Here is a 57,671-nt window from a genome sequence, read left to right as displayed (position 1 = left end):
GCACGGGCTCCTTGGTCGCGCTCGCCACGCGGGGTGTGGACGCGCTCGACGACTACTTCTCGCGCTACCTGCCGCAGTTGGGGCTCGCCGTGGTGGTGCCGGTCGCGGTGCTCGCGCGCATCGTGACCGAGGACTGGGTGTCGGCGGCGATCATCGTCTTCACGCTGCCGCTGATCCCGGTCTTCATGGTGCTCATCGGCTGGGCCACGCAGTCCCGGATGGACCGCCAGTGGCGGCTGCTGTCCCGGCTGTCGGGGCACTTCCTCGATGTGGTCGCCGGGCTGCCCACGCTGAAGGTGTTCGGACGGGCCAAGGCGCAGGCCGAGTCGATCCGGCGCATCACGGACGAGTACCGGCGGGCGACGATGCGGACGCTGCGTATCGCCTTCCTGTCGTCCTTCGCCCTGGAGCTGCTCGCGACGATCTCCGTCGCGCTGGTGGCGGTGACCATCGGCATGCGGCTCGTCCACGGCGAGATGGATCTGTACATCGGCCTGGTGATCCTGGTGCTCGCCCCCGAGGCATATCTCCCGGTACGTCAGGTGGGCGCGCAGTACCACGCGGCCGCGGAAGGGCTGGCCGCCGCCGAGGAGATCTTCGACGTACTCGAGACGCCGGTTCCGGCCACCGGGACGGGCCCCGTTCCCGATGGGCCCATCAGCTTCGAGCAGGTGACGGTCCGCTACCCGGGACGATCGTCGGCGGCGGTCGCCGGCGCTTCGTTCACGGTTGCACCGGGCGAGACCGTGGCGCTCGTCGGGCCGAGCGGCGTGGGCAAGTCGACGCTGCTGAACGTGCTGTTGGGCTTTGTGGAACCGACTGAGGGGCGGGTACGCGTCGGCGGCACGGACCTCGCCACGGTGTCGCGTGAAGCCTGGCACGAGCGGATCGCGTGGGTGCCGCAGCGTCCGCACTTGTACGCCGCATCGATCGCCGAGAACGTACGGCTGGCGCGGCCCGGCGCCGACGACGAGGCGGTGCTGCGCGCCCTGCGCGATGCGGGGGCGTACGACTTCGTGGCCGCGCTGCCGGACGGCGTGGAGACCGTGCTCGGCGAGGACGGGGCCGGGCTGTCGGCGGGACAGCGGCAGCGGCTCGCGCTGGCCCGTGTCTTCCTGGCCGACCGGCCGGTCCTGCTCCTTGACGAGCCGACCGCTTCGCTGGACGGGGCGACGGAGGCCGAAGTGGTCGATGCGGTACGGCGGTTGGCGGTCGGGCGGACGGTGCTGCTTGTCGTCCACAGGCCCGCGCTGCTCGCGGTCGCCGATCGGGTCGTGCGGCTGGACGCGGCGGGAGGCGAGGACGGGATCCGTTCCGCGGAGGAGGCTTCCGGCGCACGCCTGGTCTCCCCCTCCCGGCGTCTGTCCTCCGAGAGCGACGGCTCCCGCGTGGCCGCAGTGGTGGATGTTCGCGCCGGAGGTGCCGAGTCTTCGGGAAGGGCCGCAGCAGAAGGGGGAACCGCCCGGGCGCTGGCCCGTGTACGTGCCCTCGCCGGTGCCCGGCGCGGGCGGCTCGTGCTCGCCCTGCTGCTGGGCAGTCTGGCGCTCGGCAGCGCCGTCGGGCTCATGGCCACCTCCGGGTGGCTGATCTCTCGGGCGTCGCAGCAGCCACCGGTGCTGTATCTGATGGTCGCGGTGACGGCCACGCGCGCGTTCGGGATCGGGCGGGCCGTCTTCCGGTACGCCGAGCGGCTCGTGTCGCACGACGCCGTGCTGCGGATGCTGGCCGACACCCGGGTCGCGGTCTACCGCCGTCTGGAGCGGCTCGCGCCCGGGGGCCTGCGGACGACGCGCCGCGGAGACCTGCTCTCCCGGCTGGTCGCCGACGTGGACGCGCTGCAGGACTACTGGCTGCGGTGGCTTCTGCCCGCCGGCGCGGCGCTCGTCGTCAGCGCCCTCTCCGTCGGCTTCACCGCGTGGCTGCTGCCCGAGGCCGGGGCCGCCCTCGCCATCGGCCTGCTGGCGGCCGGGATCGGCGTTCCCCTCGTGAGCGGGGCCGTCGCGCGGCGGGCGGAGCGCAGGCTCGCCCCCGCACGCGGGGACCTCGCGACCCGTGTGACCGACCTGCTCACCGGAACGGCCGAACTGACCGTCGCCGGTGCGCTGCCCGCCCGTACCGCCGACGTGAAGCGGGCCGACACCGTGCTGACCCGGATCGCCTCCCGCGCCGCCACCGCCACCGCCCTCGGCAACGGTCTGACGGCGCTGGCCTCCGGGCTGACGGTGGTGGCCTGCGCTCTTGCAGGCGCGCAGGCGGTCCACGACGGACGGCTCAGTGGAGTGGCGCTGGCGGTCGTCGTGCTCACGCCGCTGGCCGCGTTCGAGGCCGTGCTGGGGCTTCCGCTGGCCGTGCAGTACCGGCAGCGGGTGAAGAAGAGCGCCGAGCGGGTCCACGAGGTGCTGGACGCGCCCGTGCCCGTACAGGAGCCGGAGCAGCCGCGGCAGGCTCCGGCGACGCCCTTCCCGCTGCGGGTCACCGGACTGCGCGCCCGCTACCCCGGTCAGCATCGCGACGCGCTCGCGGACCTCGATCTGACCCTGGAGCGGGGCCGCAGGATCGCGGTGGTCGGGCCGTCCGGGTCCGGCAAGACGACGCTCGCGCAGGTGCTGCTGCGGTTCCTGGACGGGGGCGCGGGGACGTACACGCTCGGCGGCACGGACGCCCGCGCCCTGGACGGCGACGCCGTGCGCCGTTTCGTCGGGCTGTGCGCGCAGGACGCGCATCTCTTCGACAGCTCGGTACGGGAGAACCTGCTGCTGGCCCGGAAGGACGCGACCGAGGCGGAGCTGCGCGAGGCCCTCGAACGGGCCCGTCTGCTCGACTGGGCCGACGCACTGCCCGACGGGCTCGACACGCTCGTCGGCGAACACGGGGCTCGCCTGTCCGGAGGGCAGCGGCAGCGCCTCGCGCTGGCCCGCGCGCTGCTCGCCGACTTCCCCGTCCTCGTACTCGACGAGCCCGCCGAACACCTCGACCTGCCGACGGCCGACGCGCTCACCGCCGATCTCCTCGCGGCGACGGAGGGCAGGACGACGCTGCTGATCACGCACCGGCTGGCCGGTCTGGAGTCCGTGGACGAGGTGATCGTGCTGGAGGAGGGGCGGCCGGTGCAGCGCGGCGAGTACGCGGCACTGGCCGCGGTGGACGGACCGCTGCGGCGGATGCGCGAGCGGGAGGACGCGACGGAGGGCCTGACGATGGCGAGGCCGGAGCCCAGGGATGGGATGGCGACGGCGGGGGCGGCCGGGCGCATCGGTCACTGACCGTGCCAGGCACGGTCAGTGCGGGACGAGCCGACCGGCTCCCCCGTAAACGAGCCGACCGGCTTCGCCCGCAAAGCCGTCCGACTTTCGGCCGCAAAAGGGACTAATTACGCTCATGGCATGGCAGCAGCAGCCACCCCCGGCCCAGGCCCGGACGGCCCCGGCCCCGACCCCCACGGCGGGCCGCCCCCTAGCGATGCCGTCGCCCCGGCGGCCCGGACTCTGCAAGGGCTGTCGCCCGAGCTGACCGCACGGCTGCCGCAGCTCCTCGAGGCCATGCGGTCCGTCGGAACCGGACTCGAGCTGCACAGCACGCTGGACCGCATCTGCGAGACCGCCGCCGAGCTCACGGACGCCCGCTATGCCGCTCTCGGGGTCGTCGCGGAGGACGGCAACGGGCTGGCGGACTTCGTCTACTACGGCGTCGACGAAGCCACAGCCGCACTGATCGGCCGGCTTCCCGACGGGCAGAGGGGACTGCTCGGCGCGCTCATCCACCAGCCGGAGCCGGTGCTGCTGGCGGATCTCACGGCCGACCCGCGCTCCTACGGCTTCCCGCCCCACCATCCGCCGATGCGGTCCTTCCTCGGCGTTCCCGTCCGCGTCCAGGACGAGATCTTCGGCAACCTCTATCTGGCCGAGAAACGCGGAGGGCGCGAGTTCAGCGTCCACGACCTCGACATGGTCCGCGTGCTGGCCACCGAGGCCGGCATCGCCGTCGGCAACGCCCGGCTCTACGACGCCGCCAAGCAGCGCGAGCGCTGGATCGACGGCTCCGTCGCCGTGACCACCGCGCTGCTGTCGGGCGGCGATGCGGAGGACGCGTTGCAGGTGGTCGCGGAACAGGCCCGTCGGCTGTCCGGCTCGGCAGCCGGGATCGTGTCGCTGCCCGCGGACGAGGGCGGACTGGAGATCGTCGCTGTCTCCTCGGAGCACGCATCGAGCCTCCTGGGGGCGGTCGTCCCGCCGGAGAGCAGAGCCGTCGCCGAACTCCTGGACGGCAAGGCGGTGTTCGTGGACGACGCGGCCACCGACCCGCGTCTGATCACCGATCTGTCCCGCGACTACGGGCCCATGATGATGCTGCCGCTGCAGAGCGGAGGCCGAGTCCTGGGCGGTCTCGTCACGCCACGCGCGCGTGGAGCCCAGCCGTTCACCGAGACGGAGCGGACCCTGGCCACCCAGTTCGCCTCGCAGGCCGCCCTTGCGCTGATGATGGCCGAGGCGCAGCGCGACCGGGAACGGCTCGCGGTGTACGAGGACCGGGACAGGATCGCCCGCGATCTGCACGACCTCGTCATCCAGCGCCTGTTCGCCACCGGGATGATGCTGGAGAGCGCCCAGCGCAGGTCCGTCGTGCCCGAGGTGCAGGAGGGCGTGAGCAAGGCGGTCGACGAACTGGACGTCACGATTCAGGAGATCCGCACCGCGATCTTCGCCCTGCAGCAGGGCCCGGCCGAGGCGCCCTCGAGCCTGCGCACGCGCTTGGTGCGCGAGATCAACATGGCGGCCGTGCCGCTCGGCTTCAAACCCTCGTACCGCTTCGCCGGCCCCGTCGACGCGGTGGTCGGGGAGATGACCGGCAAGAACCTCGTCGCGGCGCTGCGCGAGACGCTCTCCAACGCGTTCCGGCACTCCGGGGCCTCGCGTATCGAGGTCGTCGTCGATGCCGGTGTGACGCTCCCCGACGGGCGGCAGGGCGTACGCCTGAGCGTCTCGGACGACGGGGTCGGCATCCCGGAAGGCGGCCGCCGCAGCGGTCTGAAGAACCTGAAGCGGCGGGCCGAGTCGCTGGGCGGGGACAGCTGGCACGGGCCGGGCATCGGCGACGACGGGGGCGGCACGACGGTGGTGTGGCAGGCCGCCTGCTGACCTGCTGGGGCTCCAGGCGACCCACCTGCTGAGCTGGGACCCGGGCGGACCCGCCTGCTGACCTGCTGGGGCTCCAGGCGGACGGGCGGAGTGGCCAGAGAAGGCCTGTTCGGCGGTACCGGTCTCGCCCGTACGGGTCATCGGTGCCCCCTCGTGCACGCGTTGCACCGGGCCCTGCCCGCATGTGCGGACAACGATCCGACTCATGCTCATGCGCCTCTTTCACTGCCGCCCACACCGTGTGCCGGTGCTGCTGTGTGCACTGCTCGCCCTCGCGGCCGGGCCGGCTGCGGCTGCGCCCGACCCCGGTGGCCCGGGCGACTCGGGCGGCCCGAGCGCCGGCGCCGAGGTGGCACAGCTGTACGAGGACGCATCGGCGGCCGCCCAGCAGTACGAGACGACCCGGCGCGCGGCGAAGGCGCACGAGGCCAGGGCCCGGAAGCTCGAGGGGCTGCTCGCCAGGGAACGGCGGGAGATCGCGGCGTTGCACGGCGACCTCGGCCGGATCGCCCGCGCCCAGTACCGCAGTGGCGGGGGGCTCCCGCGGACCGCTCAGCTGCTGCTCGCGGACAGTCCCGAGGACCTGATCCGAGGTCAGCAGGCCGTATGGCAGGCCGACCTCGCCGTCGACAACGCGGTCTCGAAGAGCCGCAGGGCCGAGGCCCGGCTGTCGGCCGACGAGAAGAAGGCCGCCGCGGCTTGGCGCGCCCTCGCCGAACGGAACGGAAAACTGGCGCAGTTGAAGCGGGACATCGCGCAGAAGCTCGACCGGGCGCGATGGAAGCTGCAGGGCGAGGCGGACCGGTCGGCTGCGACGGGCAAGTGCCGCAAAGCCGTACGGCTCAAGCAGCGGAAAACGCGCGCCACGCGCGCGTGGGTCGCGCCGGTGAAGTCGTACAGGCTCTCCGCCGGCTTCGACAGCGTCGGGCAGCACTGGGCGCACCGGCACACCGGGCAGGACTTCGCCGTGCCCATCGGCACGCCGGTGCGTGCGGCGGGCGCGGGCAGTGTGGTGAGCGTCTCGTGCGGCGGCGCCTTCGGCATCGAGGTCGTGGTGCAGCACTCCGGCGGCTACTACACGCAGTACGCCCACCTCGCCGCCGTCACCGTCACCAAGGGGCAGCAGGTGCGGGCCGGGCAGTGGGTCGGGCAGTCGGGGACGACCGGGAACTCCACGGGGCCGCACCTCCACTTCGAGGTGCGGCTCACGCCGAACTGGGGCTCCGAGGTGGATCCGAAACGGTGGCTCAAGGAGCGCGGGGTGCGGCTCAGGCCGTGACGGGTGTGACGCCGGGACGACCGCGGCCGTCCAGCCGCTCCTGACCCCGACAAGTCGCCCCTACATCTCGGCCAGGATCTCCTCGATGACGATCGCCACGCCGTCCTCGTTGTTGGCGACCGTGTGGCCGGACGCGACGGCGAGCACGTCCGGATGAGCGTTCCCCATGGCGTACGAGGTGCCCGCCCAGGTGAGCATCTCCACATCGTTCGGCATGTCCCCGAAGGCGACGACCTCCTGCGGTGAGATGCCGCGCTCCGCGCAACACAGGGCCAGCGTGCTGGCCTTGGAGACGCCGGGGCCGCTGATCTCCAGCAGCGCACTCGGGCTGGAGCGGGTGATCGCGGCCTTGTCGGCCGCGTGCGCACGGGCCAGCGTCAGGAACTCGTCCGGGACGAGGGTCGGGTGGTGCGCGAGCAGCTTCAGCACGGGCTGGTCCGCCACGTCGCTGTCGTCGGCCAGCAGCTTCTCGGCGGGGGCGACGCTCTCGCCGGGGTCCAGGTGCAGGGGCGGATACGTCGGTTCGTGGTGCAGCCCGCCGGTCCGCTCGACGGCGAACGAGGTGCCGGGTGCGACGGCGCGCAGCGTGTGCACCACGTCGAGGGCGCTCGCCGGCTCGAGCGCCCGGATCTTGACGAAGCGGTGGCTGCCGGGGCCACCGTGCAGATCGACCACCGCCGCGCCGTTGCCGCAGATGGCGAGGCCGTGCCCGTGGACGTGGTCGCTGACGACGTCCATCCAGCGTGCGGGGCGGCCGGTGACGAAGAAGACCTCGATCCCGGCGGCCTCGGCGGCGGCGAGAGCGGCGATGGTGCGCTCGGAGACTGACTTGTCGTCGCGCAGCAGGGTGCCGTCGAGGTCTGTGGCGATCAGCCGAGGCGGTACGGAGAAGGCCGGGGTCCGGGGCCGTGCGGTAGCTGAGGTCACGCCCCCCAGTGTCGCGCATATGCCAGCACGGCCGTGCGCTGGGGCGCACATCTGAGACTTCTCGCACGCCGGGCCGGCCGACGGGCAGACCGCCGGGCCCGTCAGCCGAGCTGCTGGACGGCCTCGGTGGCGATCCGCTCGAAGATCTTCTGGTCCGCTGCGAAGTCCGATTCGGGGATGGGCCAGTGGATCACGATCTCGGTGAAGCCCAGCGCCGCGTGGTTGCCCGCGAAGTCCACGAAGGCGTCGAAGGAGTCCAGCGGACGGTCCGGGGTGAACCCGGTGAGCAGGATCCTGTCGAGTTCCGCGACATCGCGGCCCTGCGCCTCGCAGGCCGTGCTCAGCTTCTCGACCTGTCCGCGAATGGCTTGAAGCGACTGCTCGGGGGTGCCCGTCTCGAACAGCTTCGGGTCTCCCGTCGTCACCCATGCCTGGCCGTGGCGGGCGGCGAGCTTCAGCCCGCGCGGGCCGGTGGCGGCCACCGCGAAGGGCAGCCGGGGCCGCTGGACGCAGCCCGGTATGTTGCGGGCCTCGGACGCGGAGTAGAACGCGCCCTCGTACGACACGCTGTCCGCTCCGTCCTCGGTGAGCAGCGTGTCGAGCAGCTGGACGAACTCGGCGAAACGGTCCGCCCGCTCGCGCGGCGACCACGGGTCCTGGCCCAGCGCGGTGGCGTCGAACCCCGTGCCGCCCGCGCCGATGCCCAGCGTGATGCGGCCGTTCGACACGTCGTCGAGCGAGATCAGATCCTTGGCGAGCGTCACCGGATGCCGGAAGTTCGGCGAGGTCACGAGCGTGCCCAGGCGCAGCTGCTCGGTGACGGCCGCGGCGGCGGTCAGCGTCGGCACCGCGCCGAACCACGGCCCGTCCCGGAAGGTGCGCCAGGAGAGGTGGTCGTAGGTGTACGCGGCGTGGAAGCCCAGCTCCTCCGCCTGCTGCCAGGTGGCGCGGGCGCCATCGTGCCAGCGGCGGTACGGAAGGATCACTGTGCTCAGACGCAGACTCATGCCTCAGAGCGTAAGCGGGCGCGGAGCGTGAGTGCTGCCGGACCTTGTGCGGGAGCGGCCGGGACCGCCTTCGAGCAGGACCGATGCCGTCAGTGCGGTGCTGGAAACCGCAGGTATTCCGGGGGGACCGCCGCGGTGAGCCATACGCCGTTGGCGCTGACGCGGAACACGTGTCCGTCGCGGTGCATGGCCCCCGCGTCGACGGACAGCACGACGGGCTGGCCGCGGCGGGCGCCGACCCGCATCGCGGTCTCCCGGTCGGCGGAGAGGTGCACGTCGTGGCGGTTCATCGGCCGCAGTCCCTCGGCGCGGATGGCGGGCAGATTACGGGCGACGGTGCCGTGGAACAGATAGGCGGGCGGCGTCGCCGGGGGCAGTCCCAGGTCGACGTCCACGGTGTGTCCCTGGCTGGCGCGGATCCGGCTGCCTTCGATCGCGAAGCGTCGTTTGTCGTTGACGGCGACCACGTGGTCGAGCTCCTCCCGCGTGAGGCGGAAGCCGTGCGTGGCAGCGGCGGCGATCAGGGTGTCGATCTCGACCCAGCCGCCCTCGTCGAGAGTGAGCCCGATCCTCTCCGGTTGATGCCGCAGGTGCTTCGCCAGGTACTTCGACACCTTCACGGTGCGTCTTTCGTCCATCCGGCCAGCGTGCCCGTCGGGCGGCTCGGCGCGCACTCGGTTTTGACTCAGCCTTTCCGGCTCGCATGTTTGATCCACAAGCAACTGCGTTATCCACAGGGGAAATTGGAGAACCTGTGGACAACTGGCCTTAGGGATCAACATGTTTGATCAACTTTGCCGTCGGAGAGCTGTGTTGACGCCTGATTGGACAACTGATCCACTGATCTAGTGGGTTATGATATCGAGTGCGAAGTATGTGTAGAATTAGTCGGTATGCCCAACTCATTCCTCAACTCGCCTCAGTGGGACCTGAGGGGGACCCCTACGGGCCCGTACTACCGAAGTCTGACCACCGACCAACCCCCTGGTCTGACGACCGCCTTGAGCTGCGCCACTAGCTTCGAAGCGTGACTGTGATCGCGACCGAAAGCCTGAGCAAGCGGTTCCCGAGGGTGACCGCGCTTGACCGGCTCTCCGTGGACATCGGGCCCGGTGTGACCGGACTCGTCGGAGCCAACGGGGCCGGCAAGTCCACACTTATCAAGATCCTGTTGGGTCTGTCCCCCGCCACCGAGGGCCGCGCCGAAGTGCTCGGACTCGACGTGGCGACCAAGGGCGCCGCCATCCGCGAGCGCGTCGGCTACATGCCCGAGCATGACTGCCTGCCACCCGACGTCTCGGCAACCGAGTTCGTCGTCCACATGGCGCGCATGTCCGGTCTGCCGCCCACCGCGGCCCGCGAGCGCACGGCGGACACGCTGCGCCACGTCGGCCTGTACGAGGAGCGCTACCGACCCATCGGTGGCTACTCGACCGGCATGAAGCAGCGAGTCAAGCTCGCCCAAGCACTCGTACACGACCCGCAGTTGGTCTTTCTGGACGAGCCGACCAACGGCCTCGACCCCGTCGGCCGCGACGACATGCTCGGCCTGATCCGGCGCATCCACACCGACTTCGGCATCTCGGTCCTCGTCACCTCACATCTGCTGGGCGAGTTGGAGCGCACCTGCGACCACGTCGTGGTCGTCGACGGCGGCAAGCTGCTGCGCTCCAGCTCCACCACGGACTTCACGCAGATGACGACCACCCTCGCGATCGAGGTCACCGACAACGACGAACACCCTGACGGGACGCGCGCGTTGCGTGACGCGCTGCACGCGCGCGGGGTGGCCACCGGCGCCGGAGACGGTCTGCCGGGCGCCGGGCACACGCTGCTGCTCACCGCCGAGGGCGAGGACACGTACGACCTCGTGCGCGACCTCGTCGCCGATCTCGGCCTGGGTCTTGTCCGCATGGAACAGCGCAGGCACCACATCGCAGAGGTGTTCCGGCCGGACCAGGCGCAGCACACGGAAACGGACACGGACAGGGAGCGGAAGGAGGCGGTCCACCATGGCGGTTGAGCAGCCCCTCACGGGCACAAGTGAGCAGACCCGGATCCACAACATCGGCTACCGCAACTACGACGGCCCCCGTCTGGGCCGTGCGTACGCCCGCCGGTCGCTCTTCTCGCAGTCCCTGCGCGGCGCGTACGGACTCGGCCGCTCGGCCAAGTCCAAGGTGCTGCCCATGCTGCTCTTCGGCGTGATGTGCGTGCCTGCGGCGATCATGATTGCGGTCACTGTCGCGACCCAGCTCAAGGACCTGCCGCTCGACTACACGCGCTACGCGATCGTGATGCAGGCCGTCATCGGCCTCTACATCGCATCCCAGGGTCCCCAGTCGGTCTCGCGGGACCTGCGCTTCAAGACGGTCCCGCTGTACTTTTCGCGCCCCATCGAGCGCGGTGATTACGTCCTCGCGAAGTACGGGGCGATGGCCTCCGCCCTGTTCGTCCTCACGGCAGCGCCGCTGCTCGTGCTCTACATCGGGGCGCTGCTGGCCAAACTTGACTTCTCGGATCAGACAGTGGGTTTTCTGCAGGGGTTGGTCTCGGTGGCGCTGCTGTCGCTGCTCTTCGCCGGAATCGGTCTCGTCATCTCGGCGGTCACACCCCGCCGCGGCTTCGGCATCGCGGCCGTGATCGCGGTCCTGACCATCTCGTACGGCGCGGTCTCCACCCTCCAGGCCATCGCGCACATGCAGGGCAGCGACGGTGCGGTGGGCTGGCTCGGGCTCTTCTCGCCGATCACGCTCATCGGCGGCGTGCAGACGGCCTTCCTGGGCGCCACATCCGCCTTCCCCGGAGGGGACGGCCCCTCGACCGGCGCGGGCGTCGTCTACCTGCTCGTCGTCCTGGGCCTCATCGCCGGCTGCTACGGCATCCTCATGCGCCGCTACCGAAAGGTCGGACTGTGACGACGATCGACATCGACCACGCCTCACGCTGGTTCGGCAACGTGGTGGCCGTCAACGACATCACGATGACCGTCGGCCCCGGCGTCACCGGCCTCCTCGGCCCCAACGGCGCCGGAAAATCCACACTCATCAACATGATGGGCGGCTTCCTGGCCCCCTCCACCGGCTCCGTCACCCTCGACGGCCGGCCGATCTGGCGCAACGAGCAGATCTACCGGCAGATCGGCATCGTCCCCGAGCGCGAAGCCATGTACGACTTCCTCACCGGCCGCGAATTCGTCGTCGCGAACGCCGAGTTGCACGGCCTGAACGAACGCGCCGCCCAAAAGGCCCTCGCCACGGTCGAGATGGAGTACGCACAGGACCGCAAGATCTCCACGTACAGCAAGGGCATGCGGCAGCGCGTCAAGATGGCGTCCGCGCTGGTCCACGAGCCGTCCGTGCTGCTGCTCGACGAGCCCTTCAACGGCATGGACCCGCGCCAGCGCATGCAGCTGATGGACCTGCTGCGGCGCATGGGCGACGAAGGCCGCACCGTCCTGTTCTCGTCCCACATCCTCGAGGAGGTCGAGCAACTCGCCTCCCACATCGAGGTGATCGTCGCCGGACGACACGCGGCGAGCGGTGACTTCCGCAGGATCCGCCGGCTGATGACCGACCGCCCGCACCGCTATCTGGTGCGTTCCAGCGACGACCGCGCGCTCGCGGCCGCGCTGATCGCCGATCCGTCGACCGCGGGCATCGAAGTGGACGTCGCGGAGGGCGCGTTGCGTATCCAGGCCGTCGACTTCGGCCGGTTCACCGCGCTGCTGCCGCGCGTGGCCAGGGACCACGGCATCCGGCTGCTCACGGTCTCGCCGTCCGACGAGTCCCTCGAGTCCGTCTTCTCGTATCTTGTCGCGGCGTAGGAGGCCGAAGATGTACGACCCCACAGTCGCCCGGCTCACCTACCGGGCCCTGCTCGGCCGCCGCCGGGCCCTCATCCTCTTCGCGCTGCCGGCCCTGCTGATCGTGATCGCCGGGGCGGTACGCGCCCTCACCGGCGCCGACGACCAGATCGCCTCCGACGTGCTCGGCGGGTTCGCGCTCGCCACGATGGTGCCGATCATCGGTGTCATCGCGGGCACCGGAGCGATCGGACCCGAGATCGACGACGGCTCGGTGGTCTATCTGCTCGCCAAGCCGGTCAAGCGGCCCACGATCATCTTCACCAAGCTGATCGTCGCCATCGCCGTGACCATGGTCTTCTCCGCGATCCCCACATTCGTCGCCGGACTGATCCTCAACGGCAACGGCCAGCAGATCGCCGTCGCCTACACGGTCGCGGCGCTGGTCGCCTCCATCGCGTACGCCGCGGTCTTCCTGCTGCTCGGCACGGTCACCCGGCACGCGGTGGTCTTCGGACTCGTCTACGCCCTCGTCTGGGAGGCCCTCTTCGGGTCGCTGGTAGCCGGGGCGCGCACCCTCAGCATTCAGCAGTGGTCGCTCGCGGTGGCCCAGAAGGTCGCCGGCGGAGAGCTGGTGACCTCGGATGTCGGGCTGCCGCTCGCGACGGTTCTGCTGGCGGGCGTCACGGTGGCCGCCACCTGGTACGCGGGGCAGAAGCTGCGGACGCTGACGCTGGCCGGGGAGGAGTGACGCGGGGCGCGCACGTGCCGGTTCTGCGATCTCTGCGGTCTTGACGGCGATCTTGACGGCGCTTTCACCCTCCCGCCCGGACACTGGGTGGGAGGCGAGCGCTTCCGCCATGCAGGAAGGAGCCACGATGGCATCGGAACCGAAGCCCGAGCGGCGGGCCGGGGAGGGTACGCCGGGCGAGCCGCCGGGCGAGGACTGGGACGCCGTCGTCCTCGACGAGGCGTTCATACGGTCCGCCGGAGCGTCCGAGCCGTCGGCCCGCGCACGTATGCTCGCCGCCCGCTGGCGCAACCAGCCGCCGGAGCCGGAGCCGTGGCGTACCGATGAGCCTCCGGCGGGGTGGTTCTGGAGCCGGGCGCGGCGGCGTAGGTGGCGCAGGGGCTAGGCGGTCGGCTCGGTCGGTTCGGTCGGTTCGGTCGGTTCGGAAAAAAATAGGTGGCGGCCAACTTCTCGTATCGGCAGAGTAGTTGTGTCCACGACGCCGCCACTGGCGCCATCATCTGGGAGAGGAGCGCGACGATGTTCATGAGTAGTCCGTCGAGCTCCCGGCAGGGCAGCCCGCGGCAGGCTTCGGAGTAGTCACTGCACTCCGTGGAGCCGCCGCGCGGGAGTTGCCCGGGGCGGCCGCTTCGAGCGCGCGATTCGTTCGCGCGGGCCGCCCACCCGGAGGATTGGCCGAGTGGGAAGGCACCGGCTTGCGCTGTGTTTGATCAACAGCAAGTCGTGGTCGGGGTGACCCCCGCGCGCGTTCGATCCGCGCATCCTCCGCGAGACGCTTCGCTGTGATTTGGCGGGGTTCTCTGTTGTCCTGTGGACGTTGTACGTCGGGTTGGCGTACATCGTGGGCTGTGCCCACCCTTCCCCAAGCTCTCGGCTTCTCCCCCAGTGCCTTAAGGGCCTGGGAGGTACCCCCAGAGCAGGGGGACCCCCATCGCCCTGCGGAACGCCTGCCCACAGTGGAACGGCTTACGTCAGTAGGCGTTCCAGGACCACGGCGATGCCGTCCGTCTCGTTCGACGTTGTTTCCTCGTCCGCCACTGCCTTCAGTTCCTGGTGGGCGTTGGCCATGGCTACGCCGTAGGAGGCCCAGGCGAACATCGGGATGTCGTTGGGCATGTCGCCGAAGGCGATGGTGTCCGCGGGCCGGGCGCCCAGGCGGCGGGCGGCCAAGGACAGGCCGGTCGCCTTCGACAGGCCCAGGGGGAGCAGTTCGACGATGCCTTCGCCGGCCATCGTCACGCCCACCAGATCGCCCGCGGTTTGCAGAGCCACCGAGGCGAGCTCGTCGTCAGTGAGCCCCGGGTGCTGGATGTACAGCTTGTTCAGCGGTGCCGACCACACATCGGCGATATCGGTGAACGGGACGTAGGGCAGCGGACCGTCGTGCGTTTGGTAGCCGGGGCCCACCAGTACCTGGCCGTCGATGCCGTCGCGGCTCGCGGCCAGCGCCAGCGGGCCGACCTCCGCCTCGATCTTCGCCAGCGCCAGTCCGGCGACCCGGCGGTCCAGGGTCACTGAGGTGAGCAGACGGTGCTCGCCCGCGTGGTAGACCTGCGCGCCCTGGCCGCACACCGCGAGGCCCTCGTAGCCGAGGTCGTCGAGGATGTGCCGGGTCCAGGGCACGGCCCGGCCGGTGACGACGATGTGTGCGGCGCCCGCAGCGGTGACCGCGTAGAGCGCCTCACGCGTGCGTGCCGACACCGTCTCGTCGGAACGCAGCAACGTTCCGTCGAGATCGGTGGCGACCAGCTTGTAGGGAAAGGGGACGGCGGAGGGAGCAGCGGAAGCGCTCACTTGGCGACCGGCTCCAGAAGCTCTCGTCCGCCCAGATACGGACGCAGCACCTCCGGCACCCGCACGGAACCGTCGGCCTGCTGGTGGTTCTCCAGGATCGCGACGATCGTGCGCGGTACGGCGCACAGCGTGCCGTTGAGCGTCGCCAGCGGGCGGATCTGCTTGCCGTCACGGACGCGGATCGACAGGCGGCGGGACTGGAACTCGGTGCAGTCCGAGGTCGACGTCAGTTCGCGGTACTTGCCCTGCGTCGGGATCCAGGCCTCGCAGTCGAACTTCCGGGCGGCCGAGGAGCCCAGATCGCCCGTGGCCACGTCGATCACGCGGAACGGCAGCTCCAGCGAGGTCAGCCACTGCTTCTCCCACTCGAGGAGACGCTGGTGCTCGGCCTCCGAGTCCTCCGGTGCGACGTACGAGAACATCTCGACCTTGTCGAACTGGTGCACGCGGAAGATGCCGCGGGTGTCCTTGCCGTGCGAGCCGGCCTCGCGGCGGAAGCAGGGCGAGAAGCCCGCGTAGCGCAGGGGCAGCCGGTCGGCGTCGATGATCTCGTCCATGTGGTACGCGGCGAGCGGCACCTCGGACGTGCCGACCAGGTAGAGGTCGTCGTCGTCCAGGTGGTAGACGTCCTGCGCCGCCTGGCCGAGGAAGCCGGTGCCGGCCATCGACTGCGGGCGGACCAGCGCCGGGGTGAGCATCGGCGTGAAGCCGGCCGCGGTGGCCTGGGCGATCGCGGCGTTCACCAGGGCGAGCTCGAGCAGCGCGCCGACACCGGTGAGGAAGTAGAAGCGCGACCCGGAGACCTTGGCGCCGCGCTCCACGTCGATGGCGCCGAGCGTCGTGCCGAGCTCCAGGTGGTCCTTGGGCTCGAAGCCCTCGGCCGTGAAGTCACGGATGGTGCCGTGCTCCTCAAGGAGCCTGAAGTCGTCCTCGCCGCCGACCGGGACGTCGGGGTGCACGAGGTTGCCGAGCTTGAGCAGCAGCTCCTGGGTCTCGGTAGCCGCTTGGTCCCGTTCGGCGTCGGCCGCCTTGACGGCGGCGGCGAGCTCGCCCGCCTTCTTCAGCAGCTCCTGCTTCTCGTCGCCGGAGGCCTTGGGGATGAGCTTGCCGAGGGACTTCTGCTCGGAGCGCAGCTCGTCGAAGCGGACGCCGGACGACCTGCGCCGCTCGTCGGCGGAGAGCAGGGCGTCGACGAGCTCGACGTCCTCTCCACGGGCGCGCTGGGAGGCGCGAACACGGTCGGGGTCCTCACGAAGCAGGCGAAGGTCAATCACACAGCAAGGCTACCGGTGTGCGCTTCCCGCTCACGAACCGATATCTGGGTATGCGCGTTATGAGCGATATGCCGGAATGGGAATTCGGGCTGGGGTGGGCGGATGTGCGCCGGGGAGGCGACATCGCAGCGTACCGTCAATAAAAGGGGCGCGATTCCCTGAATCGGGGCAGAGGTGATGCGGCGCCTTGACTCGACTCCCTTGCGACGGGCGGCAATTGAGGGCCCGTTGTCCACAGGAATCCACGCCCCGAAAAGTTATCCACAGCCTGTGTGCAAGATCTGTGGATGCCGGAAGTGATCATTCCGAAAGCCGCAACTGGGGCGACGGATTCCCGGCTCAAACCGCCCGCGGGTCCACTTTCGGGTGGAAATAGCTCACCCCAAAGAGTTGATCAAGTGAAACGGGTGGACGACAGGTGATGTGGGTGCGGGTGGAGGGACTTGGGGGATGGAGAGCGATTTGTCGACTGTGTCGCACGTATCGCACTTCGTTGTCGACTTGTCCCCAGGTCGAGAAGCCAACCTGTGGATAACTGCTGTGGATGAGGAAAATCTGCAGGTAGGACCGTAGGCAGTACCGGTGGATAACTCTTCCGTCGGATCCGTCGGATCCGACGGATCGGTCAGAACCGCCCGTCCCGGCAGCGCGTCAGCCAGTCCGACGCCTCCGCGAAGTCGCCGTCGGACGTCCCGGGCCGCAGCCCCCGCACGTCCTGGGGTGAGACATCGGCCTGGGGATACGACCCGAGGAACCGCACCTTGAGGCAGATCCGCTTGAGCCCCATGAGGGCCTCGCCGACCCGCGGGTCCGAGACGTGCCCCTCGGCGTCGATCGCGAAGCAGTAACTCCCGATGCCCTCGCCGGTCGGCCGGGACTGGAGCAGCACCAGGTTGACCCCGCGTACCGCGAACTCCTGGAGCAGTTCCAGCAGTGCACCGGGGTGGTCGTCGCGCTGCCAGATCACCACCGACGTCTTGTCCGCCCCGGTCGGGGCCGCGGGCCGGGCGGGGCGGCCGACCAGCACAAAGCGGGTCTGCGCGTTCGCCGCGTCGTGGATCTCGGTGACCAGCGGCTCCAGGCCGTACGTCGCCGCCGCGAACTCACCCGCGAAGGCCGCGTCGTAGCGGCCCTCCTGCACCAGCCGCGCCCCGTCGGCGTTCGATGCGGACGACTCCCACACGGCGTCCGGAAGGTTCGCCGCCAGCCAGTTGCGGACCTGCGTCTGCGCGGCCGGGTGTGCCGTCACCGTCTTGATGTCGGCCAGCTGCGTGCCGGGCCGGACCAGCAGCGCGAAGGTGATCGTCAGCAGCACCTCGCGGTAGATCATCAGCGGCTCGCCCGCGATGAGCTCGTCGAGAGTCGTGGTGATGCCGCCCTCCACGGAGTTCTCGATCGGCACGAGCGCGGCTGCGGCCTCCCCGGCGCGTACGGCGTCCAGAGCTGCCGACACGCTCACCATGGGCACGAGCTCCCGCGTGGCGGCTTCCGGGAGCTTGCGGAGGGCGGCCTCGGTGAAGGTGCCTGCGGGGCCGAGATACGTGTAGCGGGTGGCGGACATACCGTCACCCTAATGCCCGCCGCCACAGAGGCTTCCGCGCGCCGCCTCCGACCCCGCCCCGATCACGCCTCCAGCAGCCGTTGCCCCACGTACTCGCCCTTGGGCGCGCCGCCCGGCACGGCGAAGAGGCCGCTCGACTCGTGCCGGATGAACTGCGACAGGGCGTCGCCGCGGTCGAGCTTGCGCTGTACCGGTACGAAGCCGCGCAGGGGGTCCGCCTGCCAGCAGATGAAGAGCAGTCCCGCGTCCGGTACCCCGTCCGCGTCGAAGCCGTCGTGGAACGAGAACGGCCGGCGCAGCATCGCGGCCCCGCCGTTCTGGTCGGGCCGGGTGATGCGGGCGTGCGCATTGATCGGGATGACGAGATTGCCGTCGGCATCGGTCTTCTCGAGCTTCGGCTCGGTCGTCTCGCCGCCGCCGGTGAGGGGCGCGCCGTCGGACTTGCGCCGCCCTATGACGTTCTCCTGGTCCTTGGCGGAGAGCTTCTCCCAGTCGTCGAGGAGCATCCTGATACGGCGTACGACGGCGTAGGAGCCGCCCGCCATCCAGGACGGATCGCCGGAAGCGGGCACGAAGATCCGCTTGTCGAAGTCGGCGTCTGCCGGCTTCGGGTTGTTCGTGCCGTCGATCTGGCCCATCAGATTGCGGGCCGTCATGGGGCGAGCGGTCGCGCCGGGCGAGCGGTTGAAGCCGTTCATCTGCCAGCGGACCCGTGCGACGCCTGCGGCCTCCGTCTGGACGGCGCGCAGTGCGTGGAAGGCGACGAGTGCGTCGTTCGCGCCGATCTGCACCCACAGGTCGCCGTTGCTGCGCGCCTTGTCGAGATGGTCCGAGGAGAAGTCCGGCAGCGGATCGAGGGCCGCCGGACGCTGCTTCTCCAGGCCCGTGCGGGAGAAGAAGGTGTAGCCGAAGCCGAAGGTGACGGTCAGGGACGAGGGCCCGGCATCGCGTGCGACGTCGGTGTCATTGCTTGCCGCGGCCTCGCCCGCCATGAGCCGTTCAGCCGTCGCCGACCAGCGACGCAGCAGCGCGGCCGCCTCCTGGCGGCCCGCACTCGCCACCAGGTCGAACGCGATGAGATGGCCGTGGGCCTGCATCGGCGTCGTGATGCCTGGCTGATGTTTCCCGTGAAACATCACCTTCTCCGAGCCGAGGGAGGTGAGAGCCGCGGCGGTCGTGCCGCTCGAGCCCCCATCGGACCCGGAGGACGCCACGGCGTACCCGGCGGCACCGCCTGCCGCGCCCAGCGCAATGCCGGTGGCCCCGGCCGTACCGAGGAGCCGTCGGCGGGAAATGGACTGGTCAGGCATGATGTTCAGCCGATCTTCACGGTCTTGTTGACGGTCACCTGGTCGATGTCCGAGGTACGCACGGTCACGGCGACCTTCCAGTCGCCCGCCATCGGGATCTGCACCCCGCTTGCGCTCCAGTGCCCGGTGAGGAGGTGGTCGGGGGTGACGGGCAGCGGTCCGATGTTCTTGGACGTGAGCGTGAAGGACACCTTGACCTCGGGAATGTCGAAGGCCTGGCCGTTCGGGCGCTTCACATAGACATGCATCTCGTTGCTGCCGGTCCGGCCCGGTGTCAGATCGAGCGACACGGTGCCCTTGCCGTCCTCGCCGCCCGTGTCGAACGGAATGTCCAGGGAGACGGGGCCACTCAGTTCGGATGCGGCGCTGGTGGCGCGTGCGGCCTCTTGCTCCGTACGGCCCGGCTCGGTCGACGTCAGCACCGTGGTGACCGCGAGCAGCACCACGGCGACGCCGGCTTCGGCCAGCACGGAGCGGCGCAGGCCGAAGCGGTGCGGATCGGCGTCCCGGATGCGCTTCTTGCGTGCGGTGGCCATGGCGGCCTGCTGGCGGGCGAGCTGGGCGGCGCGTGCGGTGTCGCTGTCCGCCTTCCTGCTCGAGGCGGCCGGGCTGCCCGGGCCGTCGGCCGCTGTCTCCTTGGCGGACCCCGGTCCCTCGGCCGGCACGGTGACGCGCTCGCTCGTACGGTGTGCGGACGCGGCCTTCGCGGGAGTTTCGACCTCCAGCCCGTCCTCGGTGTCCACACCCTGTGCGTCCGTGAGCCGCGCCGTCCAGCGGCGGGAGATCCAGGCGATGCCCACCAGTACCGCGACCAGCCCGATCTTCACGAGCAGCAGCTGCCCGTACGCCGTATCGGTGAAAGCCGACCACGAGCCGAGCTGGCGCCACGACTGGTAGATGCCGGTCGCCACCAGCACGGTGACGCTGCCGAGCGCGATGCGCGAGAAGCGGCGCACCGCGGAGGCCTCGATCGAGGGCGCGCGGTACAGCGACACCAGCAGCGTCGTCAGACCGCCCAGCCAGGCCGCGACCGCCAGCAGATGCAGCACGTCGACGGGCATCGCGAGCCCCGTCTGGATGCCGGTCGAGGCGTGCTCGGCCATGGCCCAGGTGGCGGCGAGGCCCGCCGCGACGACGGCGCCGCCGAGGGCGAGGCCGAAGGCGAGGTCGCTCTTCTGACTGTCGGTCTCGCCTCGGCTGTCGGTCTCGCCTCGGCTGTCGGTCTCGCCTCGGCTGTCGGTCTCGCCTTGGCTGTCGGTCTCGCCTAGCCGGTCGGCACCTCCGCCACCGGCCGCTTCACCCTCCGCGGCCGCCTCACCGTCGTGGTTCTCCTCATGCCTGACGTACGCCCCGAACAGCACCGCGATGAACAGAGCGGCCGCGGCGAGCAGCAGCAGGCGTGAGCTGAGTGCCGCGCCCGTCTTGGTCTGCAGAACCGTGCCGAGCTGCCCCATGTCGAAGACGTCCGCGAGCTTCCCGGAGCCGGTGTACGCGCCGCGCATAAGCAGCATCGCCAGGGTGGCCGCCGTCAGCGCGAGCCAGCCGGAGACCACGACCCGCTGCACCGCCCGTACTCCGGCGCCGCGCGGCCAGCAGGCCAGTACGAAAGCGGCCCCGCCCACCATGACGATGAACCCGGCATACGACACATAGCGCGCAAAGTTATAGAGCCCGCCGACGACACCGCCGCCCGCCGTCTCGTCCCCCAGCGCGACCGAGGTCTTGGACGGCGCGCCCACGGAGAACGTGAAGGCGCCGGAGACCGGGTGGCTGTCGGCAGACACCACCTGGTAGGCGACGGTGAAGGTGCCGTCGGGCAGCCCCGAGTGCAGCTTCACGCTGTAGACGTCACTCCCGAGGTTCTCGGGTTCGCCGGTGTCGACGCGCTTGCCGGCCGGGTCGAGCACCCGGATCGAGCCGTCCGACATCGCCACGTCCTCCGAGAACGTGAGCGACACCTGCTTCGGCGCCGTGGCGACCACCGCCCCCTGCTTGGGGTCGCTGCCGAGCAGCGCGGCGTGCGCGGAGGCGGGCGCGGCACCGGCGAGGAGCGCGCCCGTCACGGCGAGCAGCAGCATCAGAAGATGCCCGAAGCGGGGAGCGATGGACCTCATGGACTCTCCGTCCCTCTGACTGCGTCTCAGTGCTGGCTTGACGGGTTGTACGTGGCGTCCTTCACCGGCACCTCAACGGTGATGGTGCCGGACTTGACGAAGTGCAGTTCGACGGAGACCTTCTCGCCCAGCTTCGGCCTGTGCGTGAGCTCGTCGAACATCACGTGGTTGCCGCCACGCGCGAAGTCGAGCCTGCCCCCGGCGGGTATGTCGAAGGACTTCTGCTCCTTCATCGCCCCGCCGTCGGTGGTGTGGAGGGTGACGTCGGCGGCTATGTCGCTGGTGACGGAGGTGAGCTCGTCCGCGCCGCCCGAGTTGGTGACGGTGAAGTACCCCGCGGCCATGTCGGCCGTCGGCGGCACCGGCATATACGCACCGCTCACCTTCAGATCGGGCTTCTTCGAGGCCGCGGCCGTCTGCGCCGAGCCGTCGCCGGAGCCGCAGCCGACGAGCACGAGCCCGGCGGCGACGACCAGCGCACCGCCGGCCACGAACACCGTCGGGCCGCCGGCGCCGACCCTCGTGCGGAACCCGCGCCTCACGGCGTCTCGCCCTTGATCAGCTTCGGCAGGTCCTTCGTGTAGTCGTCGACCGTGGCGTCCTCGCCGTACAGGACATAGCCCCCGTCGGTCTTCGGGGAGAAGGCGACGACCTGGGTGCCGTGCACGGAGATGATCTTGCCGTTCTTGTCCTTGTGCGGGGCCTCGATGGAGATGCCGAGCTGCCGTGCGCCGGCCTGGATGGTGGGGAAGTCCCCGGTCAGGCCGATGAAGTCGGGGTCCTGTGCCTTGAGCCAGCTGGCGAGCGCGGACGGGGTGTCCCGCTCCGGATCGGTGGTGACGAAGACGACGCGCAGCTTGTCCTGCTCGGCCTTGGGCAGAGCCTTCTTGGCGACCGCGATGTTGCTCATGGTCAGCGGGCAGACGTCGGGGCAGTGGGTGTAGCCGAAGTAGATCAGCGTCGGCCGGCCCTTGGTCTGCTCGCGCAGGTCGTACTTCTTGCCGTGGGTGTCGGTGAGGACCAGGTCGGGCTTGGTGAACGGCTTGTCCAGCACGGTCGCGGCCTTGTCCGAGCTGCCCGACTCCACGGACACCTCGGCGACGGGCTTCTTGCCGTCGTCGCCGCTGCCGCATGCGGAGAGGGTCAGCGTTGCCGTGGCCAGCAGCGCGGCGGCGAGGAGGGTGTTCTTGCGCATAGGAAAATGTCCCAGATGTGAGGTGTCCGGTGGGCACCGGGGTCGTTCCGCTCTCGTCGGCACGACCCCGTGCCCACCGGGAGGTTGCTCAGCTGCCCAGCCGCTCGCCGTGCGCTCGGCACACGAGAGGCATGCGCAGCCGCCGGTCCGTGATCAGCTGCTGGTGCGCCGGCGACCGGCCAGCACGCCGAACGCGACGCCCGCCACGCCCACGGCGATGCCGACGATGCCGAGGACGCGTGCGGTGGTGTCGCTGGAGTCCGCGGAGGCGGCCGTGGTCTCGGTGGCGCCCGAGTCCGACTTGGCGTCGTCCGAGGCGGCCGTGGAGTCCGAGCTGCTGCCGTGGTGGTTGTCGGTCGCCGCCGACAGCTCCAGCACCGGCGCCGGGTTCTCCGGCTCCTCCTGGCCCTCCTGCTGCGGCTCGATCCAGCGCACGACCTCCTTGTTGGAGTACGTCTGGATCGCCTTGAAGACGAGCTCGTCGGTGTCCTCGGGCAGTTGGCCGACGGAGAGCGGGAACTTCTGGAAGTAGCCCGGCTCGATGCCCTTGCCGTCGGCGGTCCAGGTGACCTTGGTGACGGCCTCGGTGATCTTCTCGCCGTGCATCTCGAGCGGCTTGTCGAGCTTGGACTTGGTGACCTCGACCTTCCAGCCGTCCATGGGCTGGGGCATCACGGAGGCGAGCGGGTGGTCGGTCGGGAAGTTCACCTCGAGCTTGGTCGTCGAGGCGTTGTCGCGCTCGTTCGGCACCTTGAAGTCGATGACGGCGTAGCCGCCCTTGGCGGCCTCGCCCTCCGGCTGCACGCTGACGTGCGCGAAGGCCGGGGCGGAGAGCAGCAGGACGGCGGAGCCGGCCGCGGCGCCGACGACGGACAGCCGGGAAACCTTCAGAGGCTTCATGTAGGAGAACACTCCACTTCAGCGGTGTTGTCGATGGTGAGGAAGTGGCGCGCCCATGGGCACGCGCGCGTGCCGCACGGCACCTCCTCCGACGAGTGGAGTGGTGCGCGTGTCAGGCAGCGAGAAGGAACGCGGCCGCGGACGGCGGCCCGCGCCTGATCACCGTGTGCTGAAGTGCGGAGATACGCGGCTTCGGGTGCCGGAGCAGCGCGGTGCGCGGGGCACGCGGACCCGCCTCGGGCGCCGTCGGGAGCCCGGTGAGCAGGGCGCGTACGAGCGCGAGGGCGCGGCGCAGTGACCGTACGCGCGCCGCTTCGGCGACTCCGTGCGCGGACAGCCGCACAAGGCGCCCCAGTGCGAGGTCGCCACGTCGCAGCAGCCAGCTGGCGACGACGGCCGCGAGCACGTGCCCGAGAAGCATGGGCAGGGACGGCAGCAGCGAGGCTGTGGAGCCGGTGGCCGTGGACGCCGCTGCCGTGTGGTGGTGGAGGGACTGCACCGGTTCGAGGCCCGCGCCCGAGAGGATCCGCTGGGCCTGGGCCGGGCTGATCGCCGCGGCCCCCGCGCCGCACACCAGCCGTGCGGCCCGCTCCACCAGGGCGGCATCGGTCACCGCCGACGACGACCCCGAGCCCGCCGAAGACGCGCCGGCGACACCCGCGGCGGTCTGCACACCGCCCTGGGCGAAGCCGAACAGCGTGTGCAACGCGACCTGGCCCACTGCCAGCACCGCGGCGATACCGGGCAGGGCGCGCTCGCGCCCGGCGAACGGCGCCGCGACGGCGAAGACGGAGAGGAACGCCACCCCGAGCGCCCACAGCGGGAGCGTGTCGCAGGACGCGAGCACATGGCCTGCCGCGGACAGCGCGACGCAGACCGCGGTGAACACCGCGGCCCTGAGGATCCGGAGATCGACTCCGTCGTGCGCCGTGCGCTGGCGGGGGGCAGTCATGGCCGAGCCATCATCCCACTGGCCCTGACCGCTCCGTACGGCAGGTCCGCAAGGTCACGCCACGCCCGGAAGTTCACGATATGTAAGGAATGATCCTTTGTGGCTCCGCCTCCAGCCCGCCCGCCATACACCGGCCTGCCCAGCCGCCGCATCCGCCGTCTGAGCGGCATTCACGTCAACCCTGTGCTTACTTCGTGCGCTTGTGGCAATACGTATCGGTATGTCGAGCCGCAGCCAGGAGGCTGGAGCATGAGCATGTGGTGGTCCCTCCATTTGCGGCGTGAAGCTGCGAGCGTGCCGCTCGCCCGGCGCCTGCTGATCGGGACGATGGAGACCGCAGGCGTGGACCCCGATATCTCCTACGATCTATCCGTCGCTCTGAGCGAGGCCTGTGCCAACGCCGTGGAGCACGGAGGGGGAGCAGCCCCCGGCGGATCGTCGGGGGCGTACCGGGTGACGGCCTACCTCGACGGCGAGAAATGCCGCATCGAAGTCGCCGACTCGGGCCCCGGATTCCCTGCCGGACGTGCCCGCCCACCGGCACGCCCGGCCCCGGGCGACGCCGAGCACGGCCGAGGGCTGTGCCTCATCCGGGAGCTTGCCGATCATGTGCAGTTCGGCAACATGCCGGGCAGAGGCGGCGCGGTGGTCAGCTTCGACAAGACCCTGAAGTGGCGGGAAGACGCGCCGCTGATGTCGGTGTAGCCCGGGAACAGCTGAAGGTCCGGCCCCATCGGCACCTAGGACATCCACAGCTTGCGCCAATGTCCTTGCGAGGAATCGTCCCTAGCGTCCCGTCATATGACGGGAAAACACACTGACAGGTCCATCACCAGACGCCGTGCCCTCGCCGTCGGCGGCGGCGTGGCCGGAGCCGGCGGCCTCGCGCTCGCCGGGTACCAGGGAGCCTTCGCCGACGAGGTGAGCGACTCGGCCACGTCCACCGCATCGGCCACAGCGTCCAGCACGTCCAGCGGGCAGTGCGTCCTGATGTCCAGCGTCACCGAAGGGCCGTACTACCTGGACGGCGCCCTCGTGCGGAAGGACATCACCGAGGGCAAGGCGGGCGTCCCGCTGACCCTCCGCATCACCGTCCAGGACACCACCGAGTCCTGCGGGCCGGTCGCCGGAGCGGCAGTCGAGATCTGGCACTGCGACGCCTGGGGCTACTACTCGGGCTACACGACGGCCAACCCGGGCGGCAGCGCCCCGGCCGAGAGCGAGGACGGCTCGACCGCCAACGACCAGACGTACCTTCGCGGTTACCAGATCGCGAACGAGGACGGCGTCGTCAAGTTCGAGACGATCTTCCCCGGCTGGTACACGCCGCGCACCTGCCACATCCACGTCAAGGTGCACACCGGCGGCGAGAAGGAGGACGGCACGTACGAGGGCGGCAAGGTCAACTACACCGGCCAGCTGTTCTTCGACGACGACGCCGCCGAGGCGATCTTCGCGCTGGAGCCGTACTCGAAGCACTCCGGTTCCTACACGAAGCTCGACGACGACATGGTGTACGACGGCGGGGGTGCGTCCAGCGGGCTGCTGACCCTCAAGCCGGTGCACAAGAAGGACCCGTCGAAGGGCTACAAGGGGTTCATCACCCTCGGCATCGACCCCGATGCGGAGAACGACGGCGCGGGCAGCGGTGGTGGCGGCGGCACGCCCCCGAGCGGCGCCCCGGGTGACGCTCCCAGTGGTGCCCCGAGCGACGCCCCGAGTGACGCGCCCAGCGCCTCCGCGTCCACCTCCTCGTAGCCGTAGTGAAACGCGTAACCGTATGAAAACTGTCATGGAACGCAAGGACGAGGCGCTTGCGGCGGCCGCCGTGGACGCGCTGATCGAGCAGCTCCGGCTCACCCCCAAGCCGGGACTGCCCGACGCCCGCGACCTCGAGGCACTCGCCACCCGCCAGGACCTGAGCGCTCTGCGCTGGTCGGCCAAGGCGCTGGCGCCCGGCCTCGCGGCCATGGCGGCGGCCGCGCGCCGCATCGGTGAGCCCGGCCGCGCCCTCCGCGAGGAGCTCGGCGCGATCGGCCGGGCCACCGAGCGCTCGGCACGGCTGGCGGGCGCCGGCCACCGCGGGGCGCTGTGGACGCTCGGCCTGCTGGTGGCCGCGGCCGCCCTGGAGCCCCGGGCCGTACCGCGCGACATCATGGCGACCGCCAAGCGCATCGCGGCCCACCCGGACCGCCGCGCCCCGCGCCGTCCGTCCGTGGGCTCGACCGTCTCCGCCAAATACGGTGCGGCGGGCGCACGCGGCGAGGCCCGCGCCGGTTTCCCGCACGTGCGCCGCGCGTCGGAGGCGCTGGCCAGGGCAGGCGCCGACGGGCCCTACTCCCGGCTGGACGCCCTGCTGACCGTGATGTCCACACTCCAGGACACCGGTCTGCTGTACACCGCGGGCCCGCACGGGCTGCGCCGTGTCCAGGCGGGAGCCCGGGAGGTGCTCGAGGCGGGCGGAACCGCCACCGACGAGGGCCGGGCGGCGCTCGTGGAGTTCGACGCCGGCCTGCGCGACGACGATCTGCACCCCCGCGGCAGCGGTGGCCTGCTGGCCGGCGCGCTCTTCCTGAACTCCCTGCCGGTCATGCCTTCCCCCGCGTGACCGGCAGGGCCGTACCCCGAACCCCGGGTACGACTGTGGCCGGGCACCCCCATAGTGCCCGGCCACCTCATACGAACGTGCTGCTCAGCCCTTGAGCTTCGCCATCCACAGCTCGACCTCGTCGGAGCGGCGCGGCAGCCCCGCCGACAGGTTCCGCTTGCCGTCCTCGGTCACCAGGATGTCGTCCTCGATGCGGACGCCGATGCCGCGGTACTCCTCCGGCACCGTCAGATCGTCCGCCTGGAAGTACAGGCCGGGCTCGACGGTCAGGCACATGCCGGGCTCCAGCGTGCCGTCCACGTACGTCTCGGTCCGCGCGACCGCGCAGTCGTGGACATCCAGGCCGAGCATGTGGCCGGTGCCGTGCAGGGTCCAGCGGCGCTGCAGGCCGAGCTCCAGGACGCGCTCGACCGGGCCCTCGACGAGGCCCCACTCGACCAGCTTCTCGGTGAGCACGCGCTGGGCGGCGTCGTGGAAGTCGCGGTACTTGGCGCCCGGCTTCACGGCCGCGATCCCGGCCTCCTGGGCCTCGTACACGGCGTCGTAGATCTTCTTCTGGATCTCGGTGTACGTGCCGTTGATCGGCAGCGTGCGCGTGACGTCGGCCGTGTAGAGGGTGTGGGTCTCCACGCCGGCGTCCAGCAGGAGCAGCTCGCCGGAGCGCACGGGACCGTCGTTGCGCACCCAGTGCAGGGTGCAGGCGTGCGGGCCGGCGGCGCAGATCGAGCCGTAGCCGATGTCGTTGCCCTCGACGCGGGCGCGCAGGAAGAACGTGCCCTCGATGTAGCGCTCGCTGGTCGCCTCGGCCTTGTCGAGGACCTTCACGACGTCCTCGAAGCCGCGCACCGTCGAGTCGACGGCCTTCTGCAGCTCGCCGATCTCGAACTCGTCCTTCACCAGGCGGGCCTCGGAGAGGAAAACCCTCAGCTCCTCGTCGTGCTCGCCCGTCACCTTGTCGGTGAGGGCGGCCTCGATCCCGGCGTCGTAACCGCGCACGACCCGGACCGGCCCGGTGGCCTCGCGCAGCTTGCCTGCCAGCTCGCGCACATCGGCGGCGCGCAGGCCGTACAGCTGCCCGGCCTCCGTGAGGGAGTGGCGCCGTCCGACCCACAGCTCGCCCTGGCCGTCCAGCCAGAACTCGCCGTTCTCACGGTTGGAGCGCGGCAGCAGATAGATCGTCGCCTCGTGGCCGGTGGCCGTCGGCTCCAGGACCAGGACGCCGTCCTCGGTCTGGTTCCCGGTGAGGTACGCGTACTCGACGGAGGCGCGGAACGGGTACTCGGTGTCGTTCGAGCGGGTCTTCAGATTGCCCGCGGGAATGACGAGGCGCTCGCCCGGGAAGCGCGCGGAGAGCGCGGCGCGGCGGCGGGCGGTGTGCTCGGCCTGGGCGATCGGCTGCAGGCCGCGCAGCTCGGTGTCGGCCCAGCCGGACTTCATGTTCTCGGCGAGCTCATCGGAAACGCCCGGGTACAGGCCGTTCTTGCGCTGCTTGATCGGCTCTTCGGCGTCGGTCTCCGGCTCCGCTGCGATAGCAGCGGAATCCAAAGCCTCCGGAAGCTCGTCGGCCACGGTCATCCTCCTTGATACGGCACTGGACCTTCCCCCAGGCTCTCGGTTGTTCCCCCCAGTGCCTTAAGGGCCTGGGAGGTACCCCCAGAGCAGAGGGGACCTCACCATCGTACGGCCGCAGGTAAGGGCGCCCAGGGCCGAAGGACCTGTCACGAGGCACTCTGACGTGAGGGGGCTCGAGCCCACTCAAGCGGCTCAATCGAAGCGGGCCGCCAGCAGCACCACGTCCTCCTCGCTGTCGGCCTCGGCGAGCCCGCCCGGCAGCATCTGGCGCAGCACATGGTCGGCGATGCCGCCGGGGTCCTGGCGCAGCAGCCGCGGCACGCTCGCCGCCGCCGCGTGCAGCCGCGCGAAGGCCCGGTCCATCGGATCACCGGTGCGGTGCAGCAGTCCGTCGGTGCACAGAAGCACCGTTTCTCCAGGCTCCGGCCGGATTTCCACGCTCGGCGCCTCCCAGCAGGCCAGCATTCCCAGCGGCGCGGACAGCGAGGTCTCCACGAACTCCGTGCGCCGCTCGCCGACGATCAGCGGCGGGCTGTGCCCGGCCCCCGCCAGCGTGATCTTGCGCAGCGCGGGTTCGCAGTACGCGAACAGGGCGGTGGCGCTCCGGGCCGGCTCGGTCAGCCGCAGCAGCAGCTCGAGATCGGACAGTACGGCGACGGGATCCTCGCCCTCCATCACGGCGTACGCCCGCAGGGACGCCCTCAGCCGCCCCATCGCCGCCACCGCGCTCGGCCCGGAACCGGTGACGGAGCCCACGGCGAGCCCGAGCGCGCCTTCGGGCAGCGGCAGCGCGTCGTACCAGTCGCCCCCGCCGCGCGGGCCCGTGCGATGGCGGGCGGCGAGATGCACTCCCGCGACCCGGGGCAGCCGGGTGGGCAGCAGCTCGCCGGTGATGGTCGCCACCGTCGAGCGGGCCCGCTCCAGTTCGAGCAGCCGGGCCAGATGCTCGGTGGCGTAGTGCGCATAGCGGCCGACGAGGTGCCGCTGCCGTTCGACGGGCTCGGCCGGTTCGTCGTACAGCCAGACCACCGCGCCGAGCAGGCCCGCCCCATCCGTGGCCAGCGGCAATGTGTAGCTCGCGGCGAAGCCGAGGCGCGCCGCGACCGCGCGGTGGCGCGGATCCAGCTCCTCCTCGGCGAACAGATCGGGGTGCGCGATCTCGGCATCCCCGCCCGGCAGCCCCTCCAGAATCCGGCCGTACGAGGTGGAGCTGCGCGGCACCGTCTCCATGTGGCCGAGATCGGCGCGGCCCAGGCCGAGGCCGATCGTGGTGTCCGGGCCGCGGCCGTCGGCCGGCTCCAGGACGACGAGACCGCGGCGGGCGCCGACGAGAGCGGCTCCGGCGTCCAGCAGTTCGTGCAGGGCGCCGTCCAAGGACGCCGTGCGGGCCAGCCGCTCGGTGAGTTCGTGCAGCGTGGTGAGGTCGGAGACCCAGCCGGCGAGCCGGTCCTGGAGCACGGCGCAGGGATCGCTGTGGGAAGCGGCGGAGGGGGAATCCGATGCGGAGGATGCGGGCGCGACAGTGTGTGCTGGTGGTGGAACCGTTGAATCGATTCCAGCCACTTTCGGAAGGTGCGGGGCGTTCATGGCGTCCGGCTTCCGGGACGGTGCGTATTGCCCAATAGCATCGCAAACCCCCATGTCAATCTGCGCCGCTAGCAGTGTCTCCACATCTACACGCACTCGTGAGGGGATGTCCAGCATTGTCCTGCTGGGATTCGTGGTGTCCATGAGATGCTGGCAACGGTATGAACTTGGCTAAAAATTGCCCCAGGTAACGGCATATTGCGGTCGACTGGTTCCGTTCGACGGAGCGTCATCGCGGTTGTGATGGGTACGTACTCGGTGAAGGCCAGGGGCAGTTGGGACCGTCCCGGAACCTGGCGCCGGAGCCGGGCGTCTTAACCACCGACGACCGTGACCCCATCCTCCCGTGGTGGAGGCGGCGAGAACCACGCGCGACGGCAAACGCCAGGCGCCGCCACCCCACGCCATGCTTTTAATGGACGCAGCCGACGCTTGGCTGCAGCGGCTAATCGGGGTTTCCCCCTGCCTCGGGCTGGGGTGTGATGCGCCTGCTTGTACGCACAGTAAGTGATGCACACATGGTGTGACGTGACCCTCGGCGTTCAACGGAAAGGAACGAGCGCTCATGCGCGAGATCCTCGGAAGGCGACGCAGGATCCTCTCCAGGCGAACCAACGGCAGGCCTGAGTTGATCAGCGCGGCCCTGACCTTCGCGACCGCATGGCAGTGGCCTGTACTCCCGGGCGTGGGGCTCCGGACGCGGGGCGGTGCCCTCTGCGCCTGCCCGGACCCGGAATGCACGGTGCCCGGCGCTCATCCCTTCGACCCCCCGCTCCTTGCCGCCACCACCGACGAGCGCATGGTGCGCTGGTGGTGGACCAACCGGCCGGAGGCGCCGATCGTGCTCGCCACCGGAGGCCGTGCCCCGTGCGCGGTCAGCCTGCCGGCGCCCGCGGCGGCCCGTGCCCTCGCGGAGCTCGACCGCAGGGAGGTGCGCCTCGGCCCTGTCGTCGCGACCCCGGAGCGCTGGTTCCTGCTGGTCGCGCCGTACTCCCTGGAGCAGCTCGGCGAGCTGCTGTACGCCAAGGACCACGTGCCGGGATCGCTCCGCTTCCACGGAGAGGGCGGCTATCTGCCACTGCCCCCGTCGGTGACCGGCCAGGGCGAGGTCCGCTGGGAGCGCGCCCCGCTTCCCGGCTCCGCGGCCCCCTGGGTGCCCGACGTCGAGGCCGTCGTGGACACCGTGGTGGAGGCCCTCACTCGTACGGGTGTGAGCGCGCCCGAGTTGTAGGGGCAACCGGCGCGCGGCGAACTGTGCATGTGCGAACCGCCGTTATCTTCGGGCCATGCTCTGTCTCCCCGGGGGGCGCTCCCCGGATCTCCGGAGGCGTTCCCCCGGCCACCGGAAGCGCCGCCCGCCCCCTCGTCTGATCGTGGTGTCCGTCCTTGTGGCGGTAACCGCTCTGCTGCCGCTGACCGGAGCGTCGGCGGGCCCTGTGCACGAGGACGCGACGGGCGGCTCGGGACCGGTGCCTGCCGCGGAAGCCGCCCGGACAGCTGCGGAAACCGAAGCGGCCGCCGCGGCCCGGTGCGGTCCCGAACTCTCTTCGCCCGAGGGCATCGAGGCCCAGACCCGCGTGCTGACGCAGGGACGTCACACCTGGGCGCGCACGTACTACCGCAACGTCAACGGGCGGGAGGCCAGTTCCGTACTGTCACTGATGGTGCCGGACGGGCAGACGGTGCAGATGCACTGCACGGTGACCGTCGGAGACGAACCCGGCGCGTGCGAAACACCGCGGGGGCGCACAACGGGGGATGCGGCGGCCTATGCGGCGGTGGCGGAGTTCGCGGCGACAAGCGCCGCCTCGGGGAGTCCCGAGGCCGGACCGCTGCTGCTGCGCTCCGGCAGCGATCAACCTGCCTGATCATGAGGCTGGTTGGGGCACGAGACAGCCGGGGCGGAGCCGCGGCGTGCACAGAGTGTCCGAGGTCCGGTGCCCGGACATGGAAGCGCCCGGTTGCTGGCGACGGGGGATGCACCAGCAACCGGGCTCAATTGAACGGTAACAAGAGATCGGCTATTCGCAAATTCGATCTCGTGGATTCGAGCGCCGAATTACCTGTCTTTGAACGGAGTTGTGACAGGAGTCACGGCCGATCCAAGGATTCCCGGTTGATTGTTCGGGCAGCTGTGCGTCAGCTGAGCGTTACCTGTCGATTGGTGAGGCCACCGCGGGCGCGGCGCTCGTCAGCCGTGAGCGGCGCATCGGACGCGAGCGCCCCGGCGAAACGCTCGGCGAATTCGGCCGCCGGCTTCTCGACGTCCTCCGCCGAGACGCCCGAGGGCAGATCCCAGACCGGAACCGTGAGCCCGTGCGCACGGAACGAGCCGACCAGGCGCGTGCCCTCGCCGAGCCCCGTGGCACCGGCCGCATGCAGCCGCGCGAGCGCGTCGATGAGCTGCTCCTCCGGATACGGCATGACCCAGCGCAGGTGGTTCTTCTCCGGGGTCTCGCACCAGTACGCGGCGTCGACGCCGGCGAGCTTCACGGTGGGGATCGCCGCGGCGTTCGCCCGCTCCAGCGAGGCGGCGACCTCCGGCGACGTGTTCTCCGAGTCGGGGACCCAGAACTCGAAACCGGAGTGCACGACCGGCTCGAAGGGCCCCTTCGGGTCGAGCAGATCCTGCAGACGCGGGCCGTCCGAGGGGGCGCGGCGGCCCTGGATGGGCGTGCCCGGCTCGGCGGTCAGAGCGCGCTGCAGGGTGTCGGCGAGATCGCGGCTGATGTCGCCGGACGGGGTGTCGTTCTGCAGGCCGAGCAGCACGGAGCCGTCGTCGCGGCGCAGCGCGGGCCATGCCATGGGCAGCACGGTCGCGAGGGTCACCGACGGGACTCCCTCCGGAAGCCCGTCCTTCAGGGTCAGTTCGACGGTCGCGGCCGGCACCAGCTCGCGCAGCGCGATCCAGTCCGCCTCGCCCGCCAGGCCCTCGAAGGGGCGGTGCACCAGCTCGGTCACCGCGTGTGCGGCGGCCCGGCCGTGGCATGCCTTGTAACGACGGCCCGAACCGCACGGGCAGGGTTCGCGGGCTCCGACCACCGGCACGTCACCCTCGGCGCCCGTGGCGCGGGCGCCATTGGTGATCTGCGCCTTCTTGGCCTGGGTCTGACTGCGCTTCTTGGCCATCTTGGGTGTCTCCCGCCAGCGGCTGATCCTGTTACGGGCGCGAGCCTAGCCGCTCGTACGGACAGCGGCGGGGATCAGCCCGCACGACGGCCGTGGCGGCGGCACAAGCGGGGCAAGTCGGTCCATTCACGCACTCCGGTGCGGGCGGTGCCGGTCAGTCCATGTCGTCGAAGGCATCCGCGAAGTCCAGGTCCGGCAGGGCGGATACCGGTGGGGCAGCGATACGCGCAGCGAAGTCGTCGCGCCGGTGCCCGTGCACATCACCATGGACCACCACCCACACCGTGACTTCCCCGCGGGCGTCGTCCCGGACGCCCCAGTCGTCGGACAGTGCCGTGATGATGTTGAGCCCGCGGCCGCCATGTGCGGTGACCGAGGGCGTGGCCGGAACCGGGCGGGTCGGACCACCGCCGTCCGTCACCTCGACCATCAGCCGGCCGCCTGCGTCCACGCTCCACGCGGCCCTGACGTCCCCGTCACCGGCCAGGGCGTCGCCCAGCGGTCTGCCGTGCCGGCATGCATTGCTGAGCAGCTCGGAAAGGATCAGTACTGCATCGTCTATGACCGAATCCGGTACGCCACCTATGCGCAACTGATCGCGCATCCGGTGTCTTGCTTCCCCCACGCCCGCAGGGCCATGGGGTACGGCCATGCTTGACGACGTGGGCACCTCCTGTGCCACCACCAACGCCACCCCCGAGACCTCCTTCGCCCCACGCCACGGTGTGGATGCCCCAATGGGTTCGATGGGAAACCGGCCAATACACGTCCTGTGACGCACTCGTCACGATCGAATACGGATCGAACGCGCCGGTGCACTCCCTGTAATGGGGCCTAGTGCCGTGTAACAGGGGCTAATTCCGGCCAAGCTGGGACAGAACCTGTCGGGGGCGATTGGTGATGATCGCGTCGACACCCAGCTCGGCGCAGAGCTCCACATCGGCGGGCTGGTCGACGGTCCAGACGTGCACCTGGTGGCCCGCCTGCTTCAACCTGGCGACGTATCCCGGGTGGCTGCGGACGATGCGGATGCCGGGCCCGGCGATGCCCACCCCCACGGGCAGCCGTCCGTCGCGCAGCCGCGGAGACAGGAACTGCATCAGGTATACGGCCGGCAAGGTGGGCGACGCCGCGCGGATGCGGTGCAGGGAGCGCGCCGAGAAGCTCATGATCCGTACCGGCGAGGGCCCGTACGCGGGTGGGGAGTCCAGACCGAAGCGCTTGAGGACGCCCAGCAGCCGCTCCTCCACCTGGCCCGCCCAGCGAGTGGGGTGCTTCGTCTCGATGGCCAGCCCGACCGGGCGGCCCGCGTCGGCCACGAGCTCGAGCAGCCGCTCCAGGGTCAGGACGGAGGTGTCGTCCGGGTCCGGGCGCTCCTCCCAGTCCGGGCTCTCCTCCCAGCCGCGGTCACCGGCGGGAGTCTGCTGCATCTTCCATGAACCGAAGTCGAGCGCGGCGAGGTCGGCGAGCTCCAGCGCCGAGACGGCGCCGCGGCCGTTGGACGTGCGGTTGACGCGTCGGTCGTGGACGCAGACGAGATGGCCGTCCGCGGTCAGCCGCACATCGCATTCGAGGGCGTCAGCCCCGTCCTCGATCGCCTTCTTATAGGCGGCCAGGGTGTGTTCGGGAGCGTCCTCGGAGGCTCCGCGGTGGGCGACGACCTCGATCAGGTGCTGTCGTGCGTAGGTCACCGCGTCATGGTGCCACTGACGCTGGGTAGACGTGCCAGAGACGGCCCCGGAGAGGGTCAGCGAGAGACGCGGTGTGGAGCCGCCCTGTCCGGCTGGAGGATGCTCCCCGGATGCGTCCGTTTCATCCGGGATAAAGGATGGCAACGGACGCACAGGAACGGCTTATGGTGCCCTGACGTCCCTTGGTAAAAGCTGGCCGCATACAAATTGCACAGCTGGCCCGTGCCGGATCGTGCCCTTGGGCGAACCGAGTACGACCGAGAAGAACAGCCGTGGATCGAGGAGAAGAGCTGTGAGCACCGAGAACGAGGGCACTGCGGTACCCCCGGCCCCGTCTGCACCTCCTGTGCCGGTGGAAACTCCCGCCACTTCGGTCGCATCCGCGACGCCCGGCGGCGGGGCGCCCGGAACGTCCGGGCAGGGCGCGGCGGGCGCCACGGCGCATCAGCACGGCGACACCGTGACTCAGGTCGCGCATGGGCAGGCCGCGCATGATCAGGGTGCCTTCCCTCAGGGTGCGGGTGCCCACGGTCCGGAGTACCAGTACGGCGATCCCGCCGCTCAGGGCACGCCAGGGCAGGGCGCCCCGGAGCCGCACGGGGGCGCGGCGTCGCACGGCAGTGCCGCCGCCGGTGACTGGCCGCCTCCCCCGCCGCCGGCCGTCCCCTCGTATGCCGGAGGCGGCGGCGGATCCGGCTGGGGCTCCACGTACCAGCCCAAGGAGCCGAAGCCCGGCGGGCGGCGCGGCGGACTCGTCGCCGCTGTGCTGGCGGCCGCGTTGCTGGCCGGAGGCGTCGGCGGCGGCGTCGGCTACTGGGCGGCGGAGCGCAACGACACCGCGAGCGACTCGACCACTGTCTCCGCCTCGAACACACCGTCGGATCTGAAGCGTGACCCGTCCTCGGTCGCCGGGATCGCAGCCAAGGCGCTGCCCAGCGTTGTGACCATCGAGGCCACGGCCGACGACGGAGAGGGCGGCACGGGCACCGGCTTCGTCTACGACAAGCAGGGCCACATCCTCACCAACAACCACGTGGTGGCCTCCGCGGCGAGCGGCGGCAAGCTCACCGCCACCTTCTCCGACGGCAAGAAGTACGACGCCGAGGTGGTCGGCCGCGCCCAGGGCTACGACGTCGCGGTCATCAAGCTGAAGAACGCCCCCTCGAACCTGAAGCCGCTGCCGCTCGCCGACTCCGACAAGGTGGCCGTCGGCGACGCGACGATCGCCATCGGCGCACCCTTCGGCCTGTCGAACACGGTGACCACGGGCATCGTCAGCGCCAAGAACCGCCCGGTGGCCTCCAGCGACGGCACGGGCTCCAGCAAGCCGTCGTACATGAGCGCCCTGCAGACCGACGCGTCGATCAACCCGGGCAACTCCGGCGGTCCGCTGCTCGACGCGAGCGGTGCGGTCATCGGCATCAACTCGGCCATCCAGTCCGCGAGCAACGGTCTGGACGGCGGCGGCCAGGCCGGCTCGATCGGCCTGGGCTTCGCGATCCCGATCAACCAGGCGAGGAACGTCGCGAACCAGCTGATCAAGACGGGCGAGCCGGTCTACCCGGTGATCGGTGCCTCCGTCTCCCTCGACGAGAACGGCGAGGGCGCGAAGATCACCGAGGAGGGCGCCAACGGCGCCGACGCGGTCACCCCGGGCGGCCCGGCCGACAAGGCGGGCCTCAAGCCCGGCGACGTCATCACCAAGCTCGACGACTCGGTGATCGACAGTGGTCCGACCCTGATCGGCGAGATCTGGACGCACCAGCCCGGCGACACCGTCAAGATCACCTTCACGCGGGGCGGCAAGGAGCACACGGTCGACGTGGTCCTGGGCGAGCGCAAGGGCGACAGCTGACGCGACGGTGGCGGGGCCGGCAGGGCCGGCCCCGCGCCGCACGGGTCGCCGGTTTGTGAGAGCCGTGGCGTCCCGGAAGCGGGACGCTCCCGTCCCCATGTCCGTGACAGGTAGGCTGTAGCCGCTCCGTCCCAGGTGGCCGGGGCGAGGTGGGTTGCCCGAGCGGCCTAAGGGAACGGTCTTGAAAACCGTCGTGGCAGCGATGTCACCGTGGGTTCAAATCCCACACCCACCGCTGGCAGGTCAGAGACTGTGCAGGTCAGAAGGGGTGTCCCCAAGCGAGGGGGCACCCCTTCTGCATGCGGCCTGTCTCACCCCGGCTCGCCCGTATCCCACACAGCGAAGGGCAACCGGAGAACAACTGAGGCGGCGTCACATTCATCGCTCCACCGCCTGGCGGCCATGAGCTACCCCCTCCGGCTGGCAATCTCCGTGATGGCGATGCCAGGGGACCGCCAAGCTGCTGGGGCTGGTAGGCGTCTCTCTCGTGATCATGCGTCGACTCCTGCAGACCGCCACCGCTATCGCCGCAGCTGCCGTCTTGTCCGCCTGCGCGACGGCGCAGCACCCCGCCACCACCGAAGCGAAGGCTGCCGCTGCTCCGGCAGCCGCCCCGCCGAAGCCGAAGCCGTCACCCAGCCTGTCCTGGTCCAAGCCCCATCCAGTGGACTGCCGCAAGGCCAGGTGCGTGGCGTTGACCTTTGATGCCGGTCCCGGCTCCTACACGGCTCGCCTACTGGACATCCTCAAGGCCAAGCGCGTGAACGCCACGTTCTTCCTGCTGGGCCAGAAGGGCGTGGCCCGCTATCCCCAGCTCGTACGCAGGCAAGCGGCTGAAGGGCATGAGCTGGCCAATCACAGCTGGAGTCATCCACGCCTGACCGAGGTCTCGAACGCGGAGATCCACCGCCAGCTCACCCTGGTGCAGCAGCGAATCAAGCAGCTCACCGGCCGCACTCCGTCCTTGATGCGCCCGCCCCAGGGGAGTACCGACCAGCGGGTGGCCGAGATCTGCCGCTCGCTCGGGCTCGCGCAGATTCTGTGGACCGTCACCGCCAAGGACTATCGCGACCACGACCCCGACCTCATCAAACGGCGCGTCCTGGCCAGCGCCGAGCGCAACGGGATCATCCTGCTGCACGACGTCTACCCGGGTACCGTTCCCGCCGTTCCCGGAATCATCGACGGATTGCGTGAACGCGGGCTGACACCAGTGACCGTCTCCCAACTCTTCGCTCCCACCAAGCCCCAGAAGGGCCGGGCCTACTGGAACGCGCCGTAGGCAAATCATCTCGTTACCGCTTGAACGCGGTCACTTCGTGCTTTCCCGGTCGCCAGCCATGCGATCCCCCCTCGGCGCCGACCCACAGTCGGACGGCGAACGCATGTGCTATCCAACCAGGTTGGACATTCACAAGTCCTACACGTGTCACACATCTTCACCAGACCACGAGGGGGATCTCTCTTGCGTAAGCGCCCTGTCATCGCCGCCGTCCTCACTGCCGGCACGCTGGCCGTTCTCGCCGCCGCTCCGGCTCAGGCCACCGAGTACAGCTCGGCCTTGAAGATCCGCGGCGTGCAGTACGACGCGCCCGGCCGGGACTCCAACAGCTGCTCCTCCGGCAACACCGACGAGGAGTACCTGACGATCAAGAACTATTCGTCCTCGGCGACCATCAATCTCAAGGGCTACGTCGTCAAGGACGCCGCCGGCAACAGGTTCACCTTCACCGCCAGCCACTACCTTCAGCCCGGCGACTACGTGAAGCTCCGCGGAGGCAACGGCACCGATTCCGACAAGAACAACGTGGTCTACCGCGACAACTGCAACTTCATGTGGAACAACGACCGCGACACGATCTACCTGTACAAGCCCTCCGGGAGCGGTTCGGACGCCCACTCGTACTCCAAGAGCGGAGACGATGCCGACGGCAACGGGTACATCCGCTACCACGGCTGAGCCGGGGGCGCGCGCGGCCACCTGACCAGGTGGGGGGGCATGCCTTCTGCATGCTGACCGGCTCAGCATGCAGACCGGCTCGGCGGCGGTCAGCGGCAGAGTTCGTCGATGTCCTCGATGAAGGTCGGGAACTCCGCCTGGGCCTCGGTGATGATCTCCCGGGCGGAGCGGCGCGGGGTGGTCGCGTGCCGCTCGGCGAGCTCGGTGAGGGGCGCGTCCGGGCGTGCCTCGCGGTCCGCGTACAGGGCGGCCTCCCTTGGGCCGAAGCCGTCGGCCAGCACCCACAGGAAGTCGGACAGGTTTCCGGCCGCCAGGCCGCACTCGCCCTCCGAGCCCATGAACACCACGGGCTGCTCGGTGAGGGGCCGGCCTGGCCGCGCGCACCATATGGCGGCGAGTCCGCCGGCGCCGTCCTGTCCGAAGATCCGGTACGCCCCGCCGTCCAGTTCGCTGTTGCCGGTCCAGAGGCGCAGCCAGTCGGTGGTCTCCTCGGCGGAGTCGAAGGCGTCGTACGGTTCGAAGTCGACGCCCTCGCCCTCTTCGCCGTAGTCGAACCCCACCCTGGCCACATCGGCCAGGGCAGGCGGGAATCGGCGGTCGTCAACGTTCGTCTCGATCATGTGCCGGAGGCTAACCGCCGCCACTGACAGTGCCTGGCGGCCTGGTTCCTCTTCTCTCGTGTGAAGGTTATTTGTCATGATTTGTATGTGGCTGCCGAGTCCCCGGAGTACGAGGTCCGCTACGGATGGAACTGGCGTAGCGCCCCACTGGCCGTCGCGCTCTTCGCCTGTTGCGCCGCCGTTTTGTTGGCCCTGGTCGTAGAGCTGGTGGAGAACCAGGTCTCTGCGTGGGACGCACTCATGTACCTCCTCGTGCTGGTGATCAGTGGCGGTGGCGGGCTGTTCGTCGCCCTGCAGGCGCGGAGCCGGGCGGTGGCTCTGCGCGTGGACGAGAAGGGCGTCCTGCTCGGCGGTGTCCCGCCGCGGTACCGCTCCACCACCGCCCTCGTGCCGTGGAGCGAGATTGAGGCGGTCGTGCTGTACAGGTACATGTACCTGTACATCGGTGTGCAGCGGCGCCCTGGCCTGCCGCCGTTGCCGGGCAGCCTGGGCGCCGGCTGGATCAGTCGCTGCATCGGCCACATCAACAGTTCGCTGGTAGAGGGTGTCGCGGCCGACGTCATGCAGTCCGGCCGGGCCGTTCTCTGCTGGAAGCTGGACAAGGAGCGGCTGGCCGGGGCGGTGGCCCACTTCGCGCCGCAGGTCGACCTGGTCGACACCGACGCGTAGGGGTGACCGTCTGTGTCACCACGCGCGCGTGCCGTTCACGGACGGTGTCCCGTCAGCCGGGCCGCAGAGGCGACCGTGGCGCGGGCCTCCCGTTCCGTCAGGCCGGTGTGGATCGCCGCTTCGACCAGTGGGGTGACGAGTTCCTCTCCGATGCCGTTTTCGTACGCGCGGCAGGCGGCCCAGAAGAGGCGGGTGTTGCGCTGACCCTCGTGTGCCGCGAGGACGAACTGGACGAGTCCCTGCCCGTGTTGGCCGGTGGACGGGGGCGTCGGGTGGTGCGGGCGCGGTGGGGGAGTGATCAGCCGCAGAAGGGCGGGCGGGCAGGGGGCTGGGGGCAGGTGGGCGGTGCCCGGCGCGGTGCTGTAGACGCCGTGTTCGGTGCGTGAGCCGGGGCCCACGAGATATCCGCCGGCGCCGCGGATGTCGATGCCAGGAGCGAGCCGCCCCGCGGAGTTGGGGACGACGACGTCGGGCGGGCCCGAGAGCCACACATGGCGGCCGCCGCTGGGGGTGATCACGACGACGGTGTCCGGGATGGTGAAGAGATGGCGCAGCGCGAGTTCGCGCAGGGCGGCCGAGGAGTCCGTACCGGACTTGGTGTCGAGGTCGACGCCGATCAGGTGGTACGGGGGCAGTCCGCAGGCGATGCCGTAGCCGGTCGCCCAGGGGGCGGCGGCGAAGAGTTCACGGATGCGTCGTGGGTCGCTCGACGCGTCGTACACGCCGTGGCCGGGGCGTCCGCACTCGCCGCGGCAGAGCGCCGGTTCGGGGTCCGAGCGGTGCGGTGAACGCAGGGCGGGGAGCTTGGTGCGGGACAGCGGTATGACGGCCAGTCCGCGTTCGGCTGCGGAGAGGGCATGGGCGAGGGCCAGGGTCGTGGCATGCCGATCGGTGGTGGCCATGCTCCTATGTTCGTACGTGCGTTCGATAAAGGGAAGGGGTGATCCGTCCCCCGTGCCGGTTCCTGATCGCTTCGTCCCATGCGGTGAGGCTTCGCCCGCATGTGGTGGCGCGGGCGCCTGGTCGTCGGTCTTGACATCGGCCGCGGATCTGACGGACAGTCAGAAACTCTTGCCGGTACGAAACGGGAGGCCGCCGCCGTGCACCTCGCCCCCACCGTCCGCCAGCAGCAACTGCGTACCGAACTGCGTGCGTACTTCCGGGACCTGATGCCGGACGGACCGCCCCCCGCCGGGGACGCGGCAGGCCGGCGGCGACTACTGCGCCGCATGGGCGGCGACGGGCTGCTCGGCCTCGGCTGGCCCGTCGAGTACGGGGGGCAGGGGCGCGGTCCCGACGAGCAGTTCGTGTTCTTCGACGAGGCGTACCGCGCGGGCGCCCCGGTCTCGATGGTGACCCTGAACACCGTGGGCCCGACCCTCATGAAGTACGGCACCCAGGAGCAGAAGGACCGCTTCCTGCCGGGCATCCTCAGCGGCGACATCGTCTTCGCCATCGGCTACAGCGAGCCGTCGGCCGGGACCGATCTCGCATCGCTACGCACGCGTGCCGTGCGTGAGGGCGGAGAGTGGCTGATCGATGGGCAGAAGATCTTCACGTCGAACGCCCAGCACGCCGACTGGATCTGGCTGGCCTGCCGCACCGAGCCCGACGCGCCCAAGCACCGCGGGATTTCGATCATCCTCGTGCCGACCGACGCGCCAGGCTTCTCCTGGACGCCGATCGAGACCGTCGGCGGTCTGACGACGACGGCGACGTACTACGACGGGATACGCGTCCCGGCCTCGAACCTCGTCGGCGACGAGAACGGCGGCTGGGGGCTCATCACCAACCAGCTCAACCACGAACGGGTCGCGCTCGCCGCGCTGGGGATGCAGGCCGAGGACGCGTACGAGGCGGTACTGGCGGCCGCGCGGGCACCCGATCCGGTGACGGGCGAGCGACGCATTGACGCGCCTTGGGTGCGGTCGCGACTGGCCGAGGTGCATGCCCGGCTGGCGGCAACGCGCCTGCTCAACTGGCGTTTGGTGGGGGATGTGGGGGCGGGCCGGCTGGCCCCCGGCGATGCGAGCGGCGTGAAGTTCGCGGGAACGGAATCGGCGGTCGAGGCGTATCGCATGTGTCAGGAGATCGCGGGGGAAGCGGGCCTGGTGCGGTCCGGATCGCCTGGCGCCTTCGGGGACGGCGAGCTGGAGCGCATGAACCGGGCGGCGCAGATCAACACCTTCGGGGGCGGGGTGAGCGAGGTGCAGCGGGAGATCGTCGCGACGATGCGGCTCGGGATGCACAGGGGGCGGCGGTGAACACGGGGGGCCGGGCGGATTCGGGCGGGTCCGCGGGCGGCACGGCGAGCTGCGTTTCGTACGAGCGGCTGAAGGCGTACGAGGGACAGCCGGCCGCGGTCGCGGGCGTAGGCAGGGACCGGGTCAACGAACCGATGATCAGGCACTGGTGCGAGGCGATGGGGGACACCAACCCCGCGTACGCGGGCCCGGACGCCATCGCGCCGCCGGCCATGCTCCAGGCCTGGACGATGGGCGGCCTCTCCGGCCATGCGGGGCGCAGCGCCGCGTACGACGAGCTGTTCGCCGTGCTGGACGGCGCCGGGTACACGTCGGTGGTCGCCACCGACTGCGAGCAGGAGTATCTGCGGCCCCTGCGGCCGGGGGACGAGATCACCTTCGACGCGGTGATCGAGTCGGTGTCGGAGCGAAAGACGACCAAGCTGGGGACGGGGCACTTCGTCACGACGCGGATGGACGTCAAGGCGGACGGCGAGCTCGCCGGGACGCATCGGTTCCGGATCCTCAAGTACGCCCCGGCGGCCCGCCGGGCAACCGAAGTACGCCAGACCCGGGAAGCGAAGCCACGGCGGCCCCGACCGGTGATCAACCGGGACAACGCCGGGTTCTGGGAGGGCGTTTCGCAGCGTCGGCTGCTCGTCCAGCGCTGCCGGGCGTGCGGCACACTGCGCTTCCCCTGGCTGCCGGGGTGCAACGCATGCGGCGGGCCGGAGTGGGACCCGGTCGAGGCGAGCGGCGAGGGCAGGGTGTTCTCGTATGTCGTGATGCACCACCCGCCCTTCCCGGCCTTCGACCCGCCGTACGCGGTGGGGCTGATCGAGCTGGCGGAGGGAGTGCGGATCGTCAGCAACGTGGTCGGCATGGCGCCCGACAAGGTGCGGATCGGGATGCCGGTGCGGCTCGAATTCCTGCGTGCGGACGACGAGTTGGAGCTGCCGGTCTTCCGCGCGGCCGAGGATGCGGCCGGGCTCGTCGCAGGAGGGGCGGTCTGACATGGACTTCACTCCCACGCCGGAACAGGCGGCCGCGCGGGAACTCGCCGCGCAGATCTTCGGTGACCTGTCGACGCCGGAGCGGCTGGCGGCGGCCGGCGGCGGCACCGACGCGGAGCTGTGGAAGGCGCTGTGCGCGGCGGGCCTACCGGGCGCGGTCGAGGAGACCGGGCTGCTCGGGCTGGTGCTGATGCTGGAGGAGCAGGGGCGGACGACGGCCCAGGTGCCGTTCGCCGCGAGCTGTGTGTACGGGGTGCTGGCGGTGGCCGGGTACGGCACGGAGGAGCAGCGAGAGCGGCTGCTGCCCGGGCTGCGGGACGGGACGGTGGTCGCCACGGGTGCGTTGGCGCCGCGCGGCGCGATACGGGAGACGGGGCCACCAACCGGACCGGGTCGTGGCGCGGCCCATGGCGTGCGGGGCGCCCTGAGCGGGACGGTGCCCTGGGTCCCGTGGCTGCGCGATGCCACTCACGTCCTGGTCGTCGATGCCGACGACGTCCTGTGGCTGGTGCGGACCGCCGACGCGCTGACGGAGCCGGTCGAGCTGACCGCGCCCTGGTCGGCGGGACGGCTGACCCTGGAGGGGACACCGGCCGAGCGGCTCGGGCCTCCGCCTGCTGCGTCCGCGTATGCGGACGTGCTGGCCATGGCCCGCACCGCCTTCGCCGGGCTGCAGGCCGGCGTGTGCGCGGGCTCGCTCGCGCGCGCCGTGGCGCACACCAACACCCGCGAGCAGTTCGGCAGACCCCTCGCCGCGAAACAGGGCGTCCAACTCCGCGCCGCCGACGCGTACATGGACACGGAAGCGATACGGGTCACGGCGTACGAAGCGGCGTGGCGGCGCGACGAGGGGCTCGAATACGCCACCCATGCCCTGACCGCCGCCTGGTGGGCGTCGGAGGCGGGCAAGCGCGTCGTCCACGCGGGTCAGCATCTGCACGGCGGCACGGGCGCCGACCTCGACCATCCCGTGCACCGGCACTTCCTGTGGGGGCGGCAGCTGGACGCGTACCTGGGCGCCGGGAGCCAAGTACTGGAGGAACTGGGCGATGTGATCGCGAAGGGAGCAGACCGGACATGAACGCGTGCAGTGCACAACCCGGTCGTGCGTTCAGGCGTGGCGATCGTGCGTTCCACCGTGGCGACGAACTTCCGCCGCTGGAGATTCCGATCACCCGCACCCTGATCGTCGCGGGAGCCATCGCATCCCGCGACTACCAGGACGTGCACCACGACGCGGAGCTCGCCAGGGAGAAGGGCTCCCCCGACATCTTCATGAACATCCTCACCACCAACGGGCTGGTCGGGCGGTACATCACCGACCACTTCGGTCCCGCGGCCGTGCTCCGCAAGGTGGCGATACGGCTGGGGGCGCCCAACTATCCGGGGGACACCATGGTGCTGACCGGCAGGGTCGAGGAGACCGATGGCGAGACCGCCGTGGTCCGCGTCGTCGGTGCCAACGGCATCGGCAGACACGTCACGGGCACGGTGACCGTGACCGTCGCAGGAACCGCGGCGGTCCCACGGGCCGCGGATGTCCCAGGGACCGTGCCGGAGAGTGCCTCATGAGCCTGCGCAGACGGGACACCCTCGGCGGACGCGCCGCGATCGTCGGCATCGGCGCCACCGAGTTCTCGAAGGACTCGGGACGCAGCGAGCTGAAGCTGGCCGTGGAGGCCGTGCGGGCCGCACTCGACGACGCCGGGCTCACCCCCGCCGACGTCGACGGCATGGTCACCTTCACCATGGACACGAGCCCGGAGATCACGGTCGCCCAGGCAGCCGGCATCGGTGAGCTGTCCTTCTTCTCCCGGATCCACTACGGAGGCGGCGCGGCCTGCGCCACGGTCCAGCAGGCGGCGCTCGCGGTCGCCACCGGAGTGGCCGAAGTCGTCGTCTGCTACCGGGCGTTCAACGAGCGCTCGGGCAGGAGATTCGGCTCCGGCATGCAGCACCGAGAGCCGTCGGCGGAGGGGGCGGCGCTCGGCTGGTCGATGCCGTTCGGGCTGCTCACACCCGCGTCCTGGGTGGCGATGGCGGCCCAGCGGTATCTGCACACGTATGGCCTGACGCCGGAGGCGTTCGGCCATGTCGCCGTCATGGACCGCGCGTACGCGGCGACGAACCCGGCGGCGTACTTCCACGGGAAGCCGATCACGCTCGAGGACCATGGGGCGTCGCGCTGGATCGTCGAGCCCCTGCGGCTGCTCGACTGCTGCCAGGAGACGGACGGCGGCCAGGCGATCGTCGTGACGTCACTGGAGCGCGCCCGCGACCTGCCGCAGCCGCCGGCGGTGATCGCGGCCGCGGCTCAGGGCGCCGGCCGCGCCCAGGAGCAGATGACCAGCTTCTACCGCGACGACCTGACGGGACTGCCCGAGATGGGCGTGGTGGCGCGCCAGTTGTGGCGCGGGTCAGGAATGACGACCGGGGACGTGGACGTGGGGATCCTGTACGACCATTTCACTCCCTTCGTGCTGATGCAGCTGGAGGAGTTCGGCTTCTGCAAGCCGGGGGAGGCAGCAGACTTCGTCGCCGAGCGGCGGCTGCCGATGAACACGCACGGCGGCCAGCTCGGCGAGGCGTATCTGCACGGGATGAACGGCATAGCGGAGGCGGTACGGCAGTTGCGCGGCACATCGGTGAACCAGATACCGGGCGCTGCCCGAGCCCTGGTCACGGCGGGTACGGGGGTGCCCACATCGGGGCTGATCCTGGCCGCGGACGGCTGAGGTGGAGGGGAGGGACACACGCCCGGACCGCCGTCCGGTCCACCGGACACCCGGTGCCCGTACTACCAGGGGATTCGCGTCGCCGTAATGAACCCTGAGTACTGCCCTTCTTCTCATCCATCTCCAGGAGGTGGGGACAGCGTCAGCCCTACAACCTGAGCAGGACAGGCCTTCGGCACCTGCGGCCGATCCGCCGGAGGCGGGGTCACTCCTAGCGTTGAGCCATGACCACGCCTGTCTGCACCAGCGCATCCAAGGCCGCGGGAAAGGCACACGCGGCGCACCAAGGCCGTCCGACGCCGCACCAGGGCCATCCGACACCGCACTTGGCACATACGGTACATACAGCACATCCGGCGTACCCGTCGTTCGCCTCGTTCGTCCAAGCCCGTGGCCCCGTGCTGCTGCGCACGGCACGTTCGCTGACCGGGAACCCCAACGACGCCGAGGACCTGCTGCAGACCGCGCTCACGAAGACGTACGTCGCATGGGACCGGATCGAGGACCACCGGGCCCTCGACGGCTATGTGCGGCGCGCCCTGGTGAACACGCGTACGTCGCAGTGGCGCAAGCGCAAGGTCGACGAGTTCGTGTGCGACGAGCCTCCCGAGCCGGAGGCCGTGCCGGTCGGTGACCCGGCCGAACACCAGGCGCTGCGGGACGCGATGTGGCGCGCGATCATGAAGCTGCCCGCCCGGCAGCGCGCGATGGTCGTCCTGCGGTACTACGAGGACCTCAGCGAGGTCCAGACGGCCGAGGTGCTCGGGGTGTCCGTCGGCACGGTCAAGAGCGCGGTGTCGCGGGCGCTCGCCAAGCTGCGGGAGGACCCGGAGCTCGCCCCCGTGCGCTGATCGCCCGGAGCTCGCACCCGTGCACTGATCGCCCGTAGCTCGCTCCCGTGCTGATCAACAGCGTGATCGATCATTCCCAGGACTAGTGACATACCGCGCGGTATGTGCGCAGAATTTGCACAACCCTTACTGCCGCGTAGGCAATGTCGCCCCGGGAGGATGCCGTGCTGAGCACCATGCAGGACGTACCGCTGCTGATCTCGAGGATCCTGAGCCACGGGTCCACGATCCACGGGACCTCCCGGGTGACCACGTGGACCGGCGAAGGCGAGCCCCAGCGCCGCAGCTTCGCCGAGATCGGCGCACGTTCCGCCCAGCTCGCGCACGCCCTGCGGGACGACCTCGGCGTCGCGGGCGACGAGCGCGTGGCAACCCTCATGTGGAACAACGCCGAGCACGTCGAGGCCTACTTCGCCATCCCCTCCATGGGCGCCGTCCTGCACACACTCAACCTGCGGCTGCCCGCCGAACAGCTCGTGTGGATCGTCAACCACGCCGCCGACCGCGTCGTCATCGTCAACGGCTCGCTGATCCCGCTGCTCGCACCGCTCCTCCCCCACCTGCCCACGATCGAGCATGTGGTCGTCTCCGGCCCCGGCGACCGTTCCGCACTCACCGGAGCCACTGCCCAGGTGCACGAGTACGAGGAGTTGCTCGCGGGCAAGCCCACCGCCTTCGACTGGCCGGAGCTGGACGAGCGCCAGGCCGCGGCCATGTGCTACACCTCCGGCACCACCGGCGACCCCAAGGGCGTCATCTACTCGCACCGTTCCATCTATCTGCACTCCATGCAGGTCAACATGGCCCAGTCGATGGGCCTGACCGATCAGGACATCTCGCTCGTCGTGGTCCCCCAGTTCCACGTCAACGCCTGGGGGCTGCCGCACGCCACCTTCATGACCGGCGTCAACATGTTGATGCCGGACCGCTTCCTGCAGCCCGCCCCGCTCGCCGAGATGATCGAGAGCGAGCGCCCGACGCACGCGGCCGCCGTGCCCACCATCTGGCAGGGCCTGCTCGCCGAGCTGCACGCGAAGCCCCGCGACGTCAGCTCGCTCGGGCAGGTCACCATCGGCGGCTCCGCCTGCCCGCCGTCCCTGATGGAGGCGTTCGACAAGCTCGGGATGCGGGTCTGCCACGCCTGGGGCATGACGGAGACCTCCCCGCTCGGCACCATCGCCCGTCCGCCCGCCCACGCCGTGGGCACCGACGAGGAGCTCGCGTACCGCCTCACGCAGGGCCGCTTCCCCGCAAGCGTCGAGGCGCGGCTGCGGGGACCGGGCGGCGAACGGCTGCCGTGGGACGGCGAGTCTGCGGGCGAGCTGGAGGTCCGGGGCCCGTGGATCGCGGGTGCGTACTACGGCGGGGCGACCGGAGAGCCGTTCCGGCCGGCCGACAAGTTCAGCGAGGACGGCTGGCTGAAGACCGGTGACGTCGGCACCATCAGCCCTGACGGCTTTCTGACGCTCACCGACCGGGCCAAGGACGTCATCAAGTCGGGCGGCGAGTGGATCTCCTCCGTCGAGCTGGAGAACGCGCTGATGTCGCACCCGGACGTCGCGGAGGCCGCGGTCGTCGCGGTCCCGGACGACAAGTGGGGCGAACGCCCCCTCGCCACCGTGGTGCTGAAGGACGGCGCGACCGCGGACTTCGAGACGCTGCGGTCCTTCCTGGCCGAAGAGGCCCAGATCGCCAAGTGGCAACTGCCCGAGCGCTGGACGGTCATCGGCGCGGTGCCGAAGACGAGCGTGGGGAAGTTCGACAAGAAGGTGCTCCGCAGGCAGTACGCGGACGGCGAGCTGGACGTCACGCGGATCTGACCCCTACGCACTGCGGCGGGCGGGGCACCGGAGTGCCCCGCCCGCCGCAGTCCGTCTGTCCTCAGCCCGTGCTCAGTTCGTGCCGATCCTCGCCAGCAGGTCCACGATGCGGTTCTGCACCTCGTCGCTGGTGGAGCGCTCCGCCAGGAACAGAACCGTCTCTCCGGCGGCGAGCCGCGGCAGTTCGGCCTGGTCCACGGCCGCCGTGTAGACGACGAGCGGAGTGCGGTTCAACTGGCCGTTCGCACGCAGCCAGTCGACGATTCCGGAGCGTCGGCGGCGTACCTGCATCAGGTCCATCACGACCAGGTTCGGCCGCATCTGCGCAGCCAGCGTCACCGCGTCCGCGTCGTTCTCCGCCCGCGCGACCTGCATGCCGCGCCGCTCCAACGTCGCGGTGAGCGCGAGCGCGATCTCCGCGTGCTCCTCGATGAGCAGGACGCGCGGCGGATGCTGCTCGCTGTCGCGCGGCGCCAGGGCCTTGAGCAGTACGGCGGGGTCGGCGCCGTACGCCGCCTCGCGCGTCGCCTGGCCGAGTCCCGCAGTGACCAGCACCGGCACCTCGGCGGCGACGGCGGCCTGGCGCAGCGACTGCAGCGCGGTACGTGTGATCGGGCCGGTCAGCGGGTCGACGAAGAGGGCGGCGGGGAACGCCGCGATCTGCGCGTCGACCTCCTCGCGGGAGTGCACGATCACCGGCCGGTAGCCGCGGTCGCTGAGCGCCTGCTGCGTGGAGACGTCGGGCGCGGGCCAGACGAGAAGGCGCCGCGGGTTGTCGAGCGGCTCGGGCGGCAGCTCGTCGTCCATCGGCTGCGGCACGGGCTGGTCGGCCACCTCGACTGCGCCGCCGGGGCCGTCGAGCGGCTCCGGACCCTCGTCGGCGTCCTCGTCGGGCGCCCCGATGGCGTACGAGCGGCCGCTGCCCTCCGTGGACGTGGCCAGCCGTGACTGCGGCTGTGCGGCAGGCCCGGTGGCTCCCGGGTGCGGTCGGGCTGCCGTTTCCGGCCGGTCGCCGCTCGGGTCGGGCGGGGTGGCGAGCTTACGGCGGCGGCCCGAGCCGGTGGGGTTGGCGGGCGGAGGCGTCGTCTGCTGCTGGTGCACAGGTGCCGGCTGCTGTGCGGGCAGCTGGGGGGAACGCGCGGCAGCAGCACCCGGAGAGGCCTGCGCCGGTGCCCCGGGTGCGGGTGCCTGCCGGGGTACTTGGGCCTGCGGCGTCTGTACGGAGGCCGGTGACAGAGGCTGCGGGGCGCGAAGGCCCGGGGCCGGCTGGGCCCCTGGCCTGCCCTGCGAGCGCTGCTGTTCGGCGATCTGGCGGCCGAACGGCACGCCCTGTCCCAGCGTGCGGACGCTGATCGCGCGCCCCTGCGGCGAGTTCGCGTCACCGGCCGGCGCCTCGGCGGGCAACGGCTGAGCGGCCCGCGGCTGGGTCCCGGGCTGCGGCGGCAGCGCGACACCGCGGCCGCGCGTCGTCGGGCCGGTCGGCGCGCCGGCGGGCTGCGGGGGTGCGGGCTGTGCGGCGGGCGCGGCCTGTGGCTGCTGCGCATCAGGGGTCGCCTTCGCCGGTACGCCCGCGGCGGGGGTTCCGCTGTTCGGCCAGGTCTGAACGGCTGCCGGGGATGGCTGGGCGGGCTGTCCGTCCGGGCCGGACGGGGTGGGTCGGCCCGGCTGGGCGGACGGGGCCGGCATCGGCTGCCCGTCGTGCCCGGCGTCGGGGTCCTGAACGGGCATGCCGGAAGCGGGCGTTGCGCCGTTGGTCCAGGGCTGAGCCGTGGGTACGGACTGTGCCGTCTGCACGGACGGACCGTGCAGGGACTGGCCGTTCAGCGTCGCCTGTTTTTCGGGCTGCCCGGGCGGCACGGCCTGCCCGTTGAGCGCGGGCTGTGCGGCCTGAGTGTGCTGCGCCGCCTGAGGCAGCTGCGCGGCCTGACCGCGAGCAGCGTTCAGAGTGGGAACACCGGACGCCGTCGCAGGCCCCGGTCCCGCTCCGGCAGCCTCGGCCGCTCCCGGCATCGGAGCGGCCGCGGGCGCCGCACCCGGCAGCGCTCCGGGCACCGGCATCGGCACCTGCTGTCCGTGCGTGACGCCCTGCTGCCCCTGCATCTGCGGGGCGTTCGGCTCCTGCTCGGCCGGAGCGGCGGGGCGGGCCCGACGGCGTCCCGTCGGTGCCGAGGTCGGGTGGGGCTGCGGCGGAGTGTGGTCGTCAGCCGGGTCGTGGAGCGCCGTCGCGTGCTGTCCGGAATCGTCGTCGGTGCCCGGAGACCGGTCGGCCTCGGCGGGCGGCAGCGCGAAGGCGGCCCGGGGCGCCTCCTGCGCGGCGGCCCGATCCGTGGGACCCGCCAGTGCGCGCCGGGCACGACGCCCCGCGGGCTGCCCGACACCGGAACCCGAGGTGCCGCCGCCGTTCCCGGGGGCCCCGGGCGCGTCGGGAGCACTCAGCCCGGCGGGCGGGACGGCCCCCAGAGCCTCCCCGGACCCGGCCCCGGACCCAGGCTCGACGCCTGCCGACGCTGCCGGTTCCTCACCACTTCCCTCGGTTCCCTGCGTCGTCGCACCCGCCGACGCGGCAGGCAGAGCGGGCAGAGCGCGCTGTTCGGCGTCACGCCGCGCACGTCGGCCGGTGGGCACCGGTACGCCCTGGGGCGGCACCGTCTCACCGAGCGCCGCCGATCCGGCCGCATGCTCGGCCGCGGTCACCACGGCGCCCTCCGCGGGGCTCGGCCGCCCGCGCCGCCGCCCCGTACCGCCGCCCGCGGGGCCCGAGGCCTGAGCCGGCAGCTGCGGCTGCACCGGGTCCTTGGCGTCCGCCGGCTCCGCCGCGCGTCGCCCGCGCCGCCGCCCGGTCGGCACGGCTCCGCCGTCCGCCGCCGAGCCGGAACCGTCCGTGCCGGCCCCCTGCACACCGGACTCACTGGACTCACCGGGTCCGCCGGGCCCGTCCAGGAACGCGTCCACCGAAGCCCGCCGAGCCCGCCGTCGGCCGCCCGTGACGGTCGCCTGCGCGGGCACCATCGCCGTTGCGCCTGCCTGGCCTGCTTCGGCACTGGAGGAACCCGTACCGAGCTCGGCAGCACCAGAACCCTCGGTCCCGGTGTCCGCCCCTGCGGCCGCCCGATGTGCGGGAGCAGCCTGAACCGTGCCGGCCCCGCCCCCGATCGGCACCTCGAGGACGTAGGCGCAGCCGCTCATGCCCGGCACCTCGTGCGTCTGCAGCACGCCGCCGTGCGCGCGCACGATGCCCTGCACGATCGGCTGGTGCACCGGGTCCCCGCCGGAGTACGGACCCCGCACCTCGATACGGACGACCTCGCCGCGCTGGGCCGCCGCGACGACGACCGTCGAGTCCATGTAACCGGCCGCCGAAACCGGAGCGTTGCCCGTGGCGTCGACGCCCGCGACATCGGCGACGAGATGCGCCAGTGCCGTCGCGAGCCGCTCCGGGTCCACCTCGGCCTCGAGCGGCGGGGCGTGCACGGCGAACTGCGCGCGCCCGGGGCCGATCAGCTCGATGGCCCCCTCGACACCGGCGGCCACGACCCCGTCGAGCATGACGGTGCGCTTGACGAGCTGCTCCGCGCCCTCGTCGAGCTGCTGGTAGGCGAGCACGTTGTCGACGAGCGTGGTGATGCGCGCGTACCCGGCGGCCAGGTGGTGCAGGACCTGGTTCGCCTCGGGCCACAACTGCCCCGCGTCGTCGGCGGCCAGCGTGGAGAGCTCGCGCCGCAGCTCCTCCAGCGGCCCGCGCAGCGATCCGCCGAGCACGGCGAGCAGCTGCTCGTGCCGCGCCGTCAGCTCCTCGAAACGGTCCTTCTCACGCTCGGCCAGCGCCGCGTACCGCTCCTTCTCGCCCGCGAGCTCCTCCGCATGCCGCTCGACGATCCCCGCGAGCTCCTCGGCGTGCTCCTCCTCGGCCTGCGCGAGCTCCTCCGCATGCTGCCGGGCCGCGGTCTCCTGCTCCTCCGCGTGCTTGCGGTCAGCCTCTTCCTTCTCCTCGGCGAGGGCCTCGTACGGCCGGCGGTCGGTGAACGTCATCACCGCGCCGACGAGCTGGTCCCCGTCCCGCACGGGCGAGGTCGTCAGATCGACCGGCACCTTGCCGCCGCTCTTGGACCAGAGCACCTGCCCGCGCACCCGGTGCTTGCGCCCGGACCTGAGCGTGTCGGCGAGCGGCGACTCCTCGTACGGGAAGGGCTCGCCGTCGGCCCGCGAGTGCAGGATCAGCGCGTGCAGAGCCTGTCCGCCCAGGTCGCCGGCCCGGAACCCGAGGATCTGCGCGGCGGCGGGGTTGACGAGGACGACCCGCCCCTCGGTGTCGGTGCCGACCACACCCTCGGCAGCGGCCCGCAGGATCATCTCGGTCTGTCGCTGCGAACGCGCCAGTTCGGCCTCGGTGTCGACGGTCCCGGTCAGATCGCGTACGACGAGCATGAGCAGCTCGTCGCCGGTGTAGCCATGGCCGTCGTACGCCTGCTGGCCGTTCTCCAGGTTCGCGCTGCTGACCTCGACGGGGAACTCGGTGCCATCGGTGCGCCGCGCGATCATCCGGGTCGGCTTGGTGCGCCCCTGCGCGTCCGTCGAGTCGGGCCGCCGCATGGATCCCGGGATCAGCCGCGAGTCGAACTCCGGCAGCAGATCGAGCAGTCCGCGCCCGACGAGCGCCGTGCCGGGCGCCTCGAAGGTCCGCAGGGCGATGGTGTTGGCGTTGACGACGGTGCCGTTGGCGTTGACCAGGACGAGGGCGTCCGGCAGTGCGTCGAGTATGGCTGCGAGGCGAGCAGCGCCTCGGGATGGCCTGCTGCTCACGACGACGCTTCCTCCCTGTTACCGCACCTTGCCGACCGCCGAGGCCATCTTGCCCCGCGGCCCGCGGTGTGTCACGGGAGGGAGTCTACGGGCAGTGGTTGCGCTAGCGGCGCCGGATGAGAGGGAGGTCGCACGCAGAACACACGTAGATGCTGTGACCATGGCCCCGACCTGCCCACGCACCGGGTATGCACCGGACGATTGCCTGACGACAGCACGGTCGGGCCACGACCAGATCAAGGTCGAGTCGTTGATCGGCGACAGGACCAGGGCTGAGCTGCCCGGCCACCACCGGAGCGCGCTGGATCTACGCCCGGACAGCCGGCAGCACCGGCACGATCGCGTCCCACCGCGCGACCTCGCACCCGTCGCCTCGGTTGTATGTGGCGTCGACGGGCCGTCCGTGCCAGACGCCCTTGACGTGGGCCGTGGCCGGGCCGCCGTACTGCATCGTGCACATGGCGCCCCGCTGCCGGGGCGCGAACGGATCACGGCCTCGCGCCGCCTGCTCGTCCAGCCGCAGGCACGCCCCGGCAGGATTCGGATGCGTACCGCCCGCAGGGCCGCACTCCAGCTCATACGTTCCATCGGTACCCCCGCCCGCGCCCTGGACCGTGATCGTCAGCCGGTCCGGCGCGGTGAACAGCGGGGGCAGTGGCAGCAGGTCGGTGTCGGCGGCGGCCGCCGCGGGCGCTGCGGACAGCGCGGCGGCGGAGGCGACGGCGGACGCGGCCGCGGTGAAGGCGAGACGACGCAGCATGACGAGTCTCCACGGGGTGCGGGTGAGCGCCGGGCACGGACCCGCAGTGCGGGTACGCGCGGCGCACGGCTCTGCCCCGTTCAACGCCCTGCGCGCCGCGACGTTGCGGTGCCGCTGTGCTTTGCCCTGTGGCCTGCCTGCCTAGTATCGTGGGAACCGATTGGTGACACCCCGCTTGGCTGTGTCATCATCTGCACGCACCTTCTCGCGCTTGCGCGGGCTGATGCGCTGGAGGCGTCGCCTAGTCCGGTCTATGGCGCCGCACTGCTAATGCGGTTTGGGCCTTAAAGCCCATCGAGGGTTCAAATCCCTCCGCCTCCGCTCCTTGATCCCGAAGCCCCGGTCGTCCGACCGGGGCTTCGGGCGTTCTCGGGCCCGGGCTTGGGAGATTCTTCGGGCGTTCGCGGGCCCCGCGCGCCGCGACCAGACCAGTGCCGCTCGGCCGCAGTCTGATCATTTGCCCAGGTCAGGCAGGGTGCGGGATACGGATTTCGCCTCAGGGCGCCGTTCATGTAATGTTGTTCCCGCAACGCCGACCGGGCCGAAAAGCCAGGGAGGAAGAGCACACAACACAACAAAACACAGGCACTCGTAGCTTAACGGATAGAGCATCTGACTACGGATCAGAAGGTTGCAGGTTCGAATCCTGCCGAGTGCACACAGACGAGAGGCCCCGGAGCGATCCGGGGCCTCTCGCGTTGGCGTGTGCGGGCGCCCCCCTCGACGAACCCTTCACAGCGCGACCGCGAAACCCAGCGACAGTTGCTTAAGTCAATCAATTGACCTACCGTGAGGAATCGCGCGTACCAGATCGCCCACACGGAGGCTCGACCATGTCCCATGCCCATTCCCGACCCGCCGACGACGGGGAGTCCGCAGCGCCGCGGGCCAATACCGTCGTGGCGGTCCTGGCCTTCGGCGGGATCGTGGTCTCGCTGATGCAGACCCTGGTGATCCCGATCGTCCCGGAGCTCCCGAAGCTTCTGAACGCCTCGTCGTCGGACACCGCCTGGGCCGTCACCGCCACGCTGCTCGCCGCCGCCGTCGCCACCCCGATGATGGGGCGGCTGGGAGACATGTACGGCAAGCGCCGCATGCTGCTGGTCAGCCTGGTCATGCTGGTGGCCGGATCGATCACGGCCGCGCTCAGCGACTCCCTGACCCCGATGATCGTCGGACGCGCCCTGCAGGGCCTGGCGTCCGGTGTCATCCCGCTCGGCATCAGCATCATGCGTGACGAACTGCCCGCCGAACGGCTCGGCTCCGCCACCGCGATGATGAGCGCGTCGCTCGGTGTCGGCGGTGCCCTCGGTCTGCCCGCAGCGGCCTTCATCGCCGACAACTTCGACTGGCACGTGCTGTTCTGGACCTCGGCCGCCCTCGGCGCCGTCGCCGGCGTGCTCGTCCTGAGCCTCGTGCCCGAGTCCAAGGTGCGCGCCGGCGGGCGTTTCGACCTGATCGGCGCCATCGGCATGGCGGCCGGTCTGGTCTCCCTGCTGCTGGCGATCTCCAAGGGCGCCGACTGGGGCTGGGACAGCGGCAACACCCTCGGCCTGTTCGCCGCCGCGATCGTCGTCCTGCTGGTCTGGGGCTGGTGGGAGCTGCGTACCGCGCAGCCGCTGGTGGACCTGCGCACCACCGCGCGCCGTCAGGTGCTGTTCACCAACCTCGCATCGGTCGCCCTCGGCTTCGGCATGTTCTCGATGTCCCTCGTCCTTCCGCAGCTCCTGCAGTTGCCTGAGGCGACCGGATACGGTCTGGGCAAGACGATGCTCACCGCCGGCCTGGTCATGGCGCCGTCCGGCCTGGTGATGATGGCCACGGCCCCGGTCTCCGCCGCCCTCTCGAGGGCCAAGGGCCCGAAGGTGACCCTGATGGTCGGTGCCCTGATCGTGGCCGCGGGCTACGGCCTGAACATCGTGCTGATGGACGAGGTCTGGCACTTCGTGCTGGTCTCCTGCGTCATCGGCGCCGGTATCGGCTTCACCTACGGTTCGATGCCCGCGCTCATCATGGGTGCCGTGCCCGCGTCCCAGTCGGGCGCCGCCAACAGCCTCAACACTCTGATGCGGTCCATCGGCACCTCGGTCGCCAGTGCGGTCGCCGGCGTCATCCTGTCGCAGATGACCACCGACCTCGGTGGCATCGCCCTGCCCTCCCAGGACGGCTTCCGTACCGTCCTGGCCGTCGGCGGCGGCGCTGCTCTCCTGTCCTTCGCGCTCGCAGCGTTCATCCCGCGCCAGCGGCCGGCCGCCGCCGGGGCGGGGGTCCCCGCGGCCGTGACGCCGTCCGCCGGGGAGCCGGCCGTGGCCGCCGCCGTGAAGACGGCGCCGAGCCCGTCGGTCGCCGCTCTCCAGTCCCAGGCTGAGCTCGTTCAGCGTGTGCAGCCGACGGCGGCGCTGGCCTCGGTCGCGACTGCCGAGGGGTCCGCCGGTGGCGGGATCCCCGTCCGCGGATACGTCCGCGGCGCGGAGAGCGTGCCCGTGGCCGGAGCCGCGGTGACGCTGATCTCGCTCGGTGGGCGGCAGCTGGGCCGGTCGGTCGCGCACGGCGACGGCTCGTACGGCCTCGACGCGCCGAGCGCGGGCAGCTACGTCCTGATCGCCTCCGCGGACGGCTTCCAGCCGCAGGCCTCGACGATCGTCGTCGACGGCGAGCCGGTCGCGTACGACATCCTGCTGAGCGGTACCAGCGGACTGGCCGGTGTGGTGCGGTCCGCGGAGAGCGGGGTCCCGGTCGCCGGGGCCGTGGTCATCGTGACCGATGTCCGCGGTGACGTCCTGGCCACCGGGCAGACCGACGCACTGGGCGAGTTCACCATCTCCGACCTGGTGCCGGGCACGGTGACCCTCGCGGTCAACTCGGCCAAGCACCGGCCGCTGGCCCTGCCCGTCGAGATCGGTGGTGCCGGCACCACCCGTATAGAGGTGGAGCTCCGGCCCGGGGCGCAGGTGCGGGGCACCGTGCGCGGCGCGGGCGCACCGCTGAGCGATGCGCGGGTGACGCTGGTGGACGCCGCGGGCAACGTGGTCGCCACGACGACGACCGGGTCGGACGGGGCGTACGCCTTCTCCGACCTGGACAGCGGCGCGTACACGGTCATCGCGACCGGCTACCCGCCGCGGGCCGCCGGAGTGTCCGTCTCCAGCAGCGGTGTCGACGACCACGACATCGAACTCGCTCACACCGGCGAGTAGTCGCCGGTCAGTTCACCAGACCCCCGGCCCGCGCGGGCGCCTCGAGCGGAGGGAGCTCGTCCGCGGGCCGGCACGGGGAAGGGTCCCGGCACGGGACAGTGCACGGCAGGGGACGGCCGTGCCCCGTTGCCGGGACCCGCACCGCCGCCCTCACCGGGCAACCGGCAAAGCGGGCAACGGCACGCACCACACAGCACGGAAGAGAAGAGAAAAGCCATGGCACTCAGCGCACGGGTCGGCACCCGGGACGGCTGGGCCGTGCCCCATGCGGTGGTCACGGTGACCGACATGACCGGTACGCAGATCCTGCGCGCCGACGCCGGCACCGACGGCACCGTCACCGACGACACGCCTCTCGCCCCGGGCCCGTACACGGTGATCGTCACCGCCGTCGGCTACGCACCCGCCGCGTCGACGGCGCTCGTCATGGCGAGCGGCCGCGCGGAGATCGGGAATGTGGTTCTCGCCCGTCAGGGCGGTACCGAGCTGCCGCCGCCCGGGCCGTGGACCATCGACCCCGCGCACTCCTCGGTCGGCGCCGTCGCCCAGCACCTGGG

General features: G+C 71.0%; 47 protein-coding genes and 4 tRNA genes (1 of these 51 running past the window's edge). 30 read left to right on the top strand and 21 right to left on the bottom strand.

Translation table 11 applies throughout. From position 1 onward, the window contains the following. From cydD to ABT009_RS39970, 3 genes are all read left to right on the top strand, one after another. Positions 1-3,263 carry the 3' portion of a thiol reductant ABC exporter subunit CydD gene (cydD, locus tag ABT009_RS39980; protein WP_351306344.1) on the top strand. 337 nt of this gene lie to the left of the window's left edge, so the window shows 3,263 of its 3,600 coding nt (coding positions 338-3,600); its start codon lies beyond the left edge, outside the window; it ends in the stop codon at positions 3,261-3,263. Positions 3,264-3,383: 120 nt separating this feature from the next. Further along, entirely contained in the window at positions 3,384-5,135 is a 1,752-nt protein-coding gene (locus tag ABT009_RS39975; RefSeq protein WP_351306342.1) for a sensor histidine kinase, read from the top strand. A gap of 211 nt (positions 5,136-5,346) precedes the next feature. After that, positions 5,347-6,414, top strand: coding sequence for a M23 family metallopeptidase (locus tag ABT009_RS39970; RefSeq protein ID WP_351306360.1), 1,068 nt, complete (start codon positions 5,347-5,349; stop codon positions 6,412-6,414). 60 nt (positions 6,415-6,474) lie between these two features. Here the strand turns inward: ABT009_RS39970 and ABT009_RS39965 are convergent, their stop codons facing one another. The 3 genes from ABT009_RS39965 to ABT009_RS39955 form a co-directional block, all read right to left on the bottom strand. Continuing rightward, positions 6,475-7,341 carry an HAD hydrolase family protein gene (locus ABT009_RS39965; RefSeq protein WP_351306340.1) on the bottom strand — a complete coding sequence of 289 codons (867 nt, stop codon included), beginning with the start codon at positions 7,339-7,341 and terminating at the stop codon, positions 6,475-6,477. 101 nt (positions 7,342-7,442) lie between these two features. Further along, entirely contained in the window at positions 7,443-8,348 is a 906-nt protein-coding gene (locus ABT009_RS39960) for an LLM class flavin-dependent oxidoreductase (RefSeq protein ID WP_351306338.1), read from the bottom strand. A gap of 89 nt (positions 8,349-8,437) precedes the next feature. Beyond that, positions 8,438-8,986, bottom strand: a complete 549-nt coding sequence (locus ABT009_RS39955) for an RNA 2'-phosphotransferase (RefSeq protein ID WP_351306336.1) — start codon at positions 8,984-8,986, stop codon at positions 8,438-8,440. A 395-nt stretch (positions 8,987-9,381) separates the two neighbouring features. On the opposite strand from ABT009_RS39955, the gene ABT009_RS39950 reads away from it, so the two are divergent. From ABT009_RS39950 to ABT009_RS39925, 6 genes are all read left to right on the top strand, one after another. Further along, on the top strand, positions 9,382-10,371 hold the full coding sequence (locus tag ABT009_RS39950; RefSeq protein ID WP_351306358.1) for an ABC transporter ATP-binding protein: 990 nt from the start codon (positions 9,382-9,384) through the stop codon (positions 10,369-10,371). Continuing rightward, the gene (locus tag ABT009_RS39945) at positions 10,361-11,266 is read left to right on the top strand and encodes an ABC transporter permease (protein WP_351306334.1); all 906 of its coding nucleotides are present in this window, start codon (positions 10,361-10,363) and stop codon (positions 11,264-11,266) included. The genes ABT009_RS39950 and ABT009_RS39945 overlap by 11 nt, the downstream gene beginning before the upstream one ends. Further along, entirely contained in the window at positions 11,263-12,174 is a 912-nt protein-coding gene (locus ABT009_RS39940; RefSeq protein WP_351306332.1) for an ABC transporter ATP-binding protein, read from the top strand. Before ABT009_RS39945 ends, ABT009_RS39940 begins: the two co-directional genes overlap by 4 nt. Positions 12,175-12,184: 10 nt before the next feature. Continuing rightward, positions 12,185-12,904, top strand: coding sequence for an ABC transporter permease (locus ABT009_RS39935; protein WP_351306330.1), 720 nt, complete (start codon positions 12,185-12,187; stop codon positions 12,902-12,904). A 127-nt stretch (positions 12,905-13,031) separates the two neighbouring features. After that, positions 13,032-13,289: an SGM_3592 family protein gene (locus ABT009_RS39930; protein ID WP_351306328.1), complete on the top strand. Its 258-nt coding sequence runs from the start codon at positions 13,032-13,034 to the stop codon at positions 13,287-13,289. Between the two features lie 280 nt (positions 13,290-13,569). Beyond that, positions 13,570-13,672 (top strand) — tRNA-OTHER (locus ABT009_RS39925). Between the two features lie 198 nt (positions 13,673-13,870). Here the strand turns inward: ABT009_RS39925 and ABT009_RS39920 are convergent. The 9 genes from ABT009_RS39920 to ABT009_RS39880 all read right to left on the bottom strand — a co-directional run bounded on the left by ABT009_RS39920 (position 13,871) and on the right by ABT009_RS39880 (position 24,004). Then, positions 13,871-14,698 carry an HAD family hydrolase gene (locus tag ABT009_RS39920; protein WP_351306326.1) on the bottom strand — a complete coding sequence of 276 codons (828 nt, stop codon included), beginning with the start codon at positions 14,696-14,698 and terminating at the stop codon, positions 13,871-13,873. Then, positions 14,695-15,972: a serine--tRNA ligase gene (serS, locus tag ABT009_RS39915; RefSeq protein WP_351306324.1), complete on the bottom strand. Its 1,278-nt coding sequence runs from the start codon at positions 15,970-15,972 to the stop codon at positions 14,695-14,697. Before serS ends, ABT009_RS39920 begins: the two co-directional genes overlap by 4 nt. Positions 15,973-16,597: 625 nt before the next feature. After that, complete coding sequence (gene pheA / locus ABT009_RS39910; RefSeq protein WP_351306322.1) at positions 16,598-17,533, bottom strand: prephenate dehydratase; 936 nt, start codon at positions 17,531-17,533, stop codon at positions 16,598-16,600. 62 nt (positions 17,534-17,595) lie between these two features. Then, entirely contained in the window at positions 17,596-18,843 is a 1,248-nt protein-coding gene (gene efeB, locus ABT009_RS39905) for an iron uptake transporter deferrochelatase/peroxidase subunit (RefSeq protein ID WP_351306320.1), read from the bottom strand. 5 nt (positions 18,844-18,848) lie between these two features. After that, positions 18,849-20,957 (bottom strand): copper resistance CopC/CopD family protein, encoded by a 2,109-nt coding sequence (locus ABT009_RS39900; protein WP_351306318.1) that lies wholly within the window; start codon positions 20,955-20,957, stop codon positions 18,849-18,851. A gap of 26 nt (positions 20,958-20,983) precedes the next feature. Beyond that, positions 20,984-21,499 carry a copper chaperone PCu(A)C gene (locus tag ABT009_RS39895; protein WP_351306316.1) on the bottom strand — a complete coding sequence of 172 codons (516 nt, stop codon included), beginning with the start codon at positions 21,497-21,499 and terminating at the stop codon, positions 20,984-20,986. Next, the gene (locus ABT009_RS39890) at positions 21,496-22,152 is read right to left on the bottom strand and encodes an SCO family protein (RefSeq protein ID WP_351306314.1); all 657 of its coding nucleotides are present in this window, start codon (positions 22,150-22,152) and stop codon (positions 21,496-21,498) included. The genes ABT009_RS39895 and ABT009_RS39890 overlap by 4 nt, the downstream gene beginning before the upstream one ends. Positions 22,153-22,305: 153 nt before the next feature. Next, on the bottom strand, positions 22,306-23,052 hold the full coding sequence (locus tag ABT009_RS39885; RefSeq protein WP_502990052.1) for a YcnI family copper-binding membrane protein: 747 nt from the start codon (positions 23,050-23,052) through the stop codon (positions 22,306-22,308). A gap of 112 nt (positions 23,053-23,164) precedes the next feature. Next, complete coding sequence (locus tag ABT009_RS39880) at positions 23,165-24,004, bottom strand: hypothetical protein (RefSeq protein ID WP_351306312.1); 840 nt, start codon at positions 24,002-24,004, stop codon at positions 23,165-23,167. Between the two features lie 249 nt (positions 24,005-24,253). Here ABT009_RS39880 and ABT009_RS39875 point away from each other — a divergent pair, with 249 nt between their 5' ends. The 3 genes from ABT009_RS39875 (at position 24,254) to ABT009_RS39865 (ending at position 26,612) form a co-directional block, all read left to right on the top strand. Continuing rightward, positions 24,254-24,709 (top strand): ATP-binding protein, encoded by a 456-nt coding sequence (locus ABT009_RS39875; RefSeq protein ID WP_351306310.1) that lies wholly within the window; start codon positions 24,254-24,256, stop codon positions 24,707-24,709. A gap of 96 nt (positions 24,710-24,805) precedes the next feature. Beyond that, complete coding sequence (locus ABT009_RS39870) at positions 24,806-25,762, top strand: intradiol ring-cleavage dioxygenase (protein ID WP_351306308.1); 957 nt, start codon at positions 24,806-24,808, stop codon at positions 25,760-25,762. 34 nt (positions 25,763-25,796) lie between these two features. Further along, positions 25,797-26,612, top strand: a complete 816-nt coding sequence (locus ABT009_RS39865) for a triphosphoribosyl-dephospho-CoA synthase (protein ID WP_351306306.1) — start codon at positions 25,797-25,799, stop codon at positions 26,610-26,612. An 84-nt stretch (positions 26,613-26,696) separates the two neighbouring features. On the opposite strand, the gene ABT009_RS39860 is transcribed toward ABT009_RS39865, so the two are convergent. Together ABT009_RS39860 and ABT009_RS39855 are read right to left on the bottom strand one after the other, a co-directional pair. Next, complete coding sequence (locus ABT009_RS39860; protein ID WP_351306305.1) at positions 26,697-28,187, bottom strand: aminopeptidase P family protein; 1,491 nt, start codon at positions 28,185-28,187, stop codon at positions 26,697-26,699. Between the two features lie 189 nt (positions 28,188-28,376). Next, positions 28,377-29,888, bottom strand: a complete 1,512-nt coding sequence (locus tag ABT009_RS39855) for a PP2C family protein-serine/threonine phosphatase (RefSeq protein ID WP_351306354.1) — start codon at positions 29,886-29,888, stop codon at positions 28,377-28,379. A gap of 448 nt (positions 29,889-30,336) precedes the next feature. Between ABT009_RS39855 and ABT009_RS39850 the strand changes: the two genes are divergently transcribed. Both ABT009_RS39850 and ABT009_RS39845 read left to right on the top strand, forming a co-directional pair. Beyond that, complete coding sequence (locus ABT009_RS39850) at positions 30,337-31,002, top strand: bifunctional DNA primase/polymerase (protein WP_351306303.1); 666 nt, start codon at positions 30,337-30,339, stop codon at positions 31,000-31,002. Positions 31,003-31,144: 142 nt separating this feature from the next. Beyond that, positions 31,145-31,639: a hypothetical protein gene (locus ABT009_RS39845; protein ID WP_351306301.1), complete on the top strand. Its 495-nt coding sequence runs from the start codon at positions 31,145-31,147 to the stop codon at positions 31,637-31,639. 271 nt (positions 31,640-31,910) lie between these two features. On the opposite strand, the gene ABT009_RS39840 is transcribed toward ABT009_RS39845, so the two are convergent. From ABT009_RS39840 to ABT009_RS39830, 3 genes are all read right to left on the bottom strand, one after another. Continuing rightward, the gene (locus ABT009_RS39840) at positions 31,911-32,900 is read right to left on the bottom strand and encodes a DUF5926 family protein (protein ID WP_351306299.1); all 990 of its coding nucleotides are present in this window, start codon (positions 32,898-32,900) and stop codon (positions 31,911-31,913) included. Positions 32,901-33,054: 154 nt separating this feature from the next. Then, positions 33,055-33,681: an ATP-binding protein gene (locus ABT009_RS39835; protein WP_351306297.1), complete on the bottom strand. Its 627-nt coding sequence runs from the start codon at positions 33,679-33,681 to the stop codon at positions 33,055-33,057. A gap of 73 nt (positions 33,682-33,754) precedes the next feature. Continuing rightward, complete coding sequence (locus ABT009_RS39830; RefSeq protein ID WP_351306295.1) at positions 33,755-34,591, bottom strand: glycerophosphodiester phosphodiesterase; 837 nt, start codon at positions 34,589-34,591, stop codon at positions 33,755-33,757. Positions 34,592-34,883: 292 nt separating this feature from the next. Here ABT009_RS39830 and ABT009_RS39825 point away from each other — a divergent pair, with 292 nt between their 5' ends. The 4 genes from ABT009_RS39825 to ABT009_RS39810 all read left to right on the top strand — a co-directional run bounded on the left by ABT009_RS39825 (position 34,884) and on the right by ABT009_RS39810 (position 38,406). Continuing rightward, entirely contained in the window at positions 34,884-36,446 is a 1,563-nt protein-coding gene (locus ABT009_RS39825; protein WP_351306293.1) for a S1C family serine protease, read from the top strand. 148 nt (positions 36,447-36,594) lie between these two features. Continuing rightward, a tRNA-Ser gene (locus ABT009_RS39820) sits at positions 36,595-36,681 on the top strand. 258 nt (positions 36,682-36,939) lie between these two features. Then, the gene (locus tag ABT009_RS39815; RefSeq protein WP_351306291.1) at positions 36,940-37,728 is read left to right on the top strand and encodes a polysaccharide deacetylase family protein; all 789 of its coding nucleotides are present in this window, start codon (positions 36,940-36,942) and stop codon (positions 37,726-37,728) included. Positions 37,729-37,911: 183 nt separating this feature from the next. Continuing rightward, positions 37,912-38,406: a lamin tail domain-containing protein gene (locus ABT009_RS39810; protein WP_351306289.1), complete on the top strand. Its 495-nt coding sequence runs from the start codon at positions 37,912-37,914 to the stop codon at positions 38,404-38,406. Positions 38,407-38,495: 89 nt separating this feature from the next. On the opposite strand, the gene ABT009_RS39805 is transcribed toward ABT009_RS39810, so the two are convergent. Beyond that, positions 38,496-39,026, bottom strand: coding sequence for an SMI1/KNR4 family protein (locus tag ABT009_RS39805; RefSeq protein WP_351306287.1), 531 nt, complete (start codon positions 39,024-39,026; stop codon positions 38,496-38,498). 87 nt (positions 39,027-39,113) lie between these two features. Here ABT009_RS39805 and ABT009_RS39800 point away from each other — a divergent pair, with 87 nt between their 5' ends. Then, positions 39,114-39,695, top strand: coding sequence for a hypothetical protein (locus tag ABT009_RS39800; protein WP_351306285.1), 582 nt, complete (start codon positions 39,114-39,116; stop codon positions 39,693-39,695). 35 nt (positions 39,696-39,730) lie between these two features. On the opposite strand, the gene ABT009_RS39795 is transcribed toward ABT009_RS39800, so the two are convergent. Beyond that, a complete protein-coding gene (locus ABT009_RS39795) occupies positions 39,731-40,597 on the bottom strand; it encodes a bifunctional DNA primase/polymerase (RefSeq protein WP_351306283.1) in 867 nt (288 codons plus the stop codon). Positions 40,598-40,795: 198 nt separating this feature from the next. Between ABT009_RS39795 and ABT009_RS39790 the strand changes: the two genes are divergently transcribed. The 7 genes from ABT009_RS39790 to ABT009_RS39760 all read left to right on the top strand — a co-directional run bounded on the left by ABT009_RS39790 (position 40,796) and on the right by ABT009_RS39760 (position 48,357). After that, on the top strand, positions 40,796-41,959 hold the full coding sequence (locus ABT009_RS39790) for an acyl-CoA dehydrogenase family protein (RefSeq protein ID WP_351306281.1): 1,164 nt from the start codon (positions 40,796-40,798) through the stop codon (positions 41,957-41,959). 68 nt (positions 41,960-42,027) lie between these two features. Next, positions 42,028-42,951 carry a bifunctional MaoC family dehydratase N-terminal/OB-fold nucleic acid binding domain-containing protein gene (locus tag ABT009_RS39785; protein WP_351306352.1) on the top strand — a complete coding sequence of 308 codons (924 nt, stop codon included), beginning with the start codon at positions 42,028-42,030 and terminating at the stop codon, positions 42,949-42,951. 1 nt (position 42,952) lies between these two features. Continuing rightward, positions 42,953-44,032, top strand: coding sequence for an acyl-CoA dehydrogenase family protein (locus tag ABT009_RS39780; protein ID WP_351306280.1), 1,080 nt, complete (start codon positions 42,953-42,955; stop codon positions 44,030-44,032). Next, positions 44,029-44,523 carry a MaoC family dehydratase gene (locus tag ABT009_RS39775; protein ID WP_351306279.1) on the top strand — a complete coding sequence of 165 codons (495 nt, stop codon included), beginning with the start codon at positions 44,029-44,031 and terminating at the stop codon, positions 44,521-44,523. Before ABT009_RS39780 ends, ABT009_RS39775 begins: the two co-directional genes overlap by 4 nt. Next, the gene (locus tag ABT009_RS39770; RefSeq protein WP_351306278.1) at positions 44,520-45,686 is read left to right on the top strand and encodes a lipid-transfer protein; all 1,167 of its coding nucleotides are present in this window, start codon (positions 44,520-44,522) and stop codon (positions 45,684-45,686) included. The genes ABT009_RS39775 and ABT009_RS39770 overlap by 4 nt, the downstream gene beginning before the upstream one ends. A 224-nt stretch (positions 45,687-45,910) precedes the next feature. Further along, entirely contained in the window at positions 45,911-46,537 is a 627-nt protein-coding gene (locus ABT009_RS39765) for a SigE family RNA polymerase sigma factor (RefSeq protein ID WP_351306276.1), read from the top strand. Between the two features lie 164 nt (positions 46,538-46,701). Continuing rightward, complete coding sequence (locus ABT009_RS39760) at positions 46,702-48,357, top strand: long-chain fatty acid--CoA ligase (RefSeq protein ID WP_502990051.1); 1,656 nt, start codon at positions 46,702-46,704, stop codon at positions 48,355-48,357. Between the two features lie 72 nt (positions 48,358-48,429). On the opposite strand, the gene ABT009_RS39755 is transcribed toward ABT009_RS39760, so the two are convergent. After that, the gene (locus tag ABT009_RS39755; RefSeq protein WP_351306272.1) at positions 48,430-53,157 is read right to left on the bottom strand and encodes a PAS domain-containing protein; all 4,728 of its coding nucleotides are present in this window, start codon (positions 53,155-53,157) and stop codon (positions 48,430-48,432) included. Positions 53,158-53,464: 307 nt separating this feature from the next. Continuing rightward, entirely contained in the window at positions 53,465-53,917 is a 453-nt protein-coding gene (locus ABT009_RS39750) for an SSI family serine proteinase inhibitor (protein ID WP_351306270.1), read from the bottom strand. Between the two features lie 230 nt (positions 53,918-54,147). Here ABT009_RS39750 and ABT009_RS39745 point away from each other — a divergent pair. The 4 genes from ABT009_RS39745 to ABT009_RS39730 all read left to right on the top strand — a co-directional run. Continuing rightward, a tRNA-Ser gene (locus tag ABT009_RS39745) sits at positions 54,148-54,238 on the top strand. A 264-nt stretch (positions 54,239-54,502) separates the two neighbouring features. Beyond that, positions 54,503-54,575 (top strand) — tRNA-Arg (locus tag ABT009_RS39740). Between the two features lie 175 nt (positions 54,576-54,750). After that, complete coding sequence (locus ABT009_RS39735) at positions 54,751-57,114, top strand: MFS transporter (RefSeq protein WP_351306268.1); 2,364 nt, start codon at positions 54,751-54,753, stop codon at positions 57,112-57,114. A gap of 216 nt (positions 57,115-57,330) precedes the next feature. After that, a partial coding sequence (locus ABT009_RS39730) for a carboxypeptidase-like regulatory domain-containing protein (protein ID WP_351306266.1) occupies positions 57,331-57,671 on the top strand: 341 nt, incomplete at its 3' end.

This window comes from Streptomyces sp. NPDC002896 (assembly GCF_040295225.1).
Lineage (GTDB): Bacteria > Actinomycetota > Actinomycetes > Streptomycetales > Streptomycetaceae > Streptomyces.
This window is presented reverse-complemented; position numbering and strand designations above follow the sequence as displayed.

Coding starts and splice junctions, on each gene's coding strand:
- ABT009_RS39870 (WP_351306308.1), top strand. CDS start 24,806: ATGACGGGAAAACACACTGACAGGTCCATCACCAGACGCCGTGCCCTC.
- ABT009_RS39935 (WP_351306330.1), top strand. CDS start 12,185: ATGTACGACCCCACAGTCGCCCGGCTCACCTACCGGGCCCTGCTCGGC.
- ABT009_RS39930 (WP_351306328.1), top strand. CDS start 13,032: ATGGCATCGGAACCGAAGCCCGAGCGGCGGGCCGGGGAGGGTACGCCG.
- ABT009_RS39815 (WP_351306291.1), top strand. CDS start 36,940: ATGCGTCGACTCCTGCAGACCGCCACCGCTATCGCCGCAGCTGCCGTC.
- ABT009_RS39865 (WP_351306306.1), top strand. CDS start 25,797: ATGGAACGCAAGGACGAGGCGCTTGCGGCGGCCGCCGTGGACGCGCTG.
- ABT009_RS39775 (WP_351306279.1), top strand. CDS start 44,029: ATGAACGCGTGCAGTGCACAACCCGGTCGTGCGTTCAGGCGTGGCGAT.
- pheA (WP_351306322.1), bottom strand. CDS start 17,533: ATGTCCGCCACCCGCTACACGTATCTCGGCCCCGCAGGCACCTTCACC.
- ABT009_RS39860 (WP_351306305.1), bottom strand. CDS start 28,187: ATGACCGTGGCCGACGAGCTTCCGGAGGCTTTGGATTCCGCTGCTATC.
- ABT009_RS39880 (WP_351306312.1), bottom strand. CDS start 24,004: ATGACTGCCCCCCGCCAGCGCACGGCGCACGACGGAGTCGATCTCCGG.
- ABT009_RS39955 (WP_351306336.1), bottom strand. CDS start 8,986: ATGGACGAAAGACGCACCGTGAAGGTGTCGAAGTACCTGGCGAAGCAC.
- ABT009_RS39960 (WP_351306338.1), bottom strand. CDS start 8,348: ATGAGTCTGCGTCTGAGCACAGTGATCCTTCCGTACCGCCGCTGGCAC.
- efeB (WP_351306320.1), bottom strand. CDS start 18,843: ATGCCTGACCAGTCCATTTCCCGCCGACGGCTCCTCGGTACGGCCGGG.
- ABT009_RS39840 (WP_351306299.1), bottom strand. CDS start 32,900: ATGGCCAAGAAGCGCAGTCAGACCCAGGCCAAGAAGGCGCAGATCACC.
- ABT009_RS39770 (WP_351306278.1), top strand. CDS start 44,520: ATGAGCCTGCGCAGACGGGACACCCTCGGCGGACGCGCCGCGATCGTC.
- ABT009_RS39970 (WP_351306360.1), top strand. CDS start 5,347: ATGCGCCTCTTTCACTGCCGCCCACACCGTGTGCCGGTGCTGCTGTGT.
- ABT009_RS39750 (WP_351306270.1), bottom strand. CDS start 53,917: ATGCTGCGTCGTCTCGCCTTCACCGCGGCCGCGTCCGCCGTCGCCTCC.
- ABT009_RS39900 (WP_351306318.1), bottom strand. CDS start 20,957: ATGAGGTCCATCGCTCCCCGCTTCGGGCATCTTCTGATGCTGCTGCTC.
- ABT009_RS39765 (WP_351306276.1), top strand. CDS start 45,911: ATGACCACGCCTGTCTGCACCAGCGCATCCAAGGCCGCGGGAAAGGCA.
- ABT009_RS39875 (WP_351306310.1), top strand. CDS start 24,254: ATGAGCATGTGGTGGTCCCTCCATTTGCGGCGTGAAGCTGCGAGCGTG.
- ABT009_RS39780 (WP_351306280.1), top strand. CDS start 42,953: ATGGACTTCACTCCCACGCCGGAACAGGCGGCCGCGCGGGAACTCGCC.
- ABT009_RS39975 (WP_351306342.1), top strand. CDS start 3,384: ATGGCAGCAGCAGCCACCCCCGGCCCAGGCCCGGACGGCCCCGGCCCC.
- ABT009_RS39945 (WP_351306334.1), top strand. CDS start 10,361: ATGGCGGTTGAGCAGCCCCTCACGGGCACAAGTGAGCAGACCCGGATC.
- ABT009_RS39805 (WP_351306287.1), bottom strand. CDS start 39,026: ATGATCGAGACGAACGTTGACGACCGCCGATTCCCGCCTGCCCTGGCC.
- ABT009_RS39850 (WP_351306303.1), top strand. CDS start 30,337: ATGCGCGAGATCCTCGGAAGGCGACGCAGGATCCTCTCCAGGCGAACC.
- ABT009_RS39795 (WP_351306283.1), bottom strand. CDS start 40,597: ATGGCCACCACCGATCGGCATGCCACGACCCTGGCCCTCGCCCATGCC.
- ABT009_RS39890 (WP_351306314.1), bottom strand. CDS start 22,152: ATGCGCAAGAACACCCTCCTCGCCGCCGCGCTGCTGGCCACGGCAACG.
- ABT009_RS39885 (WP_502990052.1), bottom strand. CDS start 23,052: ATGAAGCCTCTGAAGGTTTCCCGGCTGTCCGTCGTCGGCGCCGCGGCC.
- ABT009_RS39855 (WP_351306354.1), bottom strand. CDS start 29,888: ATGCTGGACATCCCCTCACGAGTGCGTGTAGATGTGGAGACACTGCTA.
- ABT009_RS39735 (WP_351306268.1), top strand. CDS start 54,751: ATGTCCCATGCCCATTCCCGACCCGCCGACGACGGGGAGTCCGCAGCG.